Origin of the sequence: Asticcacaulis aquaticus (assembly GCF_028550415.1) — a bacterium.
In the GTDB taxonomy this organism is placed as follows: Bacteria; Pseudomonadota; Alphaproteobacteria; order Caulobacterales; family Caulobacteraceae; genus Asticcacaulis; species Asticcacaulis aquaticus.
Genome location: NZ_JAQQKX010000014.1, coordinates 1 through 57671 on the forward strand (window position 1 = coordinate 1; position 57671 = coordinate 57671).

A 57671-nucleotide genomic window follows, 5' to 3' on the forward strand; every position below is an offset into this window, starting at 1 on the left:
GCCGATTAAAGGACTGGAGACGCATCGCCACCCGATACGACAAACTCGCAGCCAATTTTGCTGCCGCCATCGCTATTGCTATCGCAATTACTTGGTGGACTGATTGAGTCTCGAACCTAATATCCGGTCCGGACAGACGTCCGGTCCGGATATCACCGTGTCGGTTCGGCCGAGACGGCGCTGACCAGTGCCGTGAGAACGGCCTCGTAGTCGGTCACCTGAAACGTCGCGCCGGTATCGACCTTGAACTGCGCGATGGCCAGTTCGGTGCGGGCGTTCAGCACGCCATCGGCGGGACCGGGCGCGTATCCCAGCCGTGTCAGCAGTTTCTGAATATTGAGGATCGTGTCGGGGCGCGTCTCGGGGCGGGTTTCCGATTTAACCGCTACTGGCGTTTTCGCCAGACCGGCCGGAGCCGCTGGCGGGCTCTGGTGCATCGCCCCCCAGACGATCACGGCGACCGCGACGCCGATAAAGGCCGCCGTGGTGATTTTCAGTCGCTTGTCACTCCCCAGTGCGGGCATGGTATCTCGTCTCAGTGTTGATATCGAAGGCGCAAGGATAGCCGCGGCGGCCAATATCACAAGGATGAAGAGCCTTTGGCCTTCAGGGCGGCGAGTTCGGCTTCCAGCGCCTCGATGCGGTGGCGCAAAGGCGCGGTCGCCCTCTCGACTTCTGCTGCGGTGAAGCGGGGCGTGATATGTTGCGGGCAGTTCCAGTCGAAGGCCTCAAGCCTGAGGACGATGCCGCGTTCCGCCACACCGCGATATCCGGGCGTGGCCAGTTTACCCGCCAGTTCGACGTCTGTCGCAAGATCGTGGACGGTAGCATGAGCGAGGACCTTGAGGCGCGCCTGATGCGGATAGTCCATGAGAAACAGGGACACGCGGTCGTCGGCGCTGACATTCCCGAGACTGATATACTGCCGGTTGCCGCGAAAATCGGCGAAGCCGAGGTGCGTGTCGTCCAGAACCTTCAGAAACCCTGCGGGACCGCCGCGGTGCTGGACATAGGGCCAGCCGTTTTCCGAGACGCTGGCCATATAGAAGCTGTTGCGCCCGGCGATGAAGGCGACCTCGGCATCGGTAAAGCGCGCGGAAGGGCGGTCGAAGTTGCGCTTCCACAGGGCGTCGGCCCCGTGGGCCGCCTGAGCGGCCTCGACGGACGGCGTGATCAGGCGATCGAGGTAATCGTAACTCATGTCGGCCTCCGTGTCGGACGCCGGAGTGTAGGGCGCGTTTTGCACAGGGTAAAATGAATAAACCGTCAGAACGGCGTCGGCGGGCCCGCATACGGGGCGTTAAAAAACGCTTGCGAGCCCGATGAGTTACCGCTAACATTTGGCTCAAGCGAGTGCGCGCAAAGGGTGTTATTTTCCGGATGACACCGGTGACATTTTGTGGCTTACTCGGTGTGCAATAAAAAACGGCCCTCACAGGGCCATGCCTGACAGGGCGCAAAAAGGAACACAAGAACCCAGGAACGCGTTTTTCAGACGCAGCGATGCCAATCTGACGCCTGGCAAGGGCTTACCCTCGCTGACGTCGTTTGATTCGTTGCGCGTGCCATGCGCCCTTCATTTACCGTCGCGCCGTGCAAAGGATTGCAAGGCCTGAAGTCACAGTTGAGGTCCGATACTGATGGAAGCTCCCCCAACCTCCGCCCCGGCCGGGGCCACCCGATACCGTTGGGTCGTCGTCGCCCTGCTGTTCACGGCCATGGTCATCAACTATGTCGACCGTCAGACCGTCGGCCTGCTCAAGCCGCATCTGGAGGGCGAATTCGGCTGGTCGGAAACCAACTATGCCGACCTGATCTTCTGGTTCCAGTTTGCCTATGCCATTTCCTACCTCGCCTTCGGTCGCATCGTCGATCGTTTCGGGGCGCGTGTCGGCTTCTCGGTCGCCTTCCTGATCTGGCAGGCGGCGCATATCGCCCATGCCGGCATGTCGTCGATCAAGGATGCCATCATCGCCCGTGTTTTCCTTGGCATAGGTGAGGGCGGGGCCTTCCCCGGCGGCGTCAAGGCCGTGTCGGAATGGTTCCCCAAGGCCGAGCGGGCTTTCGCCATGGGCATGTTCAATGCCGGGACCAATATCGGCGCCATCATCACCCCGCTGCTCATCCCGGCGATCACCATCGCCTATGGCTGGAAGGCGGCCTTTGTCGTCACCGGGGCGTTGGGCCTGATCTGGTTGCCGATCTGGTGGCTGATGTACCGCCGCCCGCGCGAACATGCCAAGGTCAATGCCGCCGAGCTGGCCCATATCGAGCAGGACCCGGTCGTTCAGGTGCAGAAGATTTCGTGGCTCAAGGTCATGCGCACGCGCGAAACCTGGGCCTATGCGGCGGGCAAGTTCCTGATCGATCCGATCTGGTGGATGTTCCTGTTCTGGCTGCCGGATTTCCTGCACAAGCGCTATGGCCTCGACCTGAAAACCTTCGGCCCGCCGCTGGTCGCCATCTATCTGCTGTCCGATATCGGTTCGGTAAGCGGCGGCTGGCTGTCGTCGCAGTTCATCAAGCGCGGCTGGAGCGTCAACAAGGCGCGCAAGGTGACCATGCTGATCTGTGCGGCCCTGGCCTTGCCGGTCGGTGGTGCGGCCCTGGCCGACAATCTGTGGGTCGCGGTGCTGATCATCGGCGTGGCGACCGCCGCCCACCAGGGTTTCTCGGCCAACCTCTATACCCTGCCGTCGGATGTGTTTCCGAACGGCGCGGTGGGCTCGGTCGTCGGCATCGGCGGCATGTTCGGGGCCTTCGGCGGCATGGCCATGGCCAAGTACGCGGGTTACGTGCTGGAGCAGATCGGTAGCTATACGCCCATCTTCGTCTATGCGGCGGGCGGTTACTTCCTCGCCCTGCTGGCCGTGCACCTGCTGATGCCGAAGATGACGCCGGTCAAGATCCCCGGTGAGGCGCAGGCATGAGCCGCCTCGACCGGAGACAGGTAATCGTGGCAGGCGCGGCTTTAGCCGGGTCTGCCGGGGTTGCCGCCGCCATGGAGCCGATGAAGCCGCCCGCGAAGGCCAAAACCTGGACCTTCGACCGGCTGGATCGCATCGGCGGTCTGACGCCGCGCGTGCAGGGCAATCCGGTGGTGATCGATAGCCCTCAGGGCAAGGCCGTGCAGTTCGACGGCGTCGATGATGCTCTGTTCTTCGACGAACACCCGCTGGCCGGGGCCAAGACCTTCGCCTTCGAGGCCATCTTCCGTCCCGACGGCGGCGCGTTCGAACAGCGCTGGTTCCATCTGGCCGAGGTCGATCCGAACGCCGATCCCAAGGTGGTGCCGAACGGGACGCGCTTTCTGTTCGAGATCCGCGTCGTCGAGGACAAATGGTATATCGACGCCTTTGTCACCGGGCCGGGCTACAAGCAGACCCTGATCTTTCCGGACAAGCTGTTTCCGGTCGGTAAGTGGTATCACGTCGCCCAGACCTACGACGGCAAAACCTATCGCGCCTATGTCGACGGCGTGCTGCAAGGGGAGGCGGACATCGCCTTCACGCCGCAGGGGCCGGGCCGGTCGTCGGCCGGCATCCGGCTCAACGGTATCAATCCGTTCAAGGGGGCGATCGCCACGGCGCGCTTCACGCCCAGCTTCGTTCCGCCTGAAAAGTTTCTGAAATTACGCAAATAATTCGAATCTGACCCCGATCAGATCGAAGGAGTTTCCCCATGTCGCACCTCTCGCTTTCCCGCCGTCATCTGCTGTCGAGCGCCGCTGCTCTGGCCGCCTTTGCCGCCACCCCGGTTCTGGCGCAAACCACCCCTGCCGACCCTGCGGCCATCAAGACCGCCATGCGCAAGGCCGCGCGTTACATGGTTGATAAGGTCAGCCACGAAGGCGGCTATGTCTGGCAGACCCTGCCGGATCGCTCGCGCGAGTGGGGCGAGATCGAGGCCTATCGGTCCTCGGTCTGGATTCAGAACCCCGGCACGCCGCTGGTCGGTCAGCTCTATCTCGACGCCTATCACGCGACCGGCGACGAATATTTCTATCAGGCGGCCGCCAAGGCCGCCGACGTCCTGATCCGCGGGCAATTGCCGAGCGGCGGCTGGAACTATCTGTTCGACCTCAAGGGCGAGGCCTCGCTGAAAAAGTGGTACGATACCATCGGTAAGAACGCCTGGCGTCTGGAGGAGTTCCAGCACTATTACGGCAACGGCACCTTCGACGATTCGTGTACGTCCGACGTCGCCAAGTTCATGCTGCGCATCTATCTCGAAAAGAAGAACGCGCGCTACAAGGCGTCGCTCGACAAGGTCATCAAGTTCGTGCTCGACAGCCAGTATCCGGTCGGCGGCTGGCCGCAGCGCTTCCCGCTCAGGGACGAATTCCACCATCACGGCCGTCCGGACTATACGTCGCTGATCACCTTCAACGACGACGTGTCGGCGGAGAATATCGAGTTCCTGATCATGGTGTGGCAGACGCTGGGCGACAAGCGTGTCCTCGATCCGATCGCGCGCGGCATGGATTGCTTCGCCAAGGCCCAGCAGCCGAAGCCGCAGGCCGGCTGGGGCCTTCAGCACACCGTCGCCGACCTGAAGCCCACCGGCGCGCGTACCTATGAGCCGCCCGCCATGGTCTCGCACACCACGCAGGGCAACTGCCAGCTGATGATGGACTTCTATGAGCTGACGGGTGATGCCAAGTTCATGGCGCGCCTGCCCGAAGCCTTCGACTGGCTCGAATCGATCCGCCTGCCGGAAGCGTTCGATCCGCAGAAGCGCTACCCGACCTTTATCGAGATCGGCACCGGCAAGCCCCTGTTCATCCATCGCAAGGGTTCGAACGTCGTCAATGGCGAATACTATGCCAATGGCGATATCAACCGCACCATCGCCCACTACAGCTCGTTCCGCGGCATCAATCCGGCCGCGCTGCGCAAGCGCTACGACGCGCTGATGAAGGTCGATCCGGCGGAACTGACCAAGACCTCGCCGCTCAAGGGCGGGCGCAAGCCGCTGCCGCGTTACTTCACCTTCAAGGAGGTGGGCTTCGAGGATCTGCGCACCGACGCCGTGCAGACCGTCAAGCCGTCGACGTCGGACGAGGTGAGCAAGGTGCTGTCGACGGTCGATGCCGACGGCATCTGGCTGACCCCGCTGAAATCGACCTCTTATCGCTATACGCGCGACTCGACCGACGCCCCGGCGCCGGGCGACTATGCCACGACCCATGTCGGCGATGTGACGGACACCTCGGCGTTCAACGATCCGAAACCGTCGCTGGGCATTTCGACGGCGGTCTTCGTGGCCAATATGGGCACGCTGATCCGCGGTCTGCCGACCGTGGCGAAGGGGTAAAAATCACCCCTGTTCAGGGGGTGATTGCAAACATAACAATCTTTGTAAATTGCGCGGACGGCGGTTTGGCGGTTTAACGGGACTCCACAAAACCATAAAACGGTACCAGAGTTCATGACGACCCCGACGCCTTCCGCCCATCTCCTGCTGATCGAAGACGAAGCCGACAGCGCGCGGATCATTCGCGAGACGCTGGAGCCGGAAGGGTTTGTCGTCACCTGGTGCACCGACGGCGAAAAAGGCCTGAGTGAGGCCGGAGAGACGGCCTACGACCTGATCGTCCTCGACCGCATGTTGCCGGGGATCAGTGGCATCGAGGTGCTGGCGCAGCTACGTCAGGCCGGGGTGGCCACACCGGTCCTCATGCTGTCGGCCCTGTCGCGCAGTGAAAATCGCGTCGATGGCCTCGAAGGCGGCGCCGACGACTATCTGGGTAAGCCGTTCGACGCCCACGAACTGATCGCGCGGGTCAAGGCCCTGCTGCGCCGCTCGAAAAATCAGGTCCATACCGCGGTCATGCTGTTCGGCGACCTCGAACTGCACGTCAAATCGCGCACCGCCTATCGCGCGGGCAAGCATCTGGCGCTCAGTCCCAAGGAATACGACATCCTCAAGCTTTTGATGGACCATGCGGGTGATACGGTCACGCGCGACATGTTGCTGCAAAAGGTGTGGAAGCTCAATTTCGACCCTCAGACCAATGTCATCGACGTCAATATGAGCCGTCTGCGCAACCGGCTGGAGGAAGGCTTCACGCAGCCGGTGCTCGAAACCGTGCGCGGCGCGGGCTTCCGCCTCCTGCGCGTTCAGACCCCGAAAGCGGGGTAGGGCATGGCGTTTCTCAGCTTTTTTACCCGCAGCCTCACCCGACCCCTGACGCTGCGGCTGGTCGCCGCATCGGTGCTGGTCTGCGCCGCGGCCTTTGCCTTCGTCTATGCCGGTCTGCGTCAGCAGGGCGAGGCGGCGCTGCGTCAGACGGTCGACACCGATCTGGCCGGTCTGGTCGATATCTATGGCGTGCACCGGATAGATGGTTTGCAGGCGGCCCTGACGGCGCGGCTGGATATGGCCCCGACGCGCAGCGAACAGCCCTACTATCTGTTGCGCGATCCCGGCGGCAAGGTGTTGACCGGCAATATCACGACGCCGCCGCGCCTCGATCCGGCGAAGTCTCAGGCGGGCAAGGTCGTACTGGCGGACGGTGTCGAAGGGCAGGCGCGCGCCACGACCCTGCGTGGCGGCTACAGCCTGATTGCCGGGCGCTCCGACGCCCTGTTGCAGGCGACGCTGGCACAGGTGCGCAACCTGTTCCTGATCGCCCTGGCCCTGATGGTGGCGGCGTCGATTTTCATTTCAGGCTATGCCTCGCGGACGTTGCGGACCCGCGTCGATACCCTCAATGCCGTATTCGACGCGCTGGAAACCGGGCAGCTTGACGCCCGCGCCCCGGTGCGGCCTGACGGCGACGAACTGGACCAACTGGGGCAGCACGTCAATGCCGTGACCGCGCGCATCCATCGCCTGATGAAGGCCCAGCGCGACGTGTCCGATCACACGGCGCACGAGACGCGCACGCCTTTGATGAGCGTCGAGCGCGATATCCGTCTGGCACAATCCGCCAGCACGGACCCGGTGGTGCTCAAACCGCTCGACAGCGCGTTGGAGCGCATCCGCTCCCTGTTGCGTCTGCTCGACGCCCTGCTCGACATCGCGTCGGCCGAAGCCCAGAGTGGCGGCCTGAAGGCGCTGGAGGAGATCGACATTTCCGAGGTCGCCCGTTCGATCGCCGAGCTGTACGAACTGAGCGCCGAAGAGGCCGGGCTGGAGCTGGTCTGCGATATCGAGGACGGGGTGACGATGCGCGCCGACGCCATGCAGATGTCGCGCCTGATGGTCAATCTGCTCGACAACGCCCTGAAATACGGCAAGGACGGGCAGCAGATCCGCCTGAGCGTCCGCGCCGGTCCGGTGATCGTGGTCGAGGATGACGGCGCGGGCGTTTCTGATGCAGAAAAGCCAAGGATTTTCGAGCGCTATCGCCGGATTGCCACACCGGACGGCGAACCGGCCCAGAAGGGCCACGGTTTGGGTCTGGCGCTGGTAAAAGCCATTGCCGAACGCCACGATCTCGGCATAAGGATTGAGGATACGCACGCGGAATCGGACGCCGAACCGGGCCGTCGCGGTGCGCGTTTCGTGGTCCGCAAGGAGGTGGCATGAGCCGGGGGAGTCGTATCTGGAAACGGGGCATTGCCGCGCTCGTCCTGTCCTGTACGCTGTCGGCCTCGGGGCTTACCGCCGCGCAGGATGCCGACCTGTCGGCGAGCGTCGGCGACATCCTGCGCGAGGGTCTGGCGGCGCAGGCGCGCGGCGACGGCGAGGCGCTGCTGACGGCGGCGCTGGCCCTGGCCCGCAGCGGGGCGCGGCCCGATACCGGCGACGCCGATCTGGTCCGCGTCTGGATCAGGGACGCCCAGACCATGGGCGCCAAACTGCCCAAGACCTTCTACGCCTCGCGCGGCCTGCTGCTGGGGCCAGCCTATAAGTCCGGCAAGATCGCCGCCAACGGCAAATTCACCACGCGGCAAAGCTTCGCCGGCGGGCAGATGGCCGATATCCTTGTCGTGCCCGCGCCGGGGGCGGCCCTGTCGCTCCGGGTCGTCGACGACGAAGGCGACGAGGTGTGCGCCGTGGCGTCGTCTTCGGAGAATCTCGGCTGCCGCTGGGTGCCGGTCTATACCGCGCCGTCGGCCATTACGGTGGTCAATGCCTCGCGCAAACCGGCCAAATTCTATCTGGTGATGAATTAGGCGTCCGATTGTCGTTAAATTTCACGAAATAACTGCCTTACAGGCAATGTAAGATGCGGTTGTCACAGGGAAATGTCATGTTGAGGCCACAGGTCACCAGCCTTTTCATCCGCCCCGCGTAATTTTATGGACGCCGTGCGGGGAGGGGATTAGGTTTGTGGCAGAAATACGGCTTACGGCATCGTGCTGCAGCCAGAACCCCAATCGATTTCTATAAGGCCAATCGATTTCTATAAGGAATGACACTCATGAAACGCCTGATCGCCGCTGCCGCCGCGCTCTGTGTCCTCGCTTTCGGTGCTCAGGCGCATGCCCAGGCCGCCGATCCCGCCCCGAAGTCCTCGGCCTCGGTCGAAGCCGCGGGCAAGCTGCCGGAAAGCCTGATGCTGTCCATGCAGGTCGCCTATATCTGTCAGGGCGTGCAGGGCGTCGATATCTACAATCAGGTCAAGGACATCTCCTATCAGCTGACCCTCAAGATCTCGGAAGACGAAGCCAAGACCAAGGAATTCATCAACCTGATCGAAAATCAGGCCAAGCAGCTGTGCCCGGAGACGGCGACCTGCTGGCGCGAATTCCTCAAGATGCCGAACGCCACCGAAGCCGAAGGCAAGGCAGCCTGCGAAAAGGTGACCGAGGCGGCCCTGGGCGACACGCTGAAACTGGTCAAGATCATTACGGGCGACAACTCGTAAGTCTTGTCACAACGGACACGAAAGGCCCCGCAGCGATGCGGGGCCTTTTTGTTTGCGGCCATGCGATGACACGATGCGAATAAAACTGAGACACATTATCAGGATTGTCTTGCGAATGAGTTGCAAGAATGTTAGGGCAAGCCACAAGTGTTTATGACGTGATACGGGTAGTCTATCAGCGATGAGCGTTCAGGGGATAACCGAGGGTCTTGCCGGCGAAGGCGCAAGGGTGCGCAAGGTTGCGTCGCCGACCCGAACCGGAGCGCCGTCGACCCGAAAAAAAACCAATGCCGGGCTGGCCTGGGCTATCGGTATTTCCATCGGCTTTCACGCGGCCATCGCTGCCTATGTGATTACCACGCAGTTCGTCCTGCCGGAATACGAACAGCCGGAAACCGAGGCTATTCTGGTCAGTATGGGGCCGTTACCGACGCCCGAAGAGCAACCGGAGACGCCGCCTCCGCCGCTGCCACCGGAAACCAAGCCGCTGATCCAGCCGCGCGAAACCCCGGCGCCGATCTTTCAGGACGTGCCGCCCTTGCCGCTGCCGCCGGTGAAGACCGAGCTTAAGCCCGCCCCGCAATCGCCGCCGGCACCGCCGGAAATCGCCAAGGGTCCGCCTGCGCCGCCTGCCGCCGCAGCGGGGCCGAAAAACGACTTCGTGGCCGTCGATGTCGACTCGGCCCTGACCAATAATCCGCCGCCGCCCTATCCGGCGCAGGCCAAGGCGCGCCGCGAAGAGGGCACGGTCGTCCTCCGCCTTCAGGTACGCGGCGACGGTAGTGTCGGCGAGGTGCAGATCAAGCAGTCCAGCGGCTCTATGCGGCTGGACAATGCCGCCGCCACCGCGATTCAGCGCTGGCGTTTCAAGCCGGCGATGCAGGGCGGCAAGCCGGTCGATTCGTGGGCTACGGTGCCGATCACCTTCGGCTTCAAAAAACGCGATCGGGGCGGCCCGGATCGGGGCGGCCCAGACGATCGCAGACCCGACGATCGGGGCCCACCTCGCGGCGATGATCGCGGCGGCCCGCGCGGCGAGCGCCGTGATGACGGGGGCCCTGATCGTGGACCCCGCGGCGACGACCGACGTAATCCGGACGGCCGGGGAGATGGCCGCCCATCCTAGCTTATATCGATATGACGAACGTCGTTTCGACATATCGCTGACCGAAATACTCAAGGAGATGATCAATGAGCGTGATGAAACGCCTTCTGGCAACCACCGCCGTGCTCGGCCTGATGGCCGCCGCCCCCGCCGCGATGGCGCACAGCCAGTGGCTGCTGCCGTCCTCGACGCAGGTTGAGGCCTCGACCAATGCCGAGCGCCCGACCTACATCACGGTCGATGCGGCGTCGTCGAGCGGCGTGTTCGTCGCCGACCACAACGCCATGCGCCTGACCAATATCGTCATCAGCGGGCCGGACGGTTCGCTGATCCAGCCGGAAAACCCGTCGACCGGCAAGCTGCGCTCGACCTTCGATGTCAAGCTGGCGACGCCCGGCACCTATCGCATCGCCTCGGTCAATGCCTCGGTTATCGCCACCTACAAGGTCGGTGAGGAGACCAAGGTCTTCCGCGGCACCGAAGAGACCCTCAAGACCGACGTCCCGGCCAATGCCGCCGAGCTCAAGATCAGCCGCAATTTCGGCCGCGTCGAAACCTTCGTCACGGCGGGCAAGCCCTCGGAAATCAAGCCCGTCAGCCAGGGGCTGGAGCTGTTCCCGCTGCAGCCGACCTCGGACTTTGTGGTCGGCGAAAAGGCCAAGTTCCGCGTGCTCCTCGACGGCAAGCCTGTGCCGAACCTCAAGGTCAAGGTGACCCCCGGCGGCGTACGCTTCCGCGGCGAGCTGGCTGACCAGACGGTGACTTCGGACGCCGAAGGCAATATCGCCATCGACTGGAAGATCAGCGGCACCTACTACATCAACACGTCCTATCCGCCGCGTCCGGAATCCGATGACGACGATCATGGTCCGGCGGCGGGCGGTCAGGGCGGTCAGCGCCCGCAGGGTGCACCGCAAGGTCAAGGTGCTCAGGGCCAAGGCGCTCAGGGTCAGGGCCGTCAGGGGGGCATGGGCGGCGGTATCCCGCGCGACATGGCACCGCTGCGCTCATCCTATGCGCTGACGGTCGAAGTTCTGCCGTACTAATACAAGCCTCTTGGACACAAGGGGTTCGGGCCGGAGCGGCAGGTGTGTGGGCACCTGTGGCTCCGGCCTTTTTCTGTTGGGCGTTCATGTCGATTATCAACAACGGTGTTGATTTTGCGACACACTCGCAGATTGCCGTGTCGATCCTGAAAGATTTTGGCAATTAGATGTTGCAAAGCATTCGCAAATCTATAATTGGCACCTAATAATTATTCGCAATCTCACCGAGACCTTGTTTTACATCCGGCCCGCGTCGTTCTGGGCCCCGCCTCCTTCCCGCCGCATCGCCTCCCTGATGCGGCCCAATAAAAAGAGACTCTCATGACTCACATCCGTAACCGCAAGCATGGTGCCAATCGTTACCTGAGCGCGGCGCTTCTGGCCGCTGCCGCCGTACCGGCACTGTCGTCCGCTGCCATGGCTCAGGAAAAGGCCGACAAGAAGCTGGAAGGCGTCACCGTCACCGCCGAGGAAAACACCTACAAGGCCGACGTCGTGTCTTCGCCGAAGCAGACGCAAGCCTTGATCGACACGCCGAAGACGGTTCAGGTCATCAAGAAGGAAGTCATTCAGGAGCAGCAGGCGACGACCCTCGTGGAAGCCCTGCGTAACACGCCGGGCATCACGCTGCAGATGGGTGAAAACGGCAATACCTCGTCGGGCGATACCTTCCAGATGCGCGGTTTCGACATGTCGAGCTCGCTGCTGGTCGACGGCCTGCGTGACCGCGGCGTTGCCACGCGCGACACCTTCAACATCGAGCAGATCGAAGTCGTCAAGGGCGCCGGTGGTGCCGATACGGGCCGCGGCGCGTCCTCGGGCTATATCAACGTTTCGACCAAGCAGGCCTCGCTCGACGACGCGGCCTCGGCTTCGGCTACCGCCTACACGCAGGGCGGTTACCGCGCCACGGCCGACGTCAACAAGGCGATCGGTGAAACCAGCGCCCTGCGCCTCAACGTCCTGTCGCAGGACATCGACACGGCGGGCCGCGACCATGTGAAGCGTTCGGGCTACGGCGTCGCCGCCGCCTATGGCATCGGCCTCGAAACCAAGACCCGCTTCCACCTGTCGGGTCAGTATCTGAATAACGACAACGTGCCAGACGGCGGCATTTCGTCGATCGGCTGGGAAGGTTTCTATAACGCCACCGCCGAAGTCCGCGCCGCGGGCAAGGTGCGTTCGGAAAACTTCTACGGCAGCGTCAGCGACTTCGAAAATCAGGAGCAGGGCTCGGTCACGGCCAAGTTCGAGCACGACTTCGCCGCGGGCATCTATTTCACCAACGTGTCGCGCTGGTCGAACACCTCGCTGGAGCGCGTCCTGACGGGCGTCAACGGCATTACCGCCACCACTGTGTCGAACCCGGCGACCTGGACGCTGGCGCGCTCGCGTCAGCGCGTCAACCAGAAGGCCGAGACCTTCAACAACGTCTCGAACTTCGTGACCAGCTTCGAGACGGGCGCCCTGACGCACGACCTCGTCTTCGGTTTCGAATATTCGGATGAAACGACCAATACGGGTTCGTTTACCACGGTCGGTACGACGACGTTGGCCAACCTGTATAACCCGAACCCGAACGACACCATGGCGTCGCTCATCCTCACCAATACGCTGAACACCAGCACCGGCGCCTTCCCGGGTCAGCTCAATACGGCCTGGACGATCAGCGATACGCAGGTGGCGTCGATCTACGCCTTCGACACCATCAGCTTCGGCGAAAAGTGGATCGTGAACCTGGGCTTCCGTTCGGACTCGTACCGTCTGGAATATACGAACTACGACTATCTGGGCAATCGCCTGCCGCAGGTCGGCACCACGGCCCCGACGGCGACCACGCCGCGCGTCCTTAGCCTGAAAGCCGCCAAGTCGATCAACGCCTACAAGGCCGGTCTGGTCTATAAGCCGACCCCGAACGGCTCGATCTATGTGTCCTACGCTACCTCGGTGACCCCGCCGGGCAGCGCCGGGACGCTGAGCAACACCGCGATCAACATCAACAATGCCAATGTCGATCCGTCCGAAACCAAGAACCTCGAAGCGGGCGTCAAGTGGGACCTGTTCGAAGGCCGCCTTGGCCTGACGGGCGCCTACTACAAGACCAACCTGACCAACGCCATTGTCGCGGACACCAATCTGGACGGCTATGCCGAAAACCTGGGCGACCGTGAAATCAAGGGCTTCGAGATCGGCCTGAACGGTCAGATCACCGACAAGTGGAACATCACCGCCGGTATCCAGACCATGGACGACAAGCAGAAGGAAGGCGGTACCGTCGGTTCGACCAGCCGCTGGTCGCCGGAACTGTCGGGTTCGTTCTGGTCGACCTACGCCCTGTCGGACAAGATCAAGCTGGGCGGCGGCGCCCGCTATATGGGCGAGCAGAAGCGCGACCTGACGGTCGGCGAAACCCCCGCCACCTCGAACATGGCCAAGATCCCGGAATACTGGGTCGTCGACGCCTACGGTTCGTACCAGCTGACCGCCAAGGCGGCCCTGCAACTGAACGTCTATAACCTGGCCGACGAAGACTATATCGGTCAGCTCAATAACGGTGGTGCGCGCCTGATCCCCGGCGCCCCGCGTTCGGCCAGCTTGACGCTGAACTACAGGTTCTGATTGGGGGGGCAATTGAGAGCGTGCGGCAATATATCCCCGCTGCACGCTCTTGAACCTTTCCTCAAGGACTTTCATGATCTACTGGCTCCGACCAGAGCAGCCGTCCTCTGGACGGACGCTCTGGTTTTTTTGTTTTCGCGCATTTGGGTCCGCAAACCGGGACCACTTTGCGGAATGCGCTTGGCCGGACGGGGCCATTTTTCTGAGTTATGCCCATGCTGCTGCACCTGCCCGAAGTCCTCACTGCCGCCGAAGTGGCCGAAATCCGCGCCGAGCTGGAACAGGCGCGCTGGGCCGACGGCGCGCTCAGTGCCGGTCCGATGGCGCAAAAGGTCAAGCAGAACCGCCAGTTGCCCGCCGACGCGCCTGAGGCGAAGCGGCTGGGCGAGCGTATCGAGGCGGCGCTGCGACGCCATCCGCTGTTCACCAGCGCGGCCCTGCCGAAGCTGGTCATCACCCCGCGCTTCAACGCCTATCAGGGCGGGGGCCATTACGGCAATCACGTCGACACCGCCATCCATAGCGACCCGTTCAGGGGCGTGATTGCCCGTACCGATGTCTCGACGACCGTCTTTCTCAACGCGCCCGAAGAATATGAAGGCGGCGAACTGATTATCGAGGACACCTACGGTGCACACGAGGTCAAGCTGGCCGCCGGGGATGCCATACTCTATCCGTCAACCTCCCTGCACCGCGTCGAGCCAGTGACCGAGGGCATCCGCCTGGCCTCGTTCCTGTGGACCCAGAGTCTGGTCAAGGACACCGAGCGCCGCCGGATGCTGTTCGAGCTGGACATGACGATCATCCGCCTGCGCGCTCAGATCGGCGACACCGAAGAGGTCGTCGGCCTGACCGCCCACTATCATAACCTGCTACGCCAGTGGGGGGACCTGTGATCAAGCCACCCCTTACCGCGATCCCGTCGGATATCGTTTCGGTCAACGACTACGCGCCCTATGCCAAGGAACGCCTCAGCGCGATGGCGTGGGAATATCTCGACTCCGGCGCGGGCGACGAATGGACGATGATGGACAATGTTGCCGCCTTCAAGGACGTGCGCCTGAAAGGCCGCGTGCTGGGCGAGGTCGGCGGCGGTAATACGCGGCTGAACCTCTTCGGTCAGACCTACGAACACCCGATCTTCCTCGCCCCGGTGGCCTATCAGAAGCTGTTCCATGCCGGCGGCGAACAGGCCACGGCGCTGGGGGCGGCGGTGACCCAAAGCCTAATGGTGCTGTCGACCCTGTCGACGACCACGCTGGAAGAGGTCGCCGCGGCCCAGACCGCACAGCTATGGTTCCAGCTCTATCTTCAGCGCGACCGGGCCGTGTCGCTGGACCTCATCCGCCGGGCCGAACGCGAAGGCTACCGCGCGCTGGTCGTTACGGTCGACGCACCGCTGGCCGGCGTACGCAATCGCGAACAGCGTGCGGGCTTTACCCTGCCGCCGCCCTTGTCGCCGGTGAACCTGAGCGCGACGCCGCCGGTCCCTCAGGTAGGGGCGGGGGAGAGCGTCGTCTTCGACGGTGTCATGCCGGTCGCGCCCTCATGGAAAGACATCGAGTGGGTGCTGAAAGAGGCGCGGCTGCCGGTTCTGATCAAGGGCATTCTCGCCCCCGAAGACGCCGAGCGCGCGCGATCGCTGGGGGCGGCCGGGGTCGTGGTGTCCAACCACGGCGGCCGGGTGCTGGATACCGTGCCGGCCAGCCTCGACGCCTTGCCGCGCGTGGCCGAAGCCCTTCAGGGGCGCATCCCGATTCTGCTCGACGGCGGGGTCCGGCGCGGGTCCGATGTCTTCAAGGCCATCGCTCTGGGGGCGACCGCCGTCATGATCGGTCGGCCCTATATTCAGGCGCTGGCGGCGGCGGGGGCCTTGGGTGTCGCCCACGCCTTGCGCACCCTGCGCGAGGAGCTTGAGATCGTCATGGCCCTGTCGGGGACCAAAACCCTGGCCGACATCGGCCCGGATCACCTTTTTCTCTGAGATTCGCGCAGGATTTTACCCGCACACCTCGTAAAATATGGATATGTCGGCTTGCCATCGCGGGATGGGGTTGATAATGAGAATGATTATTAGCAACCTACATTTCCAAGCCCGATAAGGCCCTGATGTCCGTCACCTTCAAACCCAGCCCCTCCTTCTGGCGCAATCAGTTGCGGCAGTGGCACTGGATTTCGTCAGCCCTGTGTCTGGTGGGGATGATCCTGTTTTCGGTGACCGGCTTTACCCTGAACCACGCGGCGCAGATCGAGGCCAAACCGACCCTGATCTCTTGGGAAAAGGACCTGACGGACACCACTATAGCCCTGTTGCCCAAGGCCGGGGACAAGACGCCCGTGCCCGCCGATCTGGCCGCCGCGATCAAGGCCGATACCGGCGTCGATATCGCGAAGATCAGCCCGGAAGTGTCGGACAGCGATATCTATTTCGCCATGCCGGGGCCGGGCTTCGACGAATGGCTGAATATCGAGCGCGACACGGGCTATGCGACCTACGAAAAAAGCCATCGCGGCGTCATCGCGGTGCTCAACGACCTGCATAAGGGCCGTAATGCCGGACCGGCCTGGGGCTGGTTCATCGACATCATCGCCATCGCCTCGGTCATCTTCTGCCTGACCGGGCTGGGGCTTTTGTGGATCTATGCGCGCGGTCGCAAGATCACCTGGCCGCTGATCGGCCTCGGCACCATCGTGCCGTTCATCCTGTTTCTTCTGTTTATCCATTCGTAAGGACACGACCATGTTTGCGAAATCTGCTGTCTGGACCACCGTCATCGGCGCGGGCGCACTCGGTGCCGCCGCTCAGGCCGGGACCGTCACCGTCGAGGTCGAACTGCCGCGCCTCGGCGTCGCGGAATACCATAAGCCCTACGTCGCGGGCTGGATCGAGGACGCCGCCGGTGCGCATAGGTCGAACCTGTTCGTCTGGTATCAGGCGGGCAAGGGCGACAAGTGGCTGAAAGACATCCGCACCTGGTGGCGCAAGTCGGGCCGCGACCTGACCCTGCCGCAGGACGGTCTGACCTCGGCGACCAAGGCGCCGGGCCGCCAGACGGTGAAGTTCGACAGCAATTCGCCGGCCTTCAAGGGCCTGGCCGCCGGTGACTACGTGCTGAACGTCGAGGCCTCGCGCGAAGGCGGTGGCCGCGAAGTGGTCAAGGTGCCGATCAAGTGGGACGGCAAGAAGGCTTCGGCCGGCGCCGCCAAGGGCGCGTCGGAACTGGGCGACGTCAAGTTCGCGTATAAGCCGTAAGATTAATCCTGCCCCGTAAACAGGTAGGGATGTAAGTATAATGACCCCAACCCTGCACAGCCCCGCGCCGGACAATCGCGTCCTCATTCCCGACCTGCACCGCAGGCCGGAGGATGCGGCGGGCTGTGCGCGGCACGAGCTGTCGGGTAAGGCGTTTGCGACGACGTGGCAGGTGGTGTTTCACGCCGACCGGGCCATCGACGCGATCCGGTTGCAGTCGGCGGCGCAGGCCTATCTCGATCGCATCGACGCTCAGATGTCGCCCTATCGCGTCGATTCCGACCTGACGCGGTTCAATACGGCATCGGACAGCGCCTATGTGCCGTTGCCGCCGATGCTGCTTCAGGTCATCCGTCAGGCGCTCAATATCGCCCGGATGACCGACGGGGCCTACGACCCGGCCCTGCTGGAAGCCGTGGAGGCGTGGGGCTTCGGGGCGAAGACCGTCGCGCCGGGGGTGCTGTCACCGGTCGCCGTGCAGGGCCTGAAACGCCGCGCCGACTGGCGGTCGCTCGACTGGGCCGCGCATGGTCTGATCAAGCCCGCAGGGCTCAGGCTCGACCTGTGCGGCATCGCCAAGGGCTATGCGGTGGACGGCCTGACGCAGATCCTGCGCACGACGCCGGGGATTCGTTCGGCGCTGGTCGAAATCGGCGGCGAGCTCAAAGGTTTCGGGGTGCGCGACGACGGTCTGCCCTACTGGGTGGAGATCGAGGGCGCTAACCAAAGAACGGTGATTGCCCTGTGCGATCTGGCCGTGGCGACGTCGGGCGATTCCAGACGCTTTTTCATTCATGACGGTCAAATCCTGTCGCACACCATCGACGCCGCCACCGCCGCGCCGACGCGGTCGGGCGTCAGCTCGGTCACGGTGTTCGACGCGGCCTGCTGGCGCGCCGATGCGCTGGCCACGGCGCTGATGGTGATGGGCGAAGACACCGCCATGACGTTCTGCGCCGCCCATGATATTCCGTGTCTGATGCGCATGCAGGCGGGGCATGAACGCCTGAGCCCGGCGCTGGAGGCCTGGCTGTGATCGAACTGGTCAATCATGATCCGCTGCGTCTGAGCCTGGCGGCCGGGGCGGGTGTCCTGTGGCTGTTCATGAGCGCCGCGATCCTGTGGCCGAAAGGGCGTAAGGGTTCGGCGGAAACCGTGGATGCGCTGATCCTGTCGGCGTCGCAGACCGGTCAGGCCGAGGAACTGGCCCGCCATACGCAAAAAACGCTGGCGGCAGGCGGTCTGACGACGCGCTACGTTTCCATCGGCGCAGTCGATGCGGCGGACCTGCAAAACGCGAAGCTGATTCTGTGCGTGGCCTCGACCACCGGCGTCGGTGATGCGCCGGACGATGGGCGCGTGTTCGAAAAGGCGCTGATGGCGACCACACCCCACCTGTCGGCACAAAGCTTTGCCGTGCTGGCGCTGGGTGATCGCTCTTACGAAGATTTCTGCGCCTTCGGGCATCGCATCGACGACTGGCTCAAGGCGTGCGGCGCGACGGCGAAAAAGCCGGTGCTGGAGGTCGACGACCTCGACGCGACGGCGCTGAAAACGTGGGAAAACTACCTTGCCGAATGGGGCGGCAGCCATGTCGAGGAAAGCAATCCCTTCGCGCCGTGGACATTGAACGCACGGGCGCGGCTCAATCCGGATAGCCCTGCAGCGGGCCTGTTCCGTATCGATTTCACCGTGCCGGAGGGCGCGTCGTGGCAGGCGGGAGATCTGGCCGAAATCCTGACACCGGACGGCCATCGCCGCGACTATTCCATCGCCACCCTGCCCGAAGAGGGTCGCCTGAGCCTGTTCGTGCGCGAAGTCATCAAGGACGACGGCTCGCGTGGCGTGGGATCGGGCCTGCTGACGCACGCGCTCAACCCTGCCGACACGGTGCCGATGCGGCTCAAGTCGCACAAGGGGTTCCACGCACCTGCGGGTCAGGGACCGGTCCTGCTGATCGCCGCCGGTTCGGGTCTGGCGGGGCTGAGGCCGCACCTGATCGCGCTGGCCGCACAAGGGCGTCCATGCTGGCTGGTCTATGGCGAGCGGCACCCGGTCAATGACGGGGCTCTGAGCCGTGACATGCAGGCCTGGCAGACGCAGGGGCGTTTGAAACGCCTCGATCTGGCCTTTTCGCGTCCGGACGACGGTGTGAAGCGCTATGTGCAGGATGTGCTCGATCACCGCGCCGAGGCTGTGCGCGACTATCTGGGCGCGGAGGGGGCGGTGATGGTCTGCGGCGGGCTCGACATGGGCCGCGCGGTCGAAGCGACGCTGCGCCGGATCATGGGGGAGACCTGGCTGGACGCTGCCCTGACCGGGGGTCATTATCGTCGGGATCTGTATTGACGTCGGAAACCACGGCTCCAGACCGCGCCGCCAGATACTCCTCCAGCGGCCTGCCGGTGCGGAGTTCGATCAGCTTGCGCGCCAGTTTCGGATCGGTGCGCAGCATCTCGTCGTCGCGCATCGCTTCCCGACGCTGGCAAAGCGCGGTGTGTTCGGCCTGGCGCACGATGTCGGCTTTGGCGCTTTGCAGGGCCGCGGTGTGTTGATAGACCTCAAGCTTCGCCTTAGCTGCCGCGGCTTCCGACGCATCGGCGCGGGTATAAAGCCGCTCGATGCGATCCCCAACACGCACAGCACGTTCGATCTCGGGCAGGGTTTCCGGATCGGGCAGCTTTTCCGCACAGGCCAGCATCCGGTCGGCAAAGGCGCGCAACCGCGCCCGTCGCTCTTCGGGGCTGAACTGTTCTTTTGTGCGGTCGACCTGTGACATGCGTCTATCATGAGCGCAGGTTTCACGAGCGGGGATAAAGGACGCAAAAAAAGCCGGTCGGAGCAAGTCCGACCGGCGGGGCAGTCTGGGGGGAAATCGCTTAAGCGGCAGCGGCCAGTTCCGACAATGCCTTGGTCGCGCCTTCGATCGCGGCGGCCTTGGCGTCCGGCCCGAAGGCCATCTTTTCCGAGCGGACGAAGGTCACGTCGGTAATGCCGATAAAGCCCAGCAGGGTGCGGATATGGCCTTCCTGATGGTCGAACGCCTTGGCGTCGCCTTCGGAATAGAAGCCGTCGCGGGTCTCGATGACCACGGCCTTTTTGCCCTTCACGAGGCCTTCCGGCCCGGCTTCGGTGTAACGGAAGGTGCGGCCTGACCGCAGCACGTAGTCGAACCACGTCTTGAGCAGGGCCGACATGCCGAAATTGTACATCGGCGCGCCGATGACGATCAGGTCGGCGGCTTCGAGTTCCGACACGCGGGCTTCGACGGTCTCGGCCAGTTGCGAGGCCTCGACGCTTTCGCCGACATTGCCGAAGAAGCCATTGATATTGCTGGCCGACAGGACCGGCAGAGGGGTCACGCCGAGGTCGTTTTCGATGAAGGTCGTCTTCGGGTCGGCCTTCACGAGGTCGGCCTTGTACGACTCGACGAGGGCACGCGACACGGAACCTTCGCCCTTGATGGACGAGTTGATGATCAGAACCTTGGACATGATGATCTCCTTGGAATTTTATAACCGTAACTGTTACGATTATAAATAAAGACAGTTTGTGAGTGATGGCAAGGGGCTTGCCGAAACATTACGGGGTTATCAGAGCGATATGTCGAAAAGTGTAAGCGGTTTTCGACGACAATATCGCGCCAAAACAAACACCTAAAGCGGAATGACGATTCTATCTAAAGTCATTCCGCTTTAGAATTTGGATTATCAGAATTTTCCGGCCTGATAGTCGGCGAAGGCCTGATAGATTTCCTGCGCCGTGTTCATGACGAAGGGGCCGTGACGCGCGATGGGCTCTTTCAGCGGTTGACCCAGCACCACCAGCACACGGGCACCGTCGATCCCGGCGGTCAGCGGCAGATCGGCCCCGAAGCTCAGGACCGCCGCCTGACCGCGTTCGACGACCTGCCCGCCGATGGTCGCCTGGCCGTCGAAGACGTAAGCAAAACCGGCATGGCCTTCGGGCGTCGGCACGGTGAGCGAAGCCCCGCCGTCCAGCGCCACATCGGCGATGAAGGGCTTCGTCGTCGGCGACTGGATCGGACCGGTCTGGCCTTGGTACGCACCGGCCAGCAGCTTTACCCAGGCGTCCGAATGGCGGATGACCGGGATGGTCGCGGCGGGCACGTCCTGATAGGCCGGATCGAGCATCTTTTCCTTGGCCGGCAGGTTCAGCCACAGCTGAAAGCCCTGCATCAGGCCGTTTTCCTGCTCCGGCATTTCGGAGTGGACAAGGCCGCGGGCGGTCGTCATCCACTGCACGTCGCCGGGACCGAGCAGGCCTTCATTGCCCTTATTGTCCTTATGGCGCATGCGCCCGGCCAGCATATAGGTGATGGTCTCGAAGCCGCGGTGCGGGTGGTTCGGGAACCCGGCGATATAGGCCTTGGGGTCGTCCGAGCGGAATTCATCCAGCATCAGAAACGGATCGACCTCGGGCAGGGCCTGCGTGCCCAGAACGCGATTGAGCTTGACCCCGGCGCCGTCGGTGGCCGGGATGCCGCGCACGAGGCGCGTAACGGTACGGATTGAGTCAGACATAGTCGTGTCTCCTTGTTGACGCTGTATATAGACCGCTATATCCGTTGTCAGAAGTCCGTCATTGCGAACCACGGTGTTGCATTTGGTGGAACACTATTTTCATCCTTCCCCGTTTACGGGGAAGGTGGATTTTTAGCGCCAGCTAAAAAGACGGAAGGGGGAGACGGAGCTTCGACACGGTTCGACCCGAATGCGTGGACTCTACGCTTTACCCCTTCCGTCTGCTCGTAAACTCGCAGCCACCTTCCCCGTAAACGGGGAAGGATGTCAGGAGAATTCATGACCTCGACCGTTGACCTCGACGACCTTCAGGCCTTTTTCCTTGTGGTGGAAACGGGGTCGTTCGCCCGCGCCGCCGACCGGTTGGGCGTGGCGAAATCCATCGTCTCGCGCCGGGTCGCGCATCTGGAAGAGGGCTTGAAAGCGCGACTGTTGACCCGCACGGCGCGCGGCACGACGACCACCGAAATCGGCGCGCTCTATTACGAGAAATCGCGTGAGGCCATGGCGCAGCTTGAGGCGGCACAGGAAGCCGTCACCTCGGCCATGTCGGAGGTCGCGGGGCCGATCAGGCTTTCTGCGCCGCTCAGTTTTGGCGTGTCGCATCTGGCGGAGGTGCTGACGGAATTTGCGCTCCGCAATCCACGTGTGGAACTCGATATCAGCTTCGACGACCGCCGCGTGGATATTCTCGGCGGCGGTTACGATCTTGTGGTGCGCATCGGAGAACTGACCGATTCCAGCCTTGTGGCTCGGCGTATCGGGCACATCAACGCCCTGATGGTGGCCAGCCCCGATTATCTGAGCCGCAAGGGTACGCCTGAGCGCCCGGACGATCTGATCGATCACGACTGCCTGCTCTATACCAATGTCGCGCCGGGCGATGTGTGGAAATTCGTCATCGACGGCGAGGTGCGTACCATCCGCCTCCCCGTAAGGCTCCGGACCGACAGCGGTGAGATGCTGCTGCGGGCGGCCGTGGCCGGGCTCGGCGTGGCGCGGCTCCCGGCCTTTATCACCAGCTCGGCGGTGGCGTCGGGCGAGGTCGTGCCAGTGCTCACCGCGCACAACACGACCTCGCCCCTGTGCGCCGTCATGCCGCCGGGGCGGGCCAAGACGGCGCGGGTCAGGGCGCTAGTCGATTTTCTGGCGCTGAAATTCGCCAACGAAGTGCTTTAGATCGTCGCCTTGATCGGACGGACGATGATCTCGTTCACATCGACGGTTGCCGGTTGCAGCAGCGCATAGCGGATGGCCTCCGCGATGGCCGAGGCCGGGATGGCTTCGGACCGCAGATCGCTGAGGAAGCTTTGCGTCTCGGCATGGGTTGTATGATCGCCCAGCTCCGACTCGGTAACGCCGGGACAAATGGTCGTGACACGCACGGTCTGGCTCTCCTGACGCAGGCCTTCGGATATGGCCCAGACGGCGTATTTGGTCGCGCTATAGACCGCGCAGGTCGGCCACACGCCATGCGCGGCGATCGAGGCGATATTGATCATATGGCCGGAGCCTTGCGCTTCGAAATGGGGCAGGGTGGCGGCGATGCCGTGCAGGGCGCCCCTCACATTGACGTCGATCATACGGTTCCACTCATCCATTTTCAGGGCGTTGAGCGGCGACAGCGGCATGACGCCGGCATTGTTGATCATGACATCGATGCGGCCATAGATCGCCAGCGCCTTATCCGCAAAGGCCTTGGCGCTGTCGGGATCGGTGACGTCGAGCGCGGCGAATTGCGCGGTGCCGCCTGCGGCGGTGATCTCGGCGACCAGCGCTTCCAGCCGCTCGGTGCGGCGCGCCCCGATCAGCAGTTTGGCGCCGTCAGCGGCCAGCAGACGGGCGGTGGCTTCGCCGATACCGCTCGACGCGCCAGTGATCAGGATGACTTTTGAAGACAGATTTGACATGGGGCTTACCTTTCAACAGGCGGTCGATCCGCCGTGCCCTCACCATCGCCCATTCCCGGTCTGAGGCGGTAGAGCGATGCGCCGCCATGATTGCACGATCCTCCAAATTGTGCTGAGGTGCGCTTTCGTCGTTCGCGCGTATGGCGCATAAGCGGATCGTGCATAAGGAGCCTCTGCAATGGAAAGCCTAAGCCGCCTGAGCGATATTCTCATGGCCCACACGCCCGGCAGCGGGACGTTTGACACGGCCTGGCCGCGCCTGTTCCTGATCCGCAGCGATCAACCCACCGAGCCGATGCCGACCCACTATGTCGCGGCGGCCTGCGTCATGGTGCAGGGTGCCAAGCAGGTGCTGGTCGGCGACCGGCTTTACGCCTATCGCGGCGGGCAATATCTGACCGTGTCGGTCGACGTCCCGGCGACGGGGCAGGTCACGCTGGCCTCGCCCGACAAGCCCTATCTGTGTCTGATGCTGACGCTGGATGCGGCGCTGCTGGGCGATCTTATCCTCGGCCTTGAGGCGCCGCCATCGGGCGAGGCGCTGGAGGCCAGCCTGCGCGTCGACGAGGTCGATGAGCGTCTGGCCGATGCCTGTCTGCGGCTGGCGGCCTTGCTCGATCGTCCGCGCGACCTCGCCGTGCTGGGGCCGCTGGTCGAGCGCGAAATCCTCTATCTGCTGCTTCAAGGCGAGCAGGGCCGTCGCCTGCGTCAGATCGCGACCGCCGACGGTCGCCTGACGCGCGTCACCCGCGCCATCCGCTGGCTGAAGGACAATTATAGCCGCCCGTTCCGCATGGCGGCCCTCACGGAGGCGGCCTCGATGTCGGCCTCCTCGTTGCATGCCCATTTCAAGGCGGTGACGCTGATGAGCCCGTTGCAGTATCACAAGCAACTGCGGCTACAGGAGGCGCGGCAACTGATTTTCATGCAGGGCATGGATGCCGCCGATGCCGGACACAGCGTCGGCTACGACAGCCCGTCGCAGTTTTCGCGCGAATACAAGCGGCTGTTCGGGGCGCCGCCGATCCGTGATGCGGCCCTGTGGGTGCAGAACCGCGAACACTTCGCCATAGCCGAGGCGGTCAGTTAGGCGACAGCGATGTCTGCGAGGCTTGCTGCGCCAGAACATCGCCCGGATTCGGCTCGGCGCGGGGATCGGGGATCAGAAGGGCGACGGCGACGCTCACCACGATAATGACGGCCAGAACCACCAGCACCAGCAGGGTCTGGCTGCCGGTATCGCGGGGCGGAGTATCGTGTTCGGTCTGAAACATCGCCATAAGTGGTCTCCCTCTGGCTTACCGTAAGCCTTGCGGAAACCGCGCAAGGTTTCAGCGGATTTCAGACTTGTTATCTGTAAAGATCGCGTGCGGTGCAGCCGGACGGGGCAAAAACGAAAATGGCGCTTGCCAGTCTCGCGCAATCTGTCCCTAATGGTTACCCCCGTAAGCATTCGGCGTATGGGCGGATGACGTTACGGCAGGGGCGCAGAGCATGGATGACACCGCATATACGGCTTTACGTGAAGGCGCCGCGGCCTACCTGCACCTTGATCTGCCGCCGGAATGCGAAGCCGGTGTCGCCGAAAATCTGGCGCTCCTTGCTAAACACGCGGCCATCCTTGAGCAGCACCTCGCCGAGGCCGAAGACGCATGAGCGATTTCACCCCGGCCCTGGACATAGCGGATCGCATCCGTCGCGGTGAGACCACGGCTCAGGCGGTTGTGCGCGCGGCACTCGACGCGGCACGGGGCGACCCGTTCAACGCTTTTACGCGCGTGTTCGATAGCGCGCTTGACGACGCTCAAGGTGTGGACGACGGGCGTCTCACCGGACCGCTGGCCGGGGTTCCGTTCGCGGTCAAGGACCTGTTCGACGTGGCGGGGCAGATAACCACGGCAGGCGCGCGGCTGCGTATCGACGCGCCCGCGGCGGTGCGGGACGCCGAGGCCGTGCGCCGGATGAAGGCGGCCGGGGCGATCCTGATCGGTACGCTGAACATGGACGAATTCGCCTATGGCTTTGCGACCGTCAACGCCCATTTCGGCACGACAAAGAACCCGCACGATCCGGAGCGGCTGGCCGGCGGCTCGTCCGGCGGCTCGGCGGCCAGCGTCGCGGCGGGTCTTGTGCCCCTGTCGCTGGGGTCGGATACCAATGGCTCGGTGCGCGTGCCGTCGTCGCTGTGTGGCGTGTGGGGAATGCGGCCCGCCGACGATACCATTCCGCTTGATGGTGTATTTCCGTTCGTGGAACTGCTCGATGCCGTCGGGCCGTTTGCCCGGACCAGCCGTGATTTGAAGACGCTGTACGAGGTTTTGTCCAGCACGACCCTGACCGGTGCGGCCGAGGGCTTGCGCGTGGCGCGGCTGGACGGATTTTTCGAGCGCAACGCCGCACCGGAGGCGCTCGACGCCGTTGAGGCCGTCATGACGCATCTGGGGTCGGATCTGGTCGCCGAATTGCCCGAAGCCGAAGGCGGACGGTCGGCGGGGTTTCTGATGACGGCGGCCATGGGCGGGGCGCTGCATCTCAACACCTTGCGCGCTCGGGCGATGGATTACGACCCCGCCGTGCGCGACCGGCTGATCGCCGGGGCGTTGTTGCCGTCGGGGATACTGGCCAAGGCGCTGCATTATCGCGATATCTATCGCCAGACCTTCGCCAGACTGTTTGACCGGTTCGATATTCTGGTCGCGCCTGCGACGCCGGTCAGCGCGCCGCGTATCGATCAGGCGACCATTCTGATCGACGGCAAACCGGCCTCGGCGCGCGCCAATCTGGGCATCTATGCGCAGGCGATTTCACCGACCGGCGCGGCGGTCGTGTCCGCGCCTTTGAAGACGTCGGGCCTGCCCATCGGGCTGCAATTCATCGCCAGACCGGGACGCGAGGGCGCGCTGTTCGCCCTGATGCACCGGCTGGAAGATGCGGGCGTATTGGGGTTCACGGAACCGGGGAGACGATCATGATCCACACCCCATCGTCCCTCAAGGGCATGGTCACCTCGCCGCATCATCTGGCGTCGCAGGCCGGGCTCGATATCCTCAAGCGCGGCGGTACGGCGGCAGAAGCCGCCATTGCGGTCGCGGCGACCCTGGCCGTCGTCTATCCGCATATGAACTCGATCGGCGGCGACAGCTTCTGGATCGTGCGCGAACCGGACGGCAGGGTTCATGGCGTCAGCGCCTGTGGCGCGGCAGCACAAGCGGCGACGCTTGACCTCTATCAGGGTCACACCACCGTGCCGTGGCGCGGGCCTTTGGCGGCCAATACGGTGGCGGGGACGATTTCCGGGTGGGAAGCGCTGCTGGCCACGGTCAAAAACCCGCTGCCGCTGGAAAAGCTGCTGGAGCGCGCCATCGACTACGCCGAAACGGGCGTGGTGATCACCAAAGGTGGCGCGGAAATTGCCGCCGCCAAGGACGCCGAACTGCGCGATCAGTATGGTTATGGCGCCGTGTTCCGGCCCGATGGCGCGCCCCTGCGCGAAGGGCAGGTGCTGAAGCAACCGGCGCTGGCGCGGACGCTGAAAAAGCTGGCCCATTATGGGTTGCGCGATTTCTACGAAGGCCATGTGGCGAAGGAGATTGCCGCCGATCTCAAGGCCGCCGGGTCGCCGGTGTCGGCGGAGGATCTGAAGGCGCATGCCGCCACCACGCCCGTGCCTCTCACGACGCAAATCGGTGGCGCGAACCTGTACAATATGACTCCGCCGACGCAGGGCTTCGCGTCGTTGCTGATACTGGCGCTGTATGACCGCTTGAAGGTTGTCGGCACCGAACATTTCGCCCATGTCCATGGCCTGATCGAAGCGACCAAACAGGCGTTTCTGCTGCGGGACACACATATCGGCGACCCGGCTTATATGGATTTCGATGCGCAGGGTCTGTTGTCGGATACGATGGCGCTCGATGCTTTGGCCGCGAAAATCGACCGCCAGACAGCCCTGCCATGGCCGCACATACCTCAGGAGGGCGATACCGTCTGGTTCGGCGTGATCGATAGCGAAGGCCGTGCCGTAAGTGCTATCCAATCGACCTATTTCGAGTTCGGCTCGGGTATCGTCCTGCCGCAAACCGGGATCATCTGGCAGAACCGCGGCGCGTCATTCCGGTTGACCGAGACGGGGTGGAACGCTCTAAAACCGGGGCGTAAGCCGTTCCATACGCTCAATCCCGCGCTGGCCGTGTTCGACGACGGGCGGGTGATGAGCTACGGCACCATGGGCGGCGAAGGGCAGCCTCAGACACAAGCCGCCGTGTTTTCGCGCTACGCCGCCGGTGTGCCGCTCCAGATTTCGGTGATCATGCCGCGCTGGCTGCTGGGCAAGACCTGGGGGGAGGAGAGCGTGACGCTCAAGCTGGAGGAGCGTTTCGATCCGGCCTTGATTGCACAGTTGAAAGACGCCGGGCATCAGGTTGAAATACTTCCGCATTTTACCTCGGTCATGGGCCATGCCGGGGCGCTGGTGCGTCATGCCGATGGTCGTATCGAAGGTGCGACCGATCCGCGGTCCGACGGGAGCGTGGCCGCATGGTAGGGGGTATTCGCGCGGTCGAGCGTTGCGATGCGCTGAAACGCCCGCCCTATTCGCAAGGCGCGGATATGCTGTTTCGTCCATACCTCAGCGCGGCGCACGACGCGACGATAGCGCAACTGACGGCGTGGATGTCAGAGGCGGGGATGACCGTGCGCCTTGATTCCGCCGGGAATGTGGTGGGGCGGTATGAGGGGGCCGGTGATAAGTCTCTGATCATCGCGTCACATATCGACTCCGTCCGCGATGGCGGAGCCTATGACGGGCCGCTGGGGGTCATGCTCGGCATCGAGGTCGTGGCGGCGTTGAACGCGCAGAATATCCGCCTGCCGTTCGCCATCGAAATCTACGCCTTCGGCGACGAAGAAGGTTCACGCTTTCCGGCCTCGATGCTCTGTTCGCGCGCCGTGTGCGGGCAGATCGATGCGAGCGTGCTGGACGTGGCTGACCGCGACGACGTGACCTTGTCGGCGGCACTGGAATCGTTCGGTCTGAGCCGCGACACCTTCCTCACCGCGCGGCGCGATCCGTCTGAGCTGATCGGCTATCTGGAGGCTCATATCGAACAGGGCCCGGTGCTGGAGGCCGAGGGTCTGGCGCTGGGGGTGGTGACCTCGATTGCCTGTCAGAAGCGGTTCGAGGTCACCGTCACAGGCGTGGCCGGTCACGCCGGCACCAATTCCATGACCCTGCGCAAGGACGCCCTTGCCGCCGCGGCGGAAATGATCCTGGCCATTGAGGCCGTGGCGCAGGCCGGGCCCGAAGACCTTGTCGCCACCGTGGGGCGCATGGCGGTCGGCCCCAATGCGCCGAACGTAGTGCCGGGCGAGGTGGTCTTCACCATCGACGTGCGTGCCGGGACCGAAGCCCCGCGCGATCAGGCGGCGGACGCGATTTTACAACGGATTCAGCAGATTGCGGCTAAACGCGAAACCCCTGCCTCAACGCGCCTGATTCACGATCTGCCCGCCGCGCCGTGTGATCCATCAATGATGGACAAGCTGTCGCGTGCGGTTACGAGTATGACCGGCAAGGCCGCGCGGCCCATCGTGTCCGGTGCGGGGCACGACGCCATGGCCTTTGCCGGGATCACGCCGACCGCCATGCTGTTCATCCGTTGTAAGGACGGGATCAGCCACAATCCACGTGAGGCCGTCGATCCTGTCGATGTCGACCTCGCTTTCCGGGCCATGCTGGCCTTTGTACAGGACCTTGGAACGACCGATGAGTGACTTTTTTGGCGAGATCAATCCGCCGCAACGCCTGCTGATGGGGCCGGGGCCGGTCAATGCCCACCCACGCGTGCTGCGGGCCATGTCGGCGGACCTGCTGGGGCAGTTCGACCCGGAAATGACCGCCTATATGAACGAGGTGATGGCGCTCTATCGTGGCGTGTTTCAGACGCAGAACCGCTGGACCTTTCTGATCGACGGCACGGCGCGCGCGGGGATCGAGGCGGCGCTGGTGTCGCTGATCGAACCGGGATCGAAGGTGCTGATCGTGCGGTCGGGGCGCTTCGGTCTGCTGCTGACCGAAATCGCCGAGCGTCTGGGCGCAGCCTATTCGACGGTCGATGCGCCGTGGGGCGAGGTCGTGCCGATGGCGCGTATCCGTGAAGCGGCGCTCGATTACCGGCCGCATGTGATCGCTTGCGTCCACGGCGACACTTCGACGACCATGGCCCAGCCGCTGGAAGGCCTGGGCGAATTGTGTCGCGAAATCGGGGCCCTGTCCTATGTCGATGCCACCGCGACGCTCGGTGGGATGGCGGTCGAGGCGGACAAATGGGGCGCCGATATCGTCACGGGCGGTCTGCAAAAGTGTATGGGCGGACCGTCGGGCTCGGCGCCGATCACCATCTCCGACCGGGCAGCAGAGTTCATTTTCAGCCGTCGTCACACCGAAAAAGGTATCCGCACAACCGACGCCGAAGACGGCGATCGCGCGCGTATCGGCTCGAACTATTTCGACTTGGCCATGATCATGGATTACTGGTCGGACAAGCGGCTCAACCACCATACCGAGGCAACGACCATGCTGTACGGGGCGCGGGAATGCGCGCGGCTGGTGCTGGCCGAAGGGCTTGAGACGCGCTTTGAACGTCACGCCAAGGCCGGGGCCGCGATGGCCGCCGGGGCGCGGGCGATGGGGCTGAGCGTCTATGGCGACGACCGCTATCGTATGACCAATGTCACCGGCATCCATATTCCGGCGGGCCTCGATGACGCCGCCGTGCGCCGTCGGATGCGCGAGGATTTCGAGATCGAGATCGGTACGGCGTTTGGCCCCTTGCAGGGGAAAATCTGGCGCATCGGGGCGATGGGCTATAATGCCATGAAGCATAAGGTGCTGATTACGCTGGGGGCTTTGGAGGCGTGTCTGCGCGCCGAAGGGTTTGCGGTGACAGGGTCGGGGGTGGATGCGGCGCTTGAGGTCTTCAATGGCTGATTATCCTCGCGACATGATCGGTTACGGTCAAACCCCGCCGGACGCCCAATGGCCGAACGGGGCGCGCATCGCCGTGCAGTTCGTCATCAATTACGAAGAAGGCGGCGAGAACAACATCCTGCATGGCGACAAGGGCTCGGAGGCTTTCCTGTCGGAAATGGTCGGCGCCCAGAGCCATGTCGGCACGCGGTCGATGGCCATGGAAAGCCTGTACGAATACGGATCGCGCGCCGGGTTCTGGCGGCTGCATCGCCTGTTCACCGAACGCAGCGCGCCGGTGACCGTTTATGGCGTGGCGACCGCGATGGAACGTCATCCGGACGCCGTCGAGGCCATGCTGAAAGCCGATTGGGAGGTCGCCACCCACGGCTATAAGTGGATCGACTATCAGTATGTCGATGAAGAGGTTGAGCGCGAGCATATTGCCAAAGCCATCGACATCCACACGCGCCTGACCGGATCGCGGCCTTTGGGCTGGTATCAGGGCCGGACCTCGCCCAATACGGCGCGGCTGGTGGTCGAGGAAGGCGGTTTTACCTACGACGCGGACTCGTACGCCGACGATCTGCCCTATTACGACACGCGGTATGGCAAACCCCAACTGATTGTGCCCTATACGCTCGACGCCAATGATATGAAGTTCGTGGCGCTGAACGGGTTTGAGGACGGCGAGCCGTTTTTCCGCTATCTGCGCGACACCTTCGATCAGTTGTATAAGGAAGGAGGCCGCATGATGTCGATCGGCCTGCACGGACGTGTGGCCGGTAAGCCTGCGCGGGCTGCGGCCGTGGCGCGCTTCCTCGATCATGTACTGAGCCATGATGACGCCTGGGTAGCGCGCCGCATCGACATCGCCAACCACTGGCTGAAGGTGCATCCTCATGCAGATTAACGATCCCATCCTGCTTAAGGAGATGATTACGGCCTTTTATGCTTATGAGGCGGCACTGATGGCCGACAATATCCCGGCTATGGACGCGCTGTTCCGTGATGCGCCGGAAACCGTGCGCTACGGCGTCGGCGAAGTCCTATACGGCATCGAGGAAATCCGTGCGTTCCGCAAAGGCCGGGGCGGTTCGCCGCAGCGTAGGCTAGGTCGCGTGGAGATCACGGTCTATGGTGAGGCGTTCGCCACCGCCAATGCTGAGTTTTTCCGCGAAGGCTCCGACAAACGGGGCCGTCAGTCGCAGTCATGGGTCAAATTCGCCGACGGCTGGAAGGTGGTGTCGGCGCATGTCTCGCTTGAAGGGGCCGCCTCATGAGCGATATCAACACCCTGACGCGTAAAGCCTTTATCGAACGCTTTGGCCTGTTGTTCGAGCATAATCCGTGGATCGTGGCTCAGGCCGAGACGATGCGGCCCTTTGCCGATCCTGAGGCCCTGCACGCCGGGTTCATGAAGGTGGTGGCGCACTCCGGCCCCGAAGCGCAACTGGCGCTGCTGCGCGCCCACCCCAAACTGGCCGACAAGGCGCAGGTCAAGGCAGGCCTGACGAAAGAGTCGGCCTCCGAACAGGCTTCGGTGGGCCTCAATGCCCTGACCGAAGCGGAGTTTGCCCGGTTCCATGAACTGAACACGGCCTATGAGACGCGTTTCGGCTTCCCGTTCATCATCGCCGTGCGGCTGGCGGGGGGCAAGGCGGGTATATTGAACGCCATGGAAACGCGGCTCGGCAACGACGCAGAGACCGAATTCGCGACGGCCTTGTCCGAGGTCGGCAAGATCGTCTGGCTGCGCCTGAAAGACGTGGTGACACCATGAGTCTTGCCGAGCACAATACCCGCGTCCGTCACGATCTCGACTGTCTGAACTACCCCGGCAGCGACTGGACCACGCCGCAAACCTCACCCGAAGGCCACGTCTATGACGTGATCATCGTCGGCGGTGGGCAGTCGGGCTTAGGCGCGGCGTTTGGTCTGAAGCGCGAGCGGATCAGCAATATCCTGATCCTCGACGAATGCCCCGAAGGCTTCGAGGGGCCGTGGGAAACCTATGCCCGCATGGTGACGCTCAGGACGCCGAAAACGATCACCTCGATCGATCAGGGGCTGCCGTCGCTGACCTTCCGCGCCTTCTGGGAAGCCCAGCACGGGCCGGATGGCTGGGCGAAGGTCGACAAGATCCCGCGTGGAGACTGGATGGCCTATCTGCGCTGGTTCCGGCAGGTGCTCGATTTGCCCGTGGTGAACGACGTCCGATTGATGCGCATCGAACCCTTGGGAGGCCTGTTCCGGCTGCACACGACCGGAGCGACCTATCTGGCGCGCAAGGTTATCCTCGCGACGGGTATTCAGGGCGGTGGCGAATGGCATACGCCGGACATGATCAAGGCTCTGCCGCGGCACCTCTATGCCCATACGTCCGAAGCCATCGATGTCGAGGCGCTGAAAGGCAAGCATGTCGGTATTCTCGGGGGGGGGGCGTCGGCGTTTGACAATGCGCATCATATCCTCGACGCCGGGGTGGGTGAGGCGCACGTCTTCGTTCGTCGCAAAGCCTTGCCGCGCATCAATCCGATCCGTCATATGGAGGCGGCGGGCCTGATCCCGCGCTTTGGGGCTTTGTCGGATGCGGATAAGTACGCGGCGATTTCGCACTTTTTCAAATTCAATCAACCGCCTACGAACGATACCTTTGCGCGGGCAGCGGCGCATGAGGGCTTTCATCTGCATACCGGCGCACCATGGCAAGCGGTGCGTGAGCGCGACGGCAAGGCTGTGGTGACGACGCCGCAGGGCGAACATGTTTTCGATTTTCTGATCATCTCGACGGGTCTGGTCACCGATCCGGCCCTGCGACCTGAATTGGCCGAGCTTGAGGCCGGGATCGCGCGCTGGGGCGACGTCTATGCCGCGCCGGAGGATGTGAAGAACGGCCTGCTTGACGCCCACCCCTATCTGGGCGCAGGCTTTGCCTTCAAAGGACGCGATGCGGCGGCGGACGCGAAATTGCACGGCCTGTTTGCCTTCAACTATTCGGCCCTTATCAATTTCGGCCTGTCGGCCTCGGCCCTGTCGGGGCTCAAATACGCCCTGCCGAAGCTGTGCGGGGCGGTGGCCGATCAGCTGTTCCTCGACGACCGTGAGAGCCGTTTGAACGCCTATTTTAGTTATGACGAGCCGGAATTTACCGGCGAATGGAGCCCGAAATGAGCCTGTCCACCCACGTTCTCGATACGGCCAGCGGCGTGCCGGCGGCGGATATGGGCCTGCACCTGCTGCGCGGACGCGAGGTGCTGTTTGCGGGCCGGACCAATGCGGACGGGCGCTGCAATGGCCTGCGTGAACTGGAGCTTGAGGTAGGTGTGTATCGGCTGGAGTTCGATGTGGCCGACTATTTCCGCAGCAAGGGTGTCGATCTGCCCGATCCGCCGTTTCTGGATCGCGTCGGCATTGACTTCGGCATGGGCGGCGAAGGGCATTATCATGTACCTCTGCTGGTCAGCCCGTATGGCTATTCGACCTATCGGGGGAGCTGAGGGATGGGAAGCGATATACATATCCCCTCTCCCTTGAGGGAGAGGGTGGCCGACAGGCCGGGTGAGGGGGAACTGTTAACCCGAACGCTACTGCACCATTTCCCCCTCACCCCAACCCTCTCCCTCAAGGGAGAGGGGGCTTTAGGGAAGCCCTATGCCCCATAAACTCCGTTTCTATCTCGACGGCGAGATCGTCAGCCTGAGCGATATCGACCCTACGATGACGCTCCTCGACTGGCTGCGCTACCGCGCCCAGCGCACCGGCACCAAGGAGGGCTGCGCCGAAGGCGATTGCGGGGCCTGCACCGTGCTGGTCGGCGAACTGAGCGGCGAGCGTATCGACTGGCGCGCCCTGAATGCCTGCATCCTGTTCCTGCCCATGCTTGACGGCAAGGCGCTGATGACGGTTGAGAGCCTGAAAGGCCAGCATCCGGTCCAGTCGGCCATGGTCGATCTGCACGGCTCACAGTGCGGGTTCTGCACGCCGGGGATCGTCATGTCGCTGGTCGGGCGGACGATGGGCGCGTGCGGGACGGTCAATGTTGATCCGGCAGATGTCCTAGCCGGAAATCTGTGTCGATGCACGGGCTACGGGCCGATCCTTGAGGTCTCAGAACAAAACCCGGCAGCGGCGTTCGACGATGTGCATATAGTTGACGCGCTTAAGAAAATTCGTCGTGACGATATGCTGATCCTCACCCATGAGGACACCTTGTCCGGCCTGACCCGGCGCTGGTTCACGCCACGCAGCGTCGACGATCTGGCGGCCTTGCGGCTGGAAATGCCCGAGGCGCGCATCGTCGCCGGGGCCACCGATGTCGGTTTGTGGGTCACCAAGCAGCATCGCGTGCTCGACAATATCATCTATATCGGCGGGCTGATGACCGGTATCGAAGAAACGCCGCAAGGCCTAACCATCGGGGCGGGCGTGCGCTATGCGGAGGCGCAAGCCGCGCTGGCGCGACTGCATCCCGACCTTGGCGAACTGGTCCGCCGTATCGGTGCGGTTCAGGTGCGCAATGCCGGGACCATCGGCGGCAATATCGCCAATGGTTCGCCGATCGGCGACACGCCACCCGCCTTGATCGCGCTCGGGGCCGAACTGACCCTGCGCCACGGCGAGACGCGGCGAACGATCCCGCTGGAAGACTATTTCCTCACCTACGGACAGCAGGATCTGCAGCCGGGTGAATTTGTCGAAAGCGTCTTTGTTCCGGCGCTCGATGCGACCGATTTCGTCCGGGTGGTGAAGCTCTCCAAGCGCTTCGATTCCGATATTTCGGCGGTTTGCGCGGCCTTTCACCTGCGCATCGCGGGTGGCATCGTGACCTTCGCGCGGCTGGCCTTTGGCGGCATGGCCGGGACGCCGAAGCGCGCCCATGCCACCGAAAACGTCCTGACCGGCAAGCCGTTTACGCCGGAGGTTCTGAGTGTTGCCGCCGAAGCCCTGCGGCAGGATTTTACACCCCTGACCGACGTGCGCGGCTCTTCCGACTATAGGTTGGAAGTCTCCGGCAACCTGTTGAAACGGCTGTGGTTCGAGTATCATGGCGAGTCGCGGGAGGCCGTCCATGGCTGACGCTCATTCCACACAATCTCCCAAGGTTCACGCCTCGATCAAACACGACAGCGCGCCGCTGCACGTGACGGGTACGGCGCTCTATACCGACGACGTGGCCGAACCCGCCGGGATGCTGCATCTGGCCTTCGGGCGCAGCGCACACGCCCATGCGCGAATCCTGTCGATGGACCTCGACGCCGTGCGCGCGGCACCCGACGTGGTGGCCGTCTTCACCGCCGCCGACATCCCCGGTGACAACAATGTCGCGCCGGTCGCCAAGGACGACAAGCTCATGGCCGACGGCGAGGTCGTCTTCATGGGCCAGCCGATCTTCCTCGTCGCCGCGAAATCGACCAAGGCCGCGCGGATGGCCGCCAAGCTGGGGCGCATCGACTATGACGTCCTGACGCCGATCCTGACCATCGCCGAGGCCCGCGCAGCCAACAGCCTGATTGAGGCAACGCAGGTCATGACACGCGGCGCGGTCGATCTCGACGCTGCGCCGCATCGCGTCTCAGGCTCGCTGGAAATCGGCGGGCAGGACCATTTCTATCTTGAAGGTCAGATCACCATCGCCACGCCGATGGAGCAGGGCGGGATGCACCTGCTCTGTTCGACCCAGCACCCGTCTGAAGTTCAGCATCTGGTGGCGCATCTACTGCACGTCAATTCAGCCGATGTGACGGTCGAGGTGCGGCGCATGGGCGGCGGCTTCGGCGGCAAGGAGACCCAGGCCTCGCTATTTGCGGCGGCGGCGGCCTTGGTCGCGGCCAAGACCGGCAAGCCCGCCAAGTACCGCGCCGACCGCGACGAGGATATGGAAATCACCGGCAAGCGCCATGATTTCACTGCCGATTACGATGTGGCCTTCGATGAGTCCGGGCGGATTACGTCGCTGCGGCTCGAACTGGCCTCGCGCTGCGGCTGTTCGACCGACCTGTCCCCGGCGATCAACGACCGGGCCTTGTTTCATTCGGATAATTGCTATTTCCTTGAAAACGTCGAGTTGATCTCACACCGGTTCAAGACCCATACGGTGTCCAATACGGCCTTCCGCGGCTTTGGCGGTCCGCAGGGGATGCTGGCCATCGAACGCGTCATGGATGCCATCGCCGTGCATCTGGGGCGCGATCCGCTTGAGGTGCGGCAGGACAATTTTTACGGCCCGGGCCGCGATGTGACGCCGTATCGTATGCCGGTGACCGACTTTGTCGCCGACCGCATTGTCGCCGATCTGGTGGCGGCCTCGGACTATGCCGCGCGGCAGGCGGATATCGCGCGATTCAATGCGACGCATCCCTATCTGAAACGCGGTATCGCCGTCACACCGGTCAAGTTCGGCATCTCCTTCACCACCTCGCACCTCAATCAGGCCGGGGCGCTGGTCCATTGCTACGTCGATGGGTCTGTATCGCTGAACCACGGCGGCACGGAAATGGGGCAGGGGCTGAATATCAAGGTGGCGCAGATCGTCGCCGACGTGTTTGGCCTCAACCTCGACAAGATACGCATCACCGCGACGCGCACGGACAAGGTGCCCAATACCTCGGCCACGGCGGCGTCGAGCGGGACGGACCTCAATGGCTGGGCGGCCTATAATGCCGCCATGACGATCCGCGAACGGCTGGCCGCATTCATGGCCGGTCGCAACGGCGTCGAGTCCGAAAGCGTCGTGTTCGAGGGCGGTGTGGTGCGCGCGGGCGAGGAGGTTCTGGGTTTTGCCGAGGTATGCCGACTGGCGCATTTCAACCGGATTTCGATGTCCTCGACCGGCTATTACGCCACGCCGAAGATCCATTACGACCGTAAGACCCATACGGGGCGGCCCTTCCTCTACTTCGCCTACGGCGCCTCGGTGTCGGAGGTCGAGATCGACACCTTTACCGGCGAATACAAGGTGTTACGCGCTGATCTGCTGCACGATGTCGGGCGCTCGATCAACCCGGCCATCGATCTGGGGCAGGTCGAAGGCGCCTTCGTTCAGGGTATGGGCTGGCTGACCTTCGAGGAACTGGTCTATAACGACAAGGGGCGGCTGCTGACCCACGCACCCTCGACCTACAAGATACCGTGCGCGTCCGATCGCCCCAAAGCCCTCAATGTTGATTTATGGCGCGCCGGAGAAAACCGCGAACCGACCATCCACCGCTCGAAGGCCGTCGGTGAGCCGCCCTTCATGCTGGCCAACAGCGTCTTTTCGGCCCTGTCGTTCGCCGTAGCGGCGGCTACCGGCAGCCGTAAACTGACGCTGGATGCCCCCGCCACGCCGGAACGTATCCTGCGCGCCCTGCGGGAGGGCACGGCATGAACTGGGCCGCTAAAGCCATTGAATGGCTGGACAAAGCGCCGGTTGCGCTGATCTCGCTGCTGGCTGTCGAAGGCTCGACCCCGCGCGAGGCCGGGACGCGGATGCTGGTCACGGCACGTGAGATTTTCGGGACGATCGGTGGCGGCAATCTGGAGTTCCAGTGCATCGATCAGGCGCGCATGGCCCTGAGACACGCGCCGGGCACCTGGCGCATTCAGGACTATCCGCTGGGGGTTTTGCTGGGCCAGTGCTGCGGCGGTCGGGTGCGCGTGATGATCGAGCGGCTCGATCCGGCGGACACGGCGTGGCTCATCGCGATCCGCGATCTCGACGCCTTCACCCTGCGCAGTGACCTGCACCCGGACAGTATAAGCCGCTGCCTGACGATTGAAACGCCGAACGTTTCGGCGCGCGGTGTAATCCCTGTGGCGGGTGATACGCTCATCGAGCGGATCGGCGAACCGCTGACGCCGGTTTTGATGTTCGGCGCGGGCCATGTCGGCATCGCCATCGCACGGGTCTTGCAGGGTTTGCCGTTCCGCCTCGACTGGTACGACAACCGCACCGATGTGCCCGACGCGGCCATCGTCGGCGATGCGGAAGCTCTGTGTGCCGTCGCGGCGGAGGGGCGGGGTCTGACCCTGATTCTGACCCACGATCACGCACTGGATTATGAACTGACCAAGGCGGCCTTGGGGTCGGACGCCCGGTTTATCGGCCTGATCGGGTCGGCGACCAAACGGGCGCGGTTCTTTTCCCGCCTGCGCAAGGACGGGTTTAGCGAGGATCAGATCGCGCGGATCGTCTGTCCCATCGGCTTGCCGGGGATTACCGGCAAGGCACCGGAGGTCATCGCAGTCGCCGTCGCCGCACAATTGCTGCAAATCATCAGTCAGAATAAGAATTTACCCGAGGGACTTCACTATGAACAAGCCGCTTATCTCGCTTGACGCCTTCATCGCCGGTCTGCCCAAGGCCGAACTGCATCTGCATATCGAAGGGTCGCTGGAGCCCGAACTGATGTTTGCGCTCGGTCAGCGCAATAAGATCGATCTGCCGTTCAAATCGGTCGAAGAGGTCCGCGCGGCCTACGAATTTTCCAACCTTCAGGACTTCCTCGACATCTATTATCAGGGCGCCAATGTCCTGCAAACCGAGCAGGATTTCCACGACCTCGCCAAGGCCTATTTCGACCGCGCCCACGCCGACAGCGTGCGCCACGCCGAGATTTTCTTCGACCCGCAGACCCATACGGATCGCGGTATCCCGATGCAGGTCGTCATGGATGGCCTGACCTCGGGCATGAAAGCCGCCGAGACCGAACACGGCCTGACCTCAAGCCTGATCCTTTGCTTCCTGCGGCATCTCGACGAGGATGCGGCGTTCGCGACGCTGAAAGCCGCCGAGCCGTTCCTCGACCGCCTGACCGGCGTAGGGCTTGATTCGTCCGAGGTCGGCCATCCGCCGTCGAAATTCGCGCGCGTGTTCGAGGCCGCCGCGGCGCTGGGTCTGAAAAAGGTCGCCCATGCCGGTGAGGAAGGCCCGCCGGAATACGTCTATGAGGCGCTCGATGTGCTGAAGGTCGATCGCATCGATCACGGCAACCGTTCGCTGGAAAATGCGCACCTGACCTCGCGACTGGCGCGAATGGGGATGACGCTGACCGTGTGTCCGTTGTCGAATCTCAAGCTCTGCGTGGTCGAGGATATGGGCGCGCACCCGATCCGCACCATGCTCGACAAGGGGCTGCGCGCCACGCTCAATTCGGACGATCCGGCCTATTTCGGCGGCTATGTGAACGACAATTACCGCGCGGTGGCGGCCTCAGGGCTGGTCGATCGTGACGATCTGATTACGCTGGCGCGCAATTCGTTCCTCGGCTCGTTCCTCAGCGACGAGGCGGTGTTCAAACACCTCGATGAGATTGATGCCTACGTGTCGAAGGCGGCAGAATGACGATTGCCAAGGCCTTCAAAGGCACCTTTTTCCACGCGCCCGTCTGCGGGCAAATCGAGGTGCTGCGCGATGTCCTGATCCGCTGCGACAGCGATGGCCGGATCGTCGACATCGTGCATCCGGACACCCCCGGCTATGCCGAAGCGGTCTTCGAAGACCGCTCGGCGGCGCGGCTGGAGACCCTGGCCCACGGCACCTACGCCCTGCCGGGGTTCTGCGACCTGCACATCCATGCGCCGCAGTGGCCGCAACTGGGCAAGGCGCTCGACGTGCCGCTGGAGGTCTGGCTGCAGAAGCATACCTTCCCGCTGGAGGCGCGTTATTCTGACCTTGGTTTTGCCCGCCGGTCCTATGAGGGGCTGGTCGATGACCTGTTGTCGAACGGCACGACGACGGCACTCTATTTCGCCACCCAGCATCAGGACGCGACGCGGCTTCTGGCCGATATCTGCCTTGAGAAGGGCCAACGCGCCCTGATCGGCAAGGTGGCGATGGATAATCCTCAGGAATGTCCTAACTTCTACGTCGAATCGACCGACGCGGCCCTGCGCGGTACATCGGATTTCATCGACTATGTGCGCGGCCTGAAAACCGGGCGCATCAAGCCCGTCGTGACGCCGCGCTTCATCGCCTCGTGCACCGATGCGGCGCTGGAAGGGCTGGGCGATCTGGCCAAGCGTTGCGGCTGCCATATCCAGACCCATTGTTCCGAAAGCGACTGGGAGCACAATTACGTCCTTGAGCGCCATGGGATGGAGGATACCGACAGCCTTGACCGCTTCGGCCTTCTGACGCGGCACACGGTTCTGGCCCACGCCAATTTCATTTCCGAGTCCAATATGGACAAGATTTCGGCACGTGGGGCGGGGATCGCCCACTGCCCGCTGTCGAACTATTATTTCTCCAATGCCGTATTCCCGTTGAAGCGGGCGCTGGAGAAGGGGCTGCGTGTGGGCCTGGGGACGGATATTTCCGGCGGGCCGTCGGCCTCGATCCTCGACAATATGCGTTGGGCGGTGGCCTCGTCGCGCGCTCTGCACGACGGGGTCGATGCGCGGCTGCATTGGGACAATCGCGGCCTGCGCGGCAGCCAGATCGACTGGCGCACGGCGTTCCATATCGCCACCAGAGGCGGGGCGGAGGCTTTGGACCTGCCGGTCGGGGCGTTCGAAAAGGGTCGCTATTTCGATGCGCAGCTTATCGATCCGCAGGCAAAGGCGGGTACGATCCGTTTGATGGACGATCTCGACAGCGACGAGGAGGTCCTGCAAAAGATCGTCTATACGGCGTCGAAGGCCAATATTGCGCGCGTCTGGGTGGCCGGCGACCGCGTGGCGGGTTAGAGACGGTTTGGAAAATCATCGGGTCGCTCTCACGGGTCTTTATTTCCGCCCGCTATGTTGGAAACTTGCCCCGATGTTCACATCGAGGCTTCGTTTCCGCCTTGCGGTCAAACTACGTTTTGCGGAAAAAATCCCTCGCGAGTGCTCAACCGCTGACTTCCCAAACCGTCTCTTAAGCCTTCCTTCAGAGGTGTGGCCAAGACGGGCGCAAAGTCGCCGCAATCCGGACACGGGGACATGGGAGTCTGAACCGGGGCTGACGCGGACGGTAAGACTTTGGTCATGCCTTTAGGGTTAATAAAGCCTTATTCGTATTTTTTCGCCGGAGGGCTTACACCATGGAACGCCGCCACTTCCTTCTGGGCGCTGCCTCGACCGCCGCCGCGCCGCTCGTCACCTCGCTGCTGCCGTCGGTGGCGCAGGCCGCGGCCGCTAAAACCCCTGCACCGACCGATTCCACCTATCAGCGCGATGAGATCCTGCGCGCCGGGTCGGATTTCCTCGGTGTCACCGTTGAAGCGCTCGGCGGTGCCATCGAGAAGGTGTTCGCCGACTATGGCGACCGTCCGACGGCCTATATCGCCGGTGAGGAAGTCTCGGGCGCCATCGCGGTCGGTCTGCGTTACGGCAAGGGCCTTGTGCACATGAAATCGCTGGCCAGCCCGGAAAAGATCTTCTGGCGGGGGCCATCGGTCGGGTTCGACACGGGCGGCAATGCCTCGCGCGTCTTTGCGCTGGTCTATCAACTGACCGACTTGCAAGAGATTTATCAGCGCATCCCCGGCGTCGAGGGCTCGGCCTATTTCGTCGGCGGTCTGGGCGTCAACTACCAGCAGACCGACGACCTGATCGTCGCCCCGATTCGCGCCGGTGTCGGCTTCCGTCTGGGGGCCAGCGTCGGCTATCTGGCCTATTCCAAAACCCGCAAGTGGTTCCCGGCCTAAAAGCGCATCCCGCATAGATTTCAAAGCCGTCCCGTTTGGGGCGGCTTTTTTCGTATCCGGCCCTGTGACCGAAAATCCCCGTCACAAAAGCGAGACGCCGCTGACATGGCGGCGTCGCGCAACGGTCAAGCCGCTGTCGTGAACGCGGCTTAACCACCTCTCCCCAGTAGCGCCATGCGGGCGCTTATGGGGATTGATATGAAAGCCACTCTGTTGAACGGGGCCGCTCTGGTCTCGCTGTTCGCCTTCGCCGCGCCGGTCCATGCCGCCGATGCGCCCGCGCCGGTCGCCGCCGCTGAAGGCGAAATCACCGAAGTCATCGTCTATGGTCAGGGCCAGAGCCGTCAGCTTCAGTCGGTCAAGGCCGCCGACCTGTCGCTGGAGGCCGCCGGCACCTCGCCGCTGAAGGCCATCGACAAGCTGCCGGGCGTCTCGTTCCAGTCGGCGGACGCGTTCGGGGCCTATGAGTGGTCGACCCGCATCTCGATCCGTGGCTTCAACCAGAATCAGACCGGCTTTACGCTGGACGGCGTGCCGCTGGGCGACATGACCTACGGCAACCACAACGGCCTGCACATTTCGCGCGCCATCATCGGCGAAGATGTCGGTCGCGTCGACCTGACGCAGGGCGCGGGTGCCCTGTCGGCGGCCTCGACCTCGAACCTCGGCGGCACGCTGCAGTTCTTCTCGCGCGATCCGTCGGACAAGCTGGGCGGCGAAGTCGCCGGGACGGCCGGTTCGGACGCGATGTACCGCCTCTATGGCCGCTTCGAGACCGGCACGCTCGAAAACGTCGGTGGTCTGCGCGCCTATGTCTCGGTCGCCGATCAGAAGGCCGACAAGTGGAAGGGCGGCTCCGAGCAGAAGCAGCGCCAGATCGACGCCAAGGCCGTCCTGCCGCTGGGCGACGGCGAACTGACCGGCTACGTCAACCACTCCGAACGTCGCGAACAGGACTATCAGGACATGTCGTTCGACATGATCGGTCGTCTGGGTCGCGACTGGGATAACTTCCAGCCGAACTACGCTCTGGCCACGCAGGTCGCCGCCGCCTATCTGAACGCCGCCAACTATGCCGGTGCGACGCCGCGCCTCAATGCGTCGGGCTGCTGGACCGGTGTCGGCACCAACCCCTATCAGGGTGGCGTGACGTGCGTGGACGACGCCTACTACTACGGTGCCGGTATCCGCGACGACGATGTCATGTATCTCGGCTATGAAGGCCGTATCAACGACATGATCAGCGTGTCGGGCACTGTCTATAACCACACCAATAAAGGTCAGGGCCTGTGGGTTACGCCCTACACGCCGTCGCCGAACTATGGCGTCGCGGGCGCGACCTCGAACAATGCGCCGCTGTCGGTCCGCACGACGGAATACGACGTCGACCGTACCGGCTTTTTCGGCGCTGTCGATTTCGACCTCGGCGCGCATAAGCTGACCATCGGTCTGTGGACCGAGGACAACGACTTCAATCAGGCCCGCCGCTTCTATGCCGAAGACGCCGCCGCGCCGAAGCGCAATCCGCTGGACTTCCAGTCGGGCGCCTTCTTCACGCAGTGGGAATACGCCTTCAACACCAAAACCACGGTCGCCTATGTGCAGGACGTGTGGACGATCACCGACGCCTTCAAGCTGAACTACGGCTTCAAGTCGATGACCGTCGAAAACAGCGTCCGCCGCATCGCCGGTAACGCCCTGTCCGGTACGATCAAGTCCGACGACAGCTTCCTGCCGCAGGCCGGTTTCGTCTTCAAGGCCCTGCCGGAAGTCGAACTGTTCGGTTCGTATAGCGAAAACATGGCCGCCTACGTGTCGGCGGCGACGTCGGGCCCGTTCAGCTCGCTGTCGCAGACCAATGTCGATTACGTGAAGAACCGCCTCAAGCCGGAAACCTCGAAGACGGTCGAAGGCGGTATGCGCCTGAACCTCAACAGCTTCCGTGGCGTGGTCGCCGTCTATCACGTCGATTTCGACAACCGTATCCTGGCGGTGGCTCAGGGTTCCTCGATCCAGGGCAATGCCCCGGTTCTGTCGAATGTCGGCGGTGTGAAGACGACCGGCGTCGAACTGGCCGGAACGTGGCGTCTGAACGATGCGTGGAAGGTCTATTCGGCCTATTCGTACAACGACTCGAAATACGCTAACGACGTTGTGGCCGCTGACGGCACGATCCGCGCTCGCACCAAGAACAAGTCGGTCGTCGATACGCCGAAGCACCTGTTCAATGCCGAAGTCAGCTATGACGACGGCGCGCTGTTCGGGACCGTGGCGGCCAAGCTGACCGGCGACCGCTTCTACACCTACGAGAACATCGGCGGTAAGGTCGAGGGTTATACGACGATGGAAGCCACGCTCGGCTACCGCTTCCCGCACGCCATCGAAGTCCAGCTGAACGTCACCAACCTGACCGGTGCGGACTATATCGCCACCATCGGTTCGGGCGGCTTCACCAACTCGGACACCGCCGGTACGGCCATGACGATCCTGCCCGGCGCGCCGCGTCAGGCCTTTGTCACGGTGCGTAAGACGTTCTAAATTTTAGAACTGCGCTAAACTCAGGCCGCTCCGGTTTGTCCGGAGCGGCTTTTTTCTGATGGAAATTACATAACTCCCTTTACAGCGTTGGCGACAGATGTCTCCCCGAAGATTCTGCTGCCGATGGGCACATCCTCTTTTGGGGGCTCTAGCCTCTGATCCTTATCTACGACAGCCCCCAACCTTGGGTGCGATTAATCACACAAAAATTGTCGACATTGGCGTTCCGCACAGTCTTAAAATATAGGCACGTTTGGGAACTTAATGAAACAGTTGCGGCACATACTGGAGAAGGCGAGGCGTGTCGTGATGCGCAAGGGTATCGCCGCGCAGGACGCAGATGACCTTGTGCAGAGCGCCTACGCCCGAATGCAGGCCTATGAACAGAAAAATGCCGTTCGATCTCAGGAAGCCCTGCTGATCACGACCGCCGTTCGTTTGGCGTATAATGAAAGAAAACGTCAGCATAAGGCGGCTATGATCGAAATGGTTGACGAGCTTCCGGCCGTTCCCGATGCTAACCCGCTGCCCGATGAAGTGCTCCGGGCGCAACAACGCGTCAGGCGGCTCACGGAAGGGCTGGACAGGTTGCCTGAGCGAACGCGGCGAATATTATTGAGCCGTCGACTGGACGGGCTGACCTACAAGGAAATCGCCCGGATCGAAGGCTCGACCGAAGCGGCAATCGAAAAACAGGTGGCGCGGGCGACCATGGACCTGATCAATTGGGTGAACGGATGGTAATGCGTCGTGAAGATGGGCCGGAAACGGCTTCGCTGGACCCTGAGGCGCGCGCACGGCTGGTTGCCGAGGCGGCGGTATGGATGGCACGGCTAAAAACCGATAATCGACTGGAGGCGACGGAGGCCGGTTTCAAGGCCTGGCTGATGTCGGCTCCGGAAGCACAAAGTCTGTTCGACGAAGCGACCGATGTCTGGGAAAAATTGCCGGTCGCGGCGCGCGCCTCCAGGCCGATGCGTCGAGGGGCTCTGGTGCGACGTGGTGTGGTCGCGGCCATGGCGGCCAGTGTGTGCCTGGCTTTCGGCTTTGGCGCCTATTCGATAATTACGCGACCGGTCGTTTATGAAACGCAAAAGGGAGAACAGAGGGTCGTCACGCTTGCGGATGCCTCTCAGATAACGCTGAACACGGATACCCGGTTGAGTGTTCGATATACCGGTGGTGCCCGGGGTATTGTCATGCAGCGCGGAGAGGCGATTTTCAGTGTCGCTCACGATGCGGCCAGACCCTTCACCGTCGATGCGAAGGGGCAGCGTGTGACGGCGCTCGGTACGCGCTTTGTGGTCCGCAACGAGCCGACGGTCGTGGAGGTGACGTTGCTGACGGGCAAGGTGGACGTGCGGGCGATTTCAGACGAGGCACAGACGCATAAAAGCATCGTCCTCACTTCCGGCGATCGGGTAATGATCCGGGATGGTATGGACGCAGTCACCGACAGACCCGTGCCGCAGGTTGTGACCGCCTGGCAGCGGCAGGAAATTGTCTTTACCGATTCTACCTTGTCCGAGGCTGTCAGGGAGCTTAACCGCTACAGCCGCATTCAACTGATCGTGTCTGATCCCCGCGTGGCAGGTCTTAAGGTGGCCGGGGTTTTCCAGACGGGAAATCCGGCGGCCTTTGCGCAAAGCATGGCGCGGATTTACGGTCTCAAACTGCGTTATTCGCCCGATGTTATCGAACTTTCGCGATGACGGGGCGTCGTTGATACACCTGACCAAGGTCTAACTGTTCAGATATTCATCGAAGCCTTAGGTTTGCCCATCTGCCCGGCTTTTGATGCCGACGGCGGAAATGACGGCAGACCGAACGTGCCGCAGATATAGTGGGCAGGAATATGCGAGGCAGGAGGGACAAGGCGCTCGGCTTGTTGCTGGCGTTGATAGTGGCGGCCTTTCCCGTACACGCGCAACCTGTTGACTGGCATCTTGCCCCGCAGCCCTTGAAGGATAGCCTGACAGCCATTGCCCGCGCGGGCAAGGTCACCGTTCTGTTCGATCCGCGGCTGGTCGAAGGCTACCGGACAAAAGCTCTGACCGCACGCCTTGAGGCTCGCGAAGCGCTTCATCATCTCTTGTCCGGAACAGGGCTAAGGGCGGTTGAAATCTCTCCCGGACAGTTTGTGGTGGAACGCCCGCCGGCTGAAATCGTAGAAGAAGAGGTGCGGCGTTCCGTCAAGCCTCCCGACGAGGTCGTGCCACTGGTGGTCGTCAAGGGCCTGAAAAGCGACCTGCGCCTTGCCGAGACCAGAAAGCGCGACAGTGCCGGTATTGTCGATACGGCCACCGCCGGCGACATTGCCAGATATCCCGAAGCCAATCTTGCCGAAGCCCTGCAACTTCTGCCCGGATCGGCATTGACGCGGGATCAGGGGGAAGGGCGGACTCTTTCCGTTCGGGGCATGGGACCGGAACTGTCGCTTGTGGAGATCAACGGCATCGAAGCCCAGGCCGTGACCGACGGCCCGAATTTCGCGAGCAACCGGGGGCGAGGTTTCGATTTCAACGTTTTCCCGTCGGAACTGTTTGGTCAAATCGCGACCGCCAAAACCACCCGCGCCGATCAGCCCGAGGGTTCACTAGGGGCCAGCGTGTTCCTGATGACGCCGAAGCCGTTGCAACTGAAGCCGGACACATTTCAGCTTGGGGCCAGTCGCACCTATAACGATCTGGTCGGGGAGCGAGGTCTCCGAGCGACGCTCCTGATGAGCGATCGCCGCGAAGACGCCCGCTTCGGATGGGCCGTGTCCGCAGCCTACAGCCGGTTGCCCTTTGAAATCCAGGGCGTCAGCAGCGGGAACTGGAACACCGGCCTGTCAAATGGTGGCTTCTGTCGGCCCACGCTCGGTACGGGCGGGCTTTGCGATGTGGTATCGACGGAATATGCGACAGCGCTCAGCGCCTATGATGAGCTCAACAGCACCGAGGTCTATCATCCGCAGTTTTACCGCTATACCGACATCCTGGGTGTCGCCATGCGCAAGGGTCTGACGGCGGGTATCCAGTGGGAGCCTTCGGACGCCACGCTGTTGAGTGTCGATTATCTGCGCTCGGACTTTCACACGCGTCGCACAGGCTATTATTTGTCCCCCATAGGGTTCAGCCGGGGGGCCGGGCAAGGGGGTAAACCCGAGATCGTGGTCCGGGACCTCGAAATCGACGCGCAAGGCAGCGTCGTCTATGGCCTGTTTGATAATGTCGACGTGCGGTCTGAGACCATACTGGATGACTATTCGACACGTTTCGAGCAGGTGTCGATACAGGTGGCACAGACGCTTGGCTCACGGCTTCGCTTTGCGGGGGCCGCCGGTTTTTCGCGATCGCGTTTTCGTAATCATGATGAACTGGGCATCCATATCGACAGGTTCAATATCGACGGTTTTGTTTTCGATAGTCGCGGGTCCGGCCAGAGCCGACCGACCTTTCGCTATGGGTTCGACGTCAGCGATCCGGGACAATGGTATTTCGGTCCGCGACAGACTCAGGCCGGCGGTACCGGCCCCACCGGCCCTGAAATACGCTTCCGTCCCAACTTTGTCCGCAACGATTTCGATGTTCTGAAAGGGCAACTGGCCTATCAGATTGATGACGGGTTTGAGGTTGTGCTGGGGGCTCAATGGAAGCGATATGGCTTTGCGTCAGAGGTTTACAAATTTGCCGAAGGGGAGGCCGATTTTCCGATCCCCCCGGAGGGCCTGAGTACGCTAGGCCGCACGTTTTGCGGGCTCGACAAGGTGGCAAAGGCGGCAGACACGCCCCTATGCTGGTTTGCGCCCGACCCCGAGGCCTTTGTCAGAGCCTACGATCTTTATGCCAATAGCGGACGAACCGCCCTGTCTCGCGAAACCTCGCTGGCCCGCGGCTTCAATCAGTCGGTGCGCGAAACCGATCTGGCCGTATTTGTACAGGCCCGGTTTACCGGTGACTGGCATGGTTACCCTTATAAGGGCGATATGGGATTGCGTCTGGTCGAAACCCGTCAGATATCCCGTTTTTACGATGAGTCGACCTCGGACCTGTCCGGAACCCCCAGATTCGAGTCCGTCTCCCGGCGCTATGTCGATGCGCTGCCGACCGTCAATCTGGCCGTGGAACTTGATCCGGCGAAAGTGGTCCGCGTTTCGCTGGCCAGGGTCATGGCGCGACCGCCGCTGACCGGTATCGCTGCGGCGACAGCCCTGAGCGTCAGCGGTGCCTCGCGCCAGATTATCACAGGGAATCCGCTGCTCAGACCCATCCGCGCAACAAGCCTCGATCTGACGTTCGAATGGTATGTTTCACGCGATCTGAATATGTCGATGGGCGTTTTCTACAAGGATATCGATAGTTATATCCAGCCGCTCGCCTATGTGGGGCGGTTTAGTGATACAGGCCTGTCAGCGACTGTGCTGGATAAGACGGGGGCCTCGGTATCTGACGATTTTCTCATGTCCCGATTTATCAACACCTCCGGCGGAAAACTGAGGGGCGCCGAAGCGACCCTGCGCTGGCGGGGTGAGGCCCTGCCAAAACCGTTTCGGGGGTTGGGACTGGATGCCAGCTATACGCTGATGTCCAGCGATATGGACTACGTACTGATGCAGGGTGGTCGGGCCCGGCAGGTGAGCTACGATCTTGTCAATCTTTCACCACGCACAGCACGGGGAACCCTTTTTTATAAACGCGGTCGATTCGATGCCCAGATAACGGCCGTGTATCGCAGCGCCTACCTGACCAGTGTCCCTGGGGCGCTGGCTATGGATGCGTCCGGTGTGGATTCGTCACAGCATGTCAACGCAGCGATCGCGTACAGACTTGCGCCAAATCTGCAGATTCGATTCGAAGGTCTGAATTTGACGAATGAGGCCACCTATGCCTGGGAAGATTACGCCGCCCGACGCCTGAGTGATGTGCAGTGGAGCGGGCGGACTCTGTCGGTCGGTCTGAGCTATGGTTTTTAATCGAAAAAATTAAAAAGCGACGTTCCGATGTCGGGCTGCATCGTTCCGGCGGTCTTAATGAATGTGGAGGCGTCTGGGCAATCATCGTCATTTCGTCATCTTCGACGCGTTTTCGGATGCTGAAAGCCTGCCGTTTATGCCGCAGGACAAAGCGGGTCAGCGCGCTTCAAAAACGTCAAATACAGGGCTTTGGAATCATGAAAACCATACTTTTCTCACTGGGTTGTTTGCTGGCATTGCCCGCTGTGGCTCAGACGGTACAACCCGCGTCACCACCTATCGCCGTTACGGATGCCGAGGCGCGGGCCCAGATTCGTAAAATCAATGCCAAGAAGATCATTCTGGTCGGCGATTCGACCACGGCGGTATTGGGGGGGTGGGGCCCGAGTTTCTGTAGCGACCATGTGACGTCGTTCGTGGCCTGTATCAACCTGGCGCGTGGCGGTCGGTCGAGCTTCACCTATCTGGCCGAAGGGTCGTGGGACATTGCTCTGGCCGAAGTGAAGGCGGGGGCGGCCGCTTACGGCAAGACCTACGTGCTGATCCAGTTCGGTCACAACGATCAACCCGGCAAGCCCGGCCGTTCGACCGATCTGGTGACCGAATTCCCGGTTTTTCTGAAGCGATATGTCGATGAGGTTCGTACCGCCGGCGGTGTTCCGGTGCTGGTTACGCCTCTGACACGACGGGGCTTCAAGGATGGCAAGGTCGAGAACGATCTCGGCCCCTGGGCCGATGCGACGCGCAAGGTCGCCAGGGAGATGAATGTGCCTCTGGTCGATCTGTACGCCCGGTCGCAGGCCGAAGTTCAGAAGATGGGCGCGGTTGAGGCGATGAAGCTGGCGCAAAGGCCGCCGTCCCCGCAGGTCCTTGAGGCTGGCAAGACCGGCAACACGATCGCTGGATCTACCGGTGTGACGCCACCACCGAACCAGCCGCCCCTGACCGAAGAGCAGATTCGGGCCGCCACCGAACCTATGGGGCAGGCTAAGGCGAGCTTTGATTATACGCATGTCGGTCGTGAGGGGGCGGACTTTTTCTCGAAGCTGGTCGCGTCCGAACTGGCGCGGGCCGTGCCGGATCTCAAACGCGATTTGCTGCCATAAATCCCCCTCCATATCGCTCCGCTCCCCGGGGCGTGCGACGGCCCACCGTGTAAACGGTGGGCTTTTTGCTGTGTACGTCTGGCGTGCCTGAGGAAAGGGCGTGTGTCAGCCGAGGTGCGACAACAGGCGCGCCCGCCGTCCGCCATACCGTTTTAAGGCATGCCGTTCATCCGTCCCAAGGCTTTCGTGGCGAAAAAATGTCTGCGCCATGTCGGGTTTCCAGACATGCGATGTCTTAATACATAGAGATAAAAATTATCCGCTTTCAATTTTTATGAAAATTGAATTTATGTATTAATATTACATTTTCAGTATTTATTGAAAATAATAATATTAATTAAAATGTATAACCGGCTCATGAATTGATTGAGTTGGTCTATTTTCATGCCATTTTCACTACAATAAATAATTATATACTATTAATATATGTTTCATTTTGGCAACATTTTTAATTATCATTTCATATTTGGAAATTTTTACATAAATATATTGTTGCGTTTAATGAAAAGATACCGCTAACATGATGGCGTAGGTTGCAGCATCGCAACATTGAGCCCGCGAATTAAGCTTCGTCGATCAACGGTCGAACAGGAGCTTGAGGCGTCGTTCAATTATAAACGAAAGCAGGGGTTAACGGATGAATGTTCTGAAATTCAAAGACGGCCGTCGGTCGCAATGTCTGGTCCGACCGGCCGCTATCTAACATTGGCTTAGGCCGACCATGGCTCGCTGACGCAGCCGTCGCCAAGGCCGTGCCATTTCCTATTCACGAACCTCCCAACTGCAGTGGGCGGGCAAGCGCCCGACCGTGCAGGCCGGTTGCGGCTGATTTTACCTCAACGGCAACCGGCCACTTTTTTCGTTTCTCGTCATGACGGGCCTCGGCGCGTCGCAAGTTCCAACCTCATCCCCGTTGGATCAACTGAGGCGGGCGCTTCGACCCCATGGGTGCTCGCCTCTTCTTTGATTGCCGTAAGGAACCTCAAATCTAAACCAATGTCACAGCATGGAGAGGGGGCTCGCTGCCATGTCTAACAATCAGAAAATAAAGAAAATTTGCGCGCTGACCGGCGGGTAAGCGGGCGGATAACACGTCATCTAACGACGAAACAGGGTAGAAATATGAAAAACGTACAAGGAAGATATTCGCGATATTTGCTGGCGGGCTCAGCGCTGTCGGTACTGGCCACGCTGACGATGGGCGGTAACGCGTTCGCGCAGCAGGATAGCGGACAAAAGGCCGATAATATTCAGGAAGTTGTGGTCGTCGGCGTCCGCGCATCGCAGCAGTCCGCCATTGATCGGAAAAAGCGGGCCAAGACTGCGACCGACTCCATCGTCGCCGATGATGTGGGTTCGTTCCCGGACCGCAACATCAACGAAGCCCTGTCGCGCGTCGCAGGTGTCGGTATCACCCGCGGTGAAACGGGTGAGGGCGAATCCATCAGCCTGCGCGGTAATACCGCCGATCTGACGCGCGTCGAGCTTGACGGCATGTCGACCGCGCCTTCCGGTGCTGATCTGGCCATCAATGTGCCGGGCGGACGCGCGGCGGACCTGCGCGAACTACCGGCCGACCTGATCAAGAGCGTCGACGTTGTCAAAGGTGCCACGGCGGATCAGACGGAAGGCGGTCTGGGCGGCACGGTGTCGATTCAGACGCGTACCGGGCTCGATTTCAAGAAGCCGTACCTTCAGCTGCGTCTGGGCAGCGAGCGTAACTCGCTGAACCAGAAATGGGCGCCGGATATCGGCATCGTGGCGTCGCGCAAGTTCTTCGGGGGCCGTCTGGGGGTGACGGGGAACCTGTCTTACCGCAAGGTGATGAACGAGAGCCATCAGACCTCGATGGATAATTTCGATCAGGGCTATTACCGTCTCGCCGATTTCGACAATTCGCCGGAAAAGACCGTCCAATTCAATCCGGCCACGGTAGGAGGGTCTTTGGCCAATGTGCCCATCGCTTCCTACGACCTCGTGAGCGGCAGCGGCAAGTTCAACACCAATACGCCGCTCGATGTCGTCACCAAGTCGGCTAATGCCAAGACCAAGGCCGATTGTGACGCGGCCTTCCCACTGTATACGGAAGCTGAGCTCGCGGTGATTTCTACCGCCGTTAACAGCGGTGTGAATCGTCGCGACGCTCAAAACGTGCGTATTGGTGAGCGCATCACCTGTCTGAACCAGTGGAACGACTATACGCCGGGTCAGGTGCGTGATGCGATTGAGCGTCAGTACGAAGACCGCCTATCGTGGGATATCCGTTTCGACTACCGCATCAATGACAAGCTGACGGCCTTCGTCAAATACCAGCAGTCCAACCGCGAAATGCATCAGTGGCGCTCGAACCGCAGCCAGGGCAACATCGATATCAACCCGACCACCCGAGGCGATACGCCGGCCTGGAAAAACAGCTACACGCTCGTTAACAACACAACCTTCCCGCTTAATTCCGTTGACCCGATCATCGCAGGCGATGGCTATTATCTGTATAACCCCAATCAGATCTCGGCATGGCGCGGTCTCGATAACACCGCAGGCGCCGTCACGACCCAAAATGGTTTCGCGGTTGTGGGGCAGGCGATCAATGTCGTGCCGGGGTCGGTGACCATGGACGGCAAGCACCATGTCACGTCCCTGACGCTGGGCCGCGGCGAGTACCTGATCGATCATATCCTCAACACCCAGACATTCGACACCTCTTATCTCCAGACGGGCGCCAACTACAAAGACGGTCCCCTGCAGATCGATTTCATGGCAAGCCGGACCACGTCCGACCACTCGCGCTATGACCTGCGTACGTCCGTCAGGGCGTATCTGTATGGTGCTAAAATGTCGGCGACGCCGGACGGGTCGTGGAAGATCGATCTCCCCTCGAACTTCAACCCCAATGATATATCGCAATATATGCCGCTGCTTCCGGCGACCGGAGCGACGGCGTCACAGCTCGCGCAATATAGTGATGTGGTGGGTCTTGGATGGCGTCCGCGGATTACCGCAGGTCAGGAAGATCAGGCCAAGCTCGACGTGACCTACCGGATGGACGACTTCCCCATCCTCAAGCGCTTTAAGGCCGGGGTGCAGTACCGTGCGATCGATACCCAGGTTTGGAGGGGCGCAGGCTTCATCCCGAAGGCCGGTGTGAGCGTGCCGACTTCGGACTACCAGAGCAATCTGCGGGCGTGTGAAAACCAGCCGACCACCACGGCGGTCAATGCCTGCGTCTATGGCTATGTGCCAAACGCCATGACGGCCACGGCCACCACCTGGATGCATGGCGTCCACACCATGCCCCGGGCTGATCTGCTGTCGATAATCCAGCAAAGCATCTGGGACACTCATGGGGCCGCCTTCTTCCCGGGCTATGAAGGCCTGGAAAGTACCGAATGGAACAGCCTCGATCTGGCGAAACTCATCTCGCTGACACCGGCGACCGTTAATTATAACTTCGACTGTGTAAAGGTCTGTAAAGGCTCGGACGGTAATTTGTATGCCAAACCGACAGACTTCTCTGCCGAGACGGTCACTGCTGCCTATTACATGTTCGATTTCGAACAGAAGCTGCCGTTCGACATGTCCTTCGAAGGCAATTTCGGCGTCCGCGGGGTCTTCTCGTCGGTAACGGGCAGCGGCTATGTTTCGATCAACTCGACGCGCAAGAATGTAAATACCGGCAACGTGAACTTGGAATGGAACGAGACAAACGGTTATAATCGCGTCACTACGACCACGATCAACAAACCGGTTGCCGTGGCTCGCTCCTATGCCGACTGGCTCCCCAGCTACAACGCCGCTCTTTGGGCCGTGCCGGATAAGCTGGTCATTCGCTACAACTGGGCCAAAACGGTGTCGCGTCCCGGCGTCAGCTACCTGTTCCCTGCCGGCGCCTGTACGATCGATGAGCGTACGGAAACACCAGCGGACCAAGGTGTGTCCGAGGTCGATCAGAGCTGCACCACCTTCGGTAACCCGGATCTGAAGCCCTATACGGCGACGAAAAACAACACCGCGATTGAATGGTACGTCAATAAGGATACCTATGTGTCGCTGGCCTATTATCGCCAGAAGGTGAAGATCGGCAAACCGTTGCGTATCGTTTTGACGGATCAGAGAGTCTTCGAAGGAACGGATGAGGTCGATCCCGTCACCGGTCGTCCGTTGTCGGATTTCCAGTTCACCTACGGCACCTATATCAACCAGCCAGGTGAAACCCAGTCGGGCTGGGAGCTCTCGACAAAGACGGCCCTGACCTTCCTGCCGTGGCGCTTCCGCTATACCGGTGTCGACTTCAACTACTCGACCAACAAGTCGAAGGGCGCAGCAGGGTTCACCGACCTGATCACCGGTAAGAACCTGGGATCCTCCGGTCGTCCGGATTACTTCGCCAACCTGGCGGTCTGGTACGATGACGGCAAGACCAGTGCCCGTCTGTCCTATCAGAAGCGGTCCAACGTACTGGAGTGCATGTCCAACTGTGGGGTGGATCGTCGGCCGTCCTATGCCTGGCCGAGCACCAACCCACTGAGCTTTGCGGCCCTGCCGTATAATCCGGGTGAAGCCTATTACAATCAGGCATATGGCTACCTCGACGCCAAGGTGTCTCACAAGGTGAACGACAACGTCGAAATCTTCTGGGAAGCCCGCAACCTGACGAAGCAGGCCAGCGTTCGCGTCGGCACCGCCCGGGGGCTTGAGGCGTCGCCGGAGTCGGCCTGGAATGTCCAGTATGCGGGCCGTCGCTTCAACGTCGGTATCGTTTACAAGATGCAGTAACGCAGGTCCGGGAACCCGCATATCGGGTTCCCGGAAGGCATGATATTCTTTCCTCTCCTGGAGGAGGCATCCTGACGGAAGCCTCCTCCCTTTTTACCTTGCCCCCTGGAAGGATCAAAATGTCCAGACTTACACGACGTAGCGTAGCGTCTATGCTGGCCGTGCTTCCCCTAGCCGAGCTTCCCCTGTCCGTGCAGGCCAAAGCGCGGACGCCGGATGCGATCGTAAGCCCGACCGGAGAGCCGGGCAGCTATGCCACGCTTCAGGCCGCCGTCGATGCCGCGCCGTCGTCGACGACCTCTCCTTATCGCATAGAGATCAGGGCAGGCACCTTCGCGGGCCAGACGACGATCCGGCGGGCCAATATCGAAATTTTCGGGGCCGGTATTGCAAAAACCGTCCTGACCAACGACGCCTATGCCGGGAAAATAGCACCTGACGGCAAGCCTTATGGCACCTTCCGCACCGCCACCCTGAACGTTCTGGCGCCGGGGTTCAGAATGGAAAATCTGACCATCGAGAATGGGTTCGATGCCCCCGCCGAGATGCGTCGCCCCGGTGGTTTGCGCGCCGATGAAGGCGGCAGCCAGCAAGCCATTGCGCTCTCATTGGGGCGCGGCAGCGACCGGGCCGTGGTGCGCAACTGTCATATTCTCAGCCATCAGGACACCTTGTATTGCGCCGAAGGTCGCGCGTTGTTTGAAAGGTGCCTGATCGCGGGCAGTTACGATTTCATCTTTGGGGGTGCGATTGCGCTGTTCGAGCGCTGCGACATCCGGTCGAGGCCGAGGCTCGACCCGGTCGAAGGCTATATCGCCGCCCCCAGCACGATGATCGATCAGGCGGCGGGTCTGACATTTTTCAGATGCCGCCTGACGGCGGATGCAGGGGTGCCCGACGCAAGCGTGTTTCTGGGGCGGCCGTGGCGCGCCTCCACCACGTTGAATGGCAAACGTGTGGGCGATCCGCGTTCGGTGGGTATGGCGGCCTATCTTGAGTGTCACATGGGCCGTCATATCTCGCCCTTGGGATGGACGCGCATGTGGTACACCGGCCCCGACGGTAATCCCAAAACATGGTTCGAGCCTGAAGACGCGCGCTTTCGTGAATACCGCAACACCGGGCCGGGGGCCCGCGGTACGCGCCGGGGCCAGACCCTGACACCGATCGAAGCCCTCGCGCTTTCGCGTCCGCGTCTATTCGGTGACTGGATGCCAAGTCACGTCTGATACCCAACCCGCTTACCTTGCCTATCAAAAAAGACAATGCGGTCGTCGCTGTCCGCACCCCTGCAGGAAGACTCCCATGAAGCTCAAATATCTTGTTGCCGTCACGGCACTCTGGCCTCTGGCCGCATTCGCTCAGACGCCTGAAGCCACCATCACGCCAACCCCCAAACCGGCGGTAAAAAAGATCAACCCGTCCAAAATTATCCTCGTCGGCGATTCGACGACGGCGGTGATCGGCGGCTGGGGGCCAAGCTTCTGCGGCTATCATGTGAGTTCGTTTGCCAATTGCGTGAATCTGGCGCGCGGGGGTCGCAGTTCGCGGACCTATATCGCGGAGGGTTCGTGGGATATTGCCCTCAACGAAATGCGCACCCCCGGATACAGCAAGGTGTGGGTGCTGATTCAGTTCGGCCATAACGACCAGCCGGGTACGGACCGCACGACCAATCTGGAGACCGAGTTTCCCGACTATATTCGCCAGTATGTGCGTGAGGCCAGAGCCGCAGGCGCCATACCCGTTCTGGTGACGCCCCTGACGCGCCGCGCTTTCGACGGCCCCAAGCACGTGAATTCTCTGGCACCGTGGGCCGAGGCCGTTCGCCGCATTGCCACCGAAATGCAGGTGCCCGTGATCGACCTCAATGCCGACAGTGCCAGAGCCGTACAGGCGATGGGGCAAGAGGCGGCCGATCGTTTTGCGCAATTGCCGCGCGGGGCAGAACCGACAGGCAAGATTCAACCTCAGAAGAAGGCCGGTGAACCGCTCCCGACGGTGGTGCCTAAACTGTCTTTCGACGATACGCATCTGGGGCGCGAGGGCGCGGATTACTTTGCCGACATGGTGGCGCGCGAACTGGCCGCTGCGGTGCCCGATATGCGACCCTTGCTGGTGGTCACGCCGTAAGGTGGTGCGTGACATGACTCAGACACCAGCGGGTTCGGTGTTGCAGGTGTTCGTTACGGAGACCTATCGTATCGACCTGGCCGACACGTCCGCCGACCCATTGCTGACGCGCCTCACCGCCGCTTGCCACCGTGTGGCGGCGGAGGATAAGGCCGGGCAGGCGTGGTCGAAAGCCAAGACCTACCAAGGCTACACGTCCTACGGATCGATTCTGGATCTGACGGTCATCGATCCGGCGTTCGGGGAACTCAAAGCGCTGATTGAGACACAATCGCTTATTTACGCGA

At 62.1% G+C, this 57671-nt stretch carries 50 protein-coding genes and 1 pseudogene (1 of these 51 running past the window's edge); 44 read left to right on the forward strand and 7 right to left on the reverse strand.

Annotated elements, in window-relative coordinates; all coding sequences use genetic code 11:
* Positions 1-107 (forward strand): annotated as a pseudogene (locus tag PQU92_RS15155) (IS5/IS1182 family transposase); the annotation flags it as partial.
* Between the two features lie 45 nt (positions 108-152).
* Here the strand turns inward: PQU92_RS15155 and PQU92_RS15160 are convergent.
* Both PQU92_RS15160 and PQU92_RS15165 read right to left on the reverse strand, forming a co-directional pair.
* The gene (locus PQU92_RS15160) at positions 153-524 is read right to left on the reverse strand and encodes a peptidoglycan-binding domain-containing protein (RefSeq protein ID WP_272749095.1); all 372 of its coding nucleotides are present in this window, start codon (positions 522-524) and stop codon (positions 153-155) included.
* 56 nt (positions 525-580) lie between these two features.
* Positions 581-1201, reverse strand: a complete 621-nt coding sequence (locus PQU92_RS15165; protein ID WP_272749096.1) for a pyridoxamine 5'-phosphate oxidase family protein — start codon at positions 1199-1201, stop codon at positions 581-583.
* 439 nt (positions 1202-1640) lie between these two features.
* Here PQU92_RS15165 and PQU92_RS15170 point away from each other — a divergent pair, with 439 nt between their 5' ends.
* The 16 genes from PQU92_RS15170 to PQU92_RS15245 all read left to right on the forward strand — a co-directional run bounded on the left by PQU92_RS15170 (position 1641) and on the right by PQU92_RS15245 (position 19193).
* Complete coding sequence (locus PQU92_RS15170) at positions 1641-2930, forward strand: MFS transporter (protein WP_272749097.1); 1290 nt, start codon at positions 1641-1643, stop codon at positions 2928-2930.
* Positions 2927-3643: a LamG-like jellyroll fold domain-containing protein gene (locus PQU92_RS15175; RefSeq protein WP_272749098.1), complete on the forward strand. Its 717-nt coding sequence runs from the start codon at positions 2927-2929 to the stop codon at positions 3641-3643. The genes PQU92_RS15170 and PQU92_RS15175 overlap by 4 nt, the downstream gene beginning before the upstream one ends.
* A 38-nt stretch (positions 3644-3681) precedes the next feature.
* A complete protein-coding gene (locus tag PQU92_RS15180; RefSeq protein ID WP_272749099.1) occupies positions 3682-5316 on the forward strand; it encodes a pectate lyase in 1635 nt (544 codons plus the stop codon).
* Between the two features lie 114 nt (positions 5317-5430).
* Entirely contained in the window at positions 5431-6144 is a 714-nt protein-coding gene (locus PQU92_RS15185) for a response regulator transcription factor (RefSeq protein ID WP_272749100.1), read from the forward strand.
* A 3-nt stretch (positions 6145-6147) separates the two neighbouring features.
* Entirely contained in the window at positions 6148-7536 is a 1389-nt protein-coding gene (locus PQU92_RS15190; protein WP_272749101.1) for a sensor histidine kinase, read from the forward strand.
* On the forward strand, positions 7533-8126 hold the full coding sequence (locus PQU92_RS15195; RefSeq protein WP_272749102.1) for a hypothetical protein: 594 nt from the start codon (positions 7533-7535) through the stop codon (positions 8124-8126). Before PQU92_RS15190 ends, PQU92_RS15195 begins: the two co-directional genes overlap by 4 nt.
* A 248-nt stretch (positions 8127-8374) precedes the next feature.
* Positions 8375-8821: a hypothetical protein gene (locus PQU92_RS15200; protein ID WP_272749103.1), complete on the forward strand. Its 447-nt coding sequence runs from the start codon at positions 8375-8377 to the stop codon at positions 8819-8821.
* A gap of 229 nt (positions 8822-9050) precedes the next feature.
* Positions 9051-9947: an energy transducer TonB gene (locus PQU92_RS15205; protein ID WP_272749104.1), complete on the forward strand. Its 897-nt coding sequence runs from the start codon at positions 9051-9053 to the stop codon at positions 9945-9947.
* A gap of 65 nt (positions 9948-10012) precedes the next feature.
* Positions 10013-10972 (forward strand): DUF4198 domain-containing protein, encoded by a 960-nt coding sequence (locus tag PQU92_RS15210; protein WP_272749105.1) that lies wholly within the window; start codon positions 10013-10015, stop codon positions 10970-10972.
* A 321-nt stretch (positions 10973-11293) separates the two neighbouring features.
* Positions 11294-13591: a TonB-dependent siderophore receptor gene (locus tag PQU92_RS15215; protein WP_272749106.1), complete on the forward strand. Its 2298-nt coding sequence runs from the start codon at positions 11294-11296 to the stop codon at positions 13589-13591.
* A gap of 215 nt (positions 13592-13806) precedes the next feature.
* Positions 13807-14487: a Fe2+-dependent dioxygenase gene (locus PQU92_RS15220; RefSeq protein ID WP_272749107.1), complete on the forward strand. Its 681-nt coding sequence runs from the start codon at positions 13807-13809 to the stop codon at positions 14485-14487.
* Positions 14484-15575, forward strand: coding sequence for an alpha-hydroxy acid oxidase (locus tag PQU92_RS15225; RefSeq protein WP_272749108.1), 1092 nt, complete (start codon positions 14484-14486; stop codon positions 15573-15575). The genes PQU92_RS15220 and PQU92_RS15225 overlap by 4 nt, the downstream gene beginning before the upstream one ends.
* A gap of 125 nt (positions 15576-15700) precedes the next feature.
* Positions 15701-16321, forward strand: coding sequence for a PepSY-associated TM helix domain-containing protein (locus PQU92_RS15230; protein WP_368407118.1), 621 nt, complete (start codon positions 15701-15703; stop codon positions 16319-16321).
* Between the two features lie 10 nt (positions 16322-16331).
* A complete protein-coding gene (locus PQU92_RS15235; protein WP_272749109.1) occupies positions 16332-16844 on the forward strand; it encodes a DUF2271 domain-containing protein in 513 nt (170 codons plus the stop codon).
* A gap of 40 nt (positions 16845-16884) precedes the next feature.
* Positions 16885-17880: an FAD:protein FMN transferase gene (locus tag PQU92_RS15240; RefSeq protein WP_272749110.1), complete on the forward strand. Its 996-nt coding sequence runs from the start codon at positions 16885-16887 to the stop codon at positions 17878-17880.
* A complete protein-coding gene (locus PQU92_RS15245) occupies positions 17877-19193 on the forward strand; it encodes an NADPH cytochrome P450 oxidoreductase family protein (RefSeq protein WP_272749111.1) in 1317 nt (438 codons plus the stop codon). The genes PQU92_RS15240 and PQU92_RS15245 overlap by 4 nt, the downstream gene beginning before the upstream one ends.
* On the opposite strand, the gene PQU92_RS15250 is transcribed toward PQU92_RS15245, so the two are convergent.
* The 3 genes from PQU92_RS15250 to PQU92_RS15260 form a co-directional block, all read right to left on the reverse strand.
* Positions 19129-19623, reverse strand: coding sequence for a hypothetical protein (locus tag PQU92_RS15250; RefSeq protein WP_272749112.1), 495 nt, complete (start codon positions 19621-19623; stop codon positions 19129-19131). The genes PQU92_RS15245 and PQU92_RS15250 overlap by 65 nt on opposite strands.
* Positions 19624-19723: 100 nt before the next feature.
* Positions 19724-20338, reverse strand: coding sequence for an FMN-dependent NADH-azoreductase (locus PQU92_RS15255; RefSeq protein WP_272749113.1), 615 nt, complete (start codon positions 20336-20338; stop codon positions 19724-19726).
* A gap of 216 nt (positions 20339-20554) precedes the next feature.
* Complete coding sequence (locus tag PQU92_RS15260; protein ID WP_272749114.1) at positions 20555-21388, reverse strand: pirin family protein; 834 nt, start codon at positions 21386-21388, stop codon at positions 20555-20557.
* Positions 21389-21667: 279 nt separating this feature from the next.
* Between PQU92_RS15260 and PQU92_RS15265 the strand changes: the two genes are divergently transcribed.
* Entirely contained in the window at positions 21668-22567 is a 900-nt protein-coding gene (locus PQU92_RS15265; protein ID WP_272749115.1) for a LysR family transcriptional regulator, read from the forward strand.
* On the opposite strand, the gene PQU92_RS15270 is transcribed toward PQU92_RS15265, so the two are convergent.
* Entirely contained in the window at positions 22564-23298 is a 735-nt protein-coding gene (locus tag PQU92_RS15270) for an SDR family oxidoreductase (protein WP_272749116.1), read from the reverse strand. The two genes, PQU92_RS15265 and PQU92_RS15270, sit on opposite strands and share 4 nt — an antisense overlap.
* Positions 23299-23476: 178 nt before the next feature.
* Between PQU92_RS15270 and PQU92_RS15275 the strand changes: the two genes are divergently transcribed.
* The gene (locus PQU92_RS15275) at positions 23477-24388 is read left to right on the forward strand and encodes an AraC family transcriptional regulator (RefSeq protein WP_272749117.1); all 912 of its coding nucleotides are present in this window, start codon (positions 23477-23479) and stop codon (positions 24386-24388) included.
* Here PQU92_RS15275 and PQU92_RS15280 read toward each other — a convergent pair.
* Entirely contained in the window at positions 24381-24578 is a 198-nt protein-coding gene (locus tag PQU92_RS15280) for a hypothetical protein (protein ID WP_272749118.1), read from the reverse strand. The two genes, PQU92_RS15275 and PQU92_RS15280, sit on opposite strands and share 8 nt — an antisense overlap.
* A 214-nt stretch (positions 24579-24792) precedes the next feature.
* Between PQU92_RS15280 and PQU92_RS15285 the strand changes: the two genes are divergently transcribed.
* The 25 genes from PQU92_RS15285 to PQU92_RS15405 form a co-directional block, all read left to right on the forward strand.
* Positions 24793-24954 carry an AtzG-like protein gene (locus PQU92_RS15285; RefSeq protein ID WP_272749119.1) on the forward strand — a complete coding sequence of 54 codons (162 nt, stop codon included), beginning with the start codon at positions 24793-24795 and terminating at the stop codon, positions 24952-24954.
* On the forward strand, positions 24951-26270 hold the full coding sequence (locus PQU92_RS15290; RefSeq protein WP_272749120.1) for an AtzE family amidohydrolase: 1320 nt from the start codon (positions 24951-24953) through the stop codon (positions 26268-26270). The genes PQU92_RS15285 and PQU92_RS15290 overlap by 4 nt, the downstream gene beginning before the upstream one ends.
* Positions 26267-27841, forward strand: a complete 1575-nt coding sequence (locus PQU92_RS15295; protein WP_272749121.1) for a gamma-glutamyltransferase family protein — start codon at positions 26267-26269, stop codon at positions 27839-27841. The genes PQU92_RS15290 and PQU92_RS15295 overlap by 4 nt, the downstream gene beginning before the upstream one ends.
* On the forward strand, positions 27835-29070 hold the full coding sequence (locus tag PQU92_RS15300) for an allantoate amidohydrolase (protein ID WP_272749122.1): 1236 nt from the start codon (positions 27835-27837) through the stop codon (positions 29068-29070). Before PQU92_RS15295 ends, PQU92_RS15300 begins: the two co-directional genes overlap by 7 nt.
* Positions 29063-30286 (forward strand): pyridoxal-phosphate-dependent aminotransferase family protein, encoded by a 1224-nt coding sequence (locus PQU92_RS15305; RefSeq protein WP_272749123.1) that lies wholly within the window; start codon positions 29063-29065, stop codon positions 30284-30286. Before PQU92_RS15300 ends, PQU92_RS15305 begins: the two co-directional genes overlap by 8 nt.
* Positions 30279-31178: an allantoinase PuuE gene (gene puuE / locus PQU92_RS15310; RefSeq protein WP_272749124.1), complete on the forward strand. Its 900-nt coding sequence runs from the start codon at positions 30279-30281 to the stop codon at positions 31176-31178. Before PQU92_RS15305 ends, puuE begins: the two co-directional genes overlap by 8 nt.
* Complete coding sequence (gene hpxZ / locus PQU92_RS15315; protein WP_272749125.1) at positions 31168-31548, forward strand: oxalurate catabolism protein HpxZ; 381 nt, start codon at positions 31168-31170, stop codon at positions 31546-31548. Before puuE ends, hpxZ begins: the two co-directional genes overlap by 11 nt.
* Entirely contained in the window at positions 31545-32048 is a 504-nt protein-coding gene (gene uraD, locus PQU92_RS15320) for a 2-oxo-4-hydroxy-4-carboxy-5-ureidoimidazoline decarboxylase (protein ID WP_272749126.1), read from the forward strand. The genes hpxZ and uraD overlap by 4 nt, the downstream gene beginning before the upstream one ends.
* Positions 32045-33439: an NAD(P)-binding domain-containing protein gene (locus PQU92_RS15325; RefSeq protein ID WP_272749127.1), complete on the forward strand. Its 1395-nt coding sequence runs from the start codon at positions 32045-32047 to the stop codon at positions 33437-33439. Before uraD ends, PQU92_RS15325 begins: the two co-directional genes overlap by 4 nt.
* Entirely contained in the window at positions 33436-33765 is a 330-nt protein-coding gene (gene uraH / locus PQU92_RS15330; protein ID WP_272749128.1) for a hydroxyisourate hydrolase, read from the forward strand. The genes PQU92_RS15325 and uraH overlap by 4 nt, the downstream gene beginning before the upstream one ends.
* A gap of 154 nt (positions 33766-33919) precedes the next feature.
* Positions 33920-35344, forward strand: a complete 1425-nt coding sequence (gene xdhA, locus PQU92_RS15335) for a xanthine dehydrogenase small subunit (protein WP_272749129.1) — start codon at positions 33920-33922, stop codon at positions 35342-35344.
* Entirely contained in the window at positions 35337-37634 is a 2298-nt protein-coding gene (gene xdhB / locus PQU92_RS15340) for a xanthine dehydrogenase molybdopterin binding subunit (protein ID WP_272749130.1), read from the forward strand. Before xdhA ends, xdhB begins: the two co-directional genes overlap by 8 nt.
* Positions 37631-38584, forward strand: a complete 954-nt coding sequence (gene xdhC, locus PQU92_RS15345) for a xanthine dehydrogenase accessory protein XdhC (protein WP_272749131.1) — start codon at positions 37631-37633, stop codon at positions 38582-38584. The genes xdhB and xdhC overlap by 4 nt, the downstream gene beginning before the upstream one ends.
* Positions 38559-39590, forward strand: a complete 1032-nt coding sequence (locus PQU92_RS15350; protein ID WP_272749132.1) for an adenosine deaminase — start codon at positions 38559-38561, stop codon at positions 39588-39590. Before xdhC ends, PQU92_RS15350 begins: the two co-directional genes overlap by 26 nt.
* Entirely contained in the window at positions 39587-40933 is a 1347-nt protein-coding gene (gene guaD, locus PQU92_RS15355) for a guanine deaminase (RefSeq protein WP_272749133.1), read from the forward strand. The genes PQU92_RS15350 and guaD overlap by 4 nt, the downstream gene beginning before the upstream one ends.
* Before the next feature lie 338 nt (positions 40934-41271).
* The gene (locus tag PQU92_RS15360; protein WP_272749134.1) at positions 41272-41877 is read left to right on the forward strand and encodes a DUF1134 domain-containing protein; all 606 of its coding nucleotides are present in this window, start codon (positions 41272-41274) and stop codon (positions 41875-41877) included.
* Between the two features lie 198 nt (positions 41878-42075).
* Complete coding sequence (locus tag PQU92_RS15365; protein WP_272749135.1) at positions 42076-44415, forward strand: TonB-dependent receptor; 2340 nt, start codon at positions 42076-42078, stop codon at positions 44413-44415.
* A gap of 264 nt (positions 44416-44679) precedes the next feature.
* Complete coding sequence (locus tag PQU92_RS15370) at positions 44680-45159, forward strand: RNA polymerase sigma factor (protein WP_272749136.1); 480 nt, start codon at positions 44680-44682, stop codon at positions 45157-45159.
* The gene (locus PQU92_RS15375; protein ID WP_272749137.1) at positions 45159-46127 is read left to right on the forward strand and encodes a FecR family protein; all 969 of its coding nucleotides are present in this window, start codon (positions 45159-45161) and stop codon (positions 46125-46127) included. Before PQU92_RS15370 ends, PQU92_RS15375 begins: the two co-directional genes overlap by 1 nt.
* Positions 46128-46258: 131 nt before the next feature.
* Positions 46259-49372, forward strand: a complete 3114-nt coding sequence (locus tag PQU92_RS15380; RefSeq protein ID WP_272749138.1) for a TonB-dependent receptor — start codon at positions 46259-46261, stop codon at positions 49370-49372.
* Positions 49373-49569: 197 nt separating this feature from the next.
* Positions 49570-50478 carry a rhamnogalacturonan acetylesterase gene (locus PQU92_RS15385; RefSeq protein WP_272749139.1) on the forward strand — a complete coding sequence of 303 codons (909 nt, stop codon included), beginning with the start codon at positions 49570-49572 and terminating at the stop codon, positions 50476-50478.
* A 1122-nt stretch (positions 50479-51600) separates the two neighbouring features.
* Positions 51601-55251, forward strand: a complete 3651-nt coding sequence (locus tag PQU92_RS15390) for a TonB-dependent receptor (RefSeq protein WP_272749140.1) — start codon at positions 51601-51603, stop codon at positions 55249-55251.
* Between the two features lie 119 nt (positions 55252-55370).
* On the forward strand, positions 55371-56480 hold the full coding sequence (locus PQU92_RS15395; protein WP_272749141.1) for a pectinesterase family protein: 1110 nt from the start codon (positions 55371-55373) through the stop codon (positions 56478-56480).
* Between the two features lie 76 nt (positions 56481-56556).
* On the forward strand, positions 56557-57384 hold the full coding sequence (locus PQU92_RS15400; protein WP_272749142.1) for a rhamnogalacturonan acetylesterase: 828 nt from the start codon (positions 56557-56559) through the stop codon (positions 57382-57384).
* 13 nt (positions 57385-57397) lie between these two features.
* Positions 57398-57671: the beginning of a TIGR02466 family protein gene (locus tag PQU92_RS15405; RefSeq protein ID WP_272749143.1), read on the forward strand. It continues 359 nt past the right edge of the window; only the first 274 of its 633 coding nucleotides appear in the window; its start codon is at positions 57398-57400; its stop codon lies off the right edge, out of view.

What these genes read in the sequence shown, in the direction of transcription:
- PQU92_RS15160 (WP_272749095.1), bottom strand. Translation starts at nt 524, where the DNA reads ATGCCCGCACTGGGGAGTGACAAGCGACTGAAAATCACCACGGCGGCC.
- PQU92_RS15165 (WP_272749096.1), bottom strand. Translation starts at nt 1,201, where the DNA reads ATGAGTTACGATTACCTCGATCGCCTGATCACGCCGTCCGTCGAGGCC.
- PQU92_RS15170 (WP_272749097.1), top strand. Translation starts at nt 1,641, where the DNA reads ATGGAAGCTCCCCCAACCTCCGCCCCGGCCGGGGCCACCCGATACCGT.
- PQU92_RS15175 (WP_272749098.1), top strand. Translation starts at nt 2,927, where the DNA reads ATGAGCCGCCTCGACCGGAGACAGGTAATCGTGGCAGGCGCGGCTTTA.
- PQU92_RS15180 (WP_272749099.1), top strand. Translation starts at nt 3,682, where the DNA reads ATGTCGCACCTCTCGCTTTCCCGCCGTCATCTGCTGTCGAGCGCCGCT.
- PQU92_RS15185 (WP_272749100.1), top strand. Translation starts at nt 5,431, where the DNA reads ATGACGACCCCGACGCCTTCCGCCCATCTCCTGCTGATCGAAGACGAA.
- PQU92_RS15190 (WP_272749101.1), top strand. Translation starts at nt 6,148, where the DNA reads ATGGCGTTTCTCAGCTTTTTTACCCGCAGCCTCACCCGACCCCTGACG.
- PQU92_RS15195 (WP_272749102.1), top strand. Translation starts at nt 7,533, where the DNA reads ATGAGCCGGGGGAGTCGTATCTGGAAACGGGGCATTGCCGCGCTCGTC.
- PQU92_RS15200 (WP_272749103.1), top strand. Translation starts at nt 8,375, where the DNA reads ATGAAACGCCTGATCGCCGCTGCCGCCGCGCTCTGTGTCCTCGCTTTC.
- PQU92_RS15210 (WP_272749105.1), top strand. Translation starts at nt 10,013, where the DNA reads ATGAGCGTGATGAAACGCCTTCTGGCAACCACCGCCGTGCTCGGCCTG.
- PQU92_RS15215 (WP_272749106.1), top strand. Translation starts at nt 11,294, where the DNA reads ATGACTCACATCCGTAACCGCAAGCATGGTGCCAATCGTTACCTGAGC.
- PQU92_RS15220 (WP_272749107.1), top strand. Translation starts at nt 13,807, where the DNA reads ATGCTGCTGCACCTGCCCGAAGTCCTCACTGCCGCCGAAGTGGCCGAA.
- PQU92_RS15230 (WP_368407118.1), top strand. Translation starts at nt 15,701, where the DNA reads ATGTCCGTCACCTTCAAACCCAGCCCCTCCTTCTGGCGCAATCAGTTG.
- PQU92_RS15235 (WP_272749109.1), top strand. Translation starts at nt 16,332, where the DNA reads ATGTTTGCGAAATCTGCTGTCTGGACCACCGTCATCGGCGCGGGCGCA.
- PQU92_RS15240 (WP_272749110.1), top strand. Translation starts at nt 16,885, where the DNA reads ATGACCCCAACCCTGCACAGCCCCGCGCCGGACAATCGCGTCCTCATT.
- PQU92_RS15250 (WP_272749112.1), bottom strand. Translation starts at nt 19,623, where the DNA reads ATGTCACAGGTCGACCGCACAAAAGAACAGTTCAGCCCCGAAGAGCGA.
- PQU92_RS15255 (WP_272749113.1), bottom strand. Translation starts at nt 20,338, where the DNA reads ATGTCCAAGGTTCTGATCATCAACTCGTCCATCAAGGGCGAAGGTTCC.
- PQU92_RS15260 (WP_272749114.1), bottom strand. Translation starts at nt 21,388, where the DNA reads ATGTCTGACTCAATCCGTACCGTTACGCGCCTCGTGCGCGGCATCCCG.
- PQU92_RS15265 (WP_272749115.1), top strand. Translation starts at nt 21,668, where the DNA reads ATGACCTCGACCGTTGACCTCGACGACCTTCAGGCCTTTTTCCTTGTG.
- PQU92_RS15270 (WP_272749116.1), bottom strand. Translation starts at nt 23,298, where the DNA reads ATGTCAAATCTGTCTTCAAAAGTCATCCTGATCACTGGCGCGTCGAGC.
- PQU92_RS15275 (WP_272749117.1), top strand. Translation starts at nt 23,477, where the DNA reads ATGGAAAGCCTAAGCCGCCTGAGCGATATTCTCATGGCCCACACGCCC.
- PQU92_RS15280 (WP_272749118.1), bottom strand. Translation starts at nt 24,578, where the DNA reads ATGGCGATGTTTCAGACCGAACACGATACTCCGCCCCGCGATACCGGC.
- PQU92_RS15285 (WP_272749119.1), top strand. Translation starts at nt 24,793, where the DNA reads ATGGATGACACCGCATATACGGCTTTACGTGAAGGCGCCGCGGCCTAC.
- PQU92_RS15290 (WP_272749120.1), top strand. Translation starts at nt 24,951, where the DNA reads ATGAGCGATTTCACCCCGGCCCTGGACATAGCGGATCGCATCCGTCGC.
- PQU92_RS15295 (WP_272749121.1), top strand. Translation starts at nt 26,267, where the DNA reads ATGATCCACACCCCATCGTCCCTCAAGGGCATGGTCACCTCGCCGCAT.
- PQU92_RS15300 (WP_272749122.1), top strand. Translation starts at nt 27,835, where the DNA reads ATGGTAGGGGGTATTCGCGCGGTCGAGCGTTGCGATGCGCTGAAACGC.
- PQU92_RS15305 (WP_272749123.1), top strand. Translation starts at nt 29,063, where the DNA reads ATGAGTGACTTTTTTGGCGAGATCAATCCGCCGCAACGCCTGCTGATG.
- puuE (WP_272749124.1), top strand. Translation starts at nt 30,279, where the DNA reads ATGGCTGATTATCCTCGCGACATGATCGGTTACGGTCAAACCCCGCCG.
- hpxZ (WP_272749125.1), top strand. Translation starts at nt 31,168, where the DNA reads ATGCAGATTAACGATCCCATCCTGCTTAAGGAGATGATTACGGCCTTT.
- uraD (WP_272749126.1), top strand. Translation starts at nt 31,545, where the DNA reads ATGAGCGATATCAACACCCTGACGCGTAAAGCCTTTATCGAACGCTTT.
- PQU92_RS15325 (WP_272749127.1), top strand. Translation starts at nt 32,045, where the DNA reads ATGAGTCTTGCCGAGCACAATACCCGCGTCCGTCACGATCTCGACTGT.
- uraH (WP_272749128.1), top strand. Translation starts at nt 33,436, where the DNA reads ATGAGCCTGTCCACCCACGTTCTCGATACGGCCAGCGGCGTGCCGGCG.
- xdhA (WP_272749129.1), top strand. Translation starts at nt 33,920, where the DNA reads ATGCCCCATAAACTCCGTTTCTATCTCGACGGCGAGATCGTCAGCCTG.
- xdhB (WP_272749130.1), top strand. Translation starts at nt 35,337, where the DNA reads ATGGCTGACGCTCATTCCACACAATCTCCCAAGGTTCACGCCTCGATC.
- xdhC (WP_272749131.1), top strand. Translation starts at nt 37,631, where the DNA reads ATGAACTGGGCCGCTAAAGCCATTGAATGGCTGGACAAAGCGCCGGTT.
- PQU92_RS15350 (WP_272749132.1), top strand. Translation starts at nt 38,559, where the DNA reads ATGAACAAGCCGCTTATCTCGCTTGACGCCTTCATCGCCGGTCTGCCC.
- guaD (WP_272749133.1), top strand. Translation starts at nt 39,587, where the DNA reads ATGACGATTGCCAAGGCCTTCAAAGGCACCTTTTTCCACGCGCCCGTC.
- PQU92_RS15360 (WP_272749134.1), top strand. Translation starts at nt 41,272, where the DNA reads ATGGAACGCCGCCACTTCCTTCTGGGCGCTGCCTCGACCGCCGCCGCG.
- PQU92_RS15365 (WP_272749135.1), top strand. Translation starts at nt 42,076, where the DNA reads ATGAAAGCCACTCTGTTGAACGGGGCCGCTCTGGTCTCGCTGTTCGCC.
- PQU92_RS15370 (WP_272749136.1), top strand. Translation starts at nt 44,680, where the DNA reads ATGAAACAGTTGCGGCACATACTGGAGAAGGCGAGGCGTGTCGTGATG.
- PQU92_RS15375 (WP_272749137.1), top strand. Translation starts at nt 45,159, where the DNA reads ATGCGTCGTGAAGATGGGCCGGAAACGGCTTCGCTGGACCCTGAGGCG.
- PQU92_RS15385 (WP_272749139.1), top strand. Translation starts at nt 49,570, where the DNA reads ATGAAAACCATACTTTTCTCACTGGGTTGTTTGCTGGCATTGCCCGCT.
- PQU92_RS15390 (WP_272749140.1), top strand. Translation starts at nt 51,601, where the DNA reads ATGAAAAACGTACAAGGAAGATATTCGCGATATTTGCTGGCGGGCTCA.
- PQU92_RS15395 (WP_272749141.1), top strand. Translation starts at nt 55,371, where the DNA reads ATGTCCAGACTTACACGACGTAGCGTAGCGTCTATGCTGGCCGTGCTT.
- PQU92_RS15400 (WP_272749142.1), top strand. Translation starts at nt 56,557, where the DNA reads ATGAAGCTCAAATATCTTGTTGCCGTCACGGCACTCTGGCCTCTGGCC.